General features: G+C 68.3%; 57 protein-coding genes (1 of these 57 cut by a window edge). 30 read left to right on the forward strand and 27 right to left on the reverse strand.

What is annotated here, in order from left to right; translation table 11 throughout:
* Positions 1-84: 84 nt before the first annotated feature.
* The 3 genes from AB0M48_RS12800 to AB0M48_RS12810 are packed head-to-tail and all read right to left on the reverse strand — an operon-like array spanning position 85 to position 3341.
* Positions 85-1383: an MFS transporter gene (locus AB0M48_RS12800; RefSeq protein ID WP_363839989.1), complete on the reverse strand. Its 1299-nt coding sequence runs from the start codon at positions 1381-1383 to the stop codon at positions 85-87.
* A gap of 58 nt (positions 1384-1441) precedes the next feature.
* Positions 1442-1861, reverse strand: coding sequence for a MarR family transcriptional regulator (locus AB0M48_RS12805; protein ID WP_363841285.1), 420 nt, complete (start codon positions 1859-1861; stop codon positions 1442-1444).
* Between the two features lie 46 nt (positions 1862-1907).
* Positions 1908-3341 (reverse strand): NCS2 family permease, encoded by a 1434-nt coding sequence (locus tag AB0M48_RS12810; protein ID WP_363839992.1) that lies wholly within the window; start codon positions 3339-3341, stop codon positions 1908-1910.
* A 16-nt stretch (positions 3342-3357) separates the two neighbouring features.
* Here AB0M48_RS12810 and AB0M48_RS12815 point away from each other — a divergent pair, with 16 nt between their 5' ends.
* Together AB0M48_RS12815 and AB0M48_RS12820 are read left to right on the forward strand one after the other, a co-directional pair.
* Positions 3358-3621 carry a DUF2530 domain-containing protein gene (locus tag AB0M48_RS12815; RefSeq protein WP_319985137.1) on the forward strand — a complete coding sequence of 88 codons (264 nt, stop codon included), beginning with the start codon at positions 3358-3360 and terminating at the stop codon, positions 3619-3621.
* 6 nt (positions 3622-3627) lie between these two features.
* Positions 3628-4392 (forward strand): ABC transporter permease, encoded by a 765-nt coding sequence (locus tag AB0M48_RS12820; protein ID WP_363839996.1) that lies wholly within the window; start codon positions 3628-3630, stop codon positions 4390-4392.
* A gap of 131 nt (positions 4393-4523) precedes the next feature.
* Here the strand turns inward: AB0M48_RS12820 and AB0M48_RS12825 are convergent, their stop codons facing one another.
* Complete coding sequence (locus AB0M48_RS12825; protein WP_363839999.1) at positions 4524-5144, reverse strand: superoxide dismutase; 621 nt, start codon at positions 5142-5144, stop codon at positions 4524-4526.
* Positions 5145-5229: 85 nt separating this feature from the next.
* Between AB0M48_RS12825 and AB0M48_RS12830 the strand changes: the two genes are divergently transcribed.
* The 4 genes from AB0M48_RS12830 (at position 5230) to AB0M48_RS12845 (ending at position 9763) form a co-directional block, all read left to right on the forward strand.
* The gene (locus AB0M48_RS12830; protein ID WP_363840002.1) at positions 5230-6873 is read left to right on the forward strand and encodes an ABC-F family ATP-binding cassette domain-containing protein; all 1644 of its coding nucleotides are present in this window, start codon (positions 5230-5232) and stop codon (positions 6871-6873) included.
* Positions 6874-6878: 5 nt separating this feature from the next.
* Positions 6879-7289: a hypothetical protein gene (locus AB0M48_RS12835; RefSeq protein WP_030480709.1), complete on the forward strand. Its 411-nt coding sequence runs from the start codon at positions 6879-6881 to the stop codon at positions 7287-7289.
* Between the two features lie 197 nt (positions 7290-7486).
* A complete protein-coding gene (locus AB0M48_RS12840; protein WP_363840007.1) occupies positions 7487-8740 on the forward strand; it encodes a penicillin-binding transpeptidase domain-containing protein in 1254 nt (417 codons plus the stop codon).
* Positions 8741-8797: 57 nt separating this feature from the next.
* Positions 8798-9763, forward strand: a complete 966-nt coding sequence (locus tag AB0M48_RS12845; RefSeq protein WP_363840010.1) for a hypothetical protein — start codon at positions 8798-8800, stop codon at positions 9761-9763.
* Positions 9764-9769: 6 nt separating this feature from the next.
* Here AB0M48_RS12845 and AB0M48_RS12850 read toward each other — a convergent pair whose 3' ends face one another.
* Positions 9770-11266: a glutamate--cysteine ligase gene (locus AB0M48_RS12850; RefSeq protein ID WP_363840013.1), complete on the reverse strand. Its 1497-nt coding sequence runs from the start codon at positions 11264-11266 to the stop codon at positions 9770-9772.
* A gap of 209 nt (positions 11267-11475) precedes the next feature.
* Here AB0M48_RS12850 and AB0M48_RS12855 point away from each other — a divergent pair, with 209 nt between their 5' ends.
* On the forward strand, positions 11476-12267 hold the full coding sequence (locus AB0M48_RS12855) for an RNA methyltransferase (RefSeq protein ID WP_363840016.1): 792 nt from the start codon (positions 11476-11478) through the stop codon (positions 12265-12267).
* Between the two features lie 8 nt (positions 12268-12275).
* Here the strand turns inward: AB0M48_RS12855 and AB0M48_RS12860 are convergent, their stop codons facing one another.
* From AB0M48_RS12860 to AB0M48_RS12870, 3 genes are all read right to left on the reverse strand, one after another.
* Positions 12276-12875, reverse strand: coding sequence for a DUF2537 domain-containing protein (locus AB0M48_RS12860; protein ID WP_363840019.1), 600 nt, complete (start codon positions 12873-12875; stop codon positions 12276-12278).
* Positions 12876-13583: 708 nt separating this feature from the next.
* On the reverse strand, positions 13584-15425 hold the full coding sequence (locus AB0M48_RS12865; protein WP_363840022.1) for an ABC transporter ATP-binding protein: 1842 nt from the start codon (positions 15423-15425) through the stop codon (positions 13584-13586).
* Complete coding sequence (locus tag AB0M48_RS12870) at positions 15422-17119, reverse strand: ABC transporter ATP-binding protein (RefSeq protein ID WP_363840025.1); 1698 nt, start codon at positions 17117-17119, stop codon at positions 15422-15424. The genes AB0M48_RS12865 and AB0M48_RS12870 overlap by 4 nt, the downstream gene beginning before the upstream one ends.
* Before the next feature lie 199 nt (positions 17120-17318).
* Between AB0M48_RS12870 and AB0M48_RS12875 the strand changes: the two genes are divergently transcribed.
* Positions 17319-17543, forward strand: a complete 225-nt coding sequence (locus tag AB0M48_RS12875; protein ID WP_363840028.1) for a hypothetical protein — start codon at positions 17319-17321, stop codon at positions 17541-17543.
* Here the strand turns inward: AB0M48_RS12875 and AB0M48_RS12880 are convergent.
* From AB0M48_RS12880 to AB0M48_RS12910, 7 genes are all read right to left on the reverse strand, one after another.
* The gene (locus AB0M48_RS12880; protein ID WP_363840031.1) at positions 17533-17952 is read right to left on the reverse strand and encodes a hypothetical protein; all 420 of its coding nucleotides are present in this window, start codon (positions 17950-17952) and stop codon (positions 17533-17535) included. The genes AB0M48_RS12875 and AB0M48_RS12880 overlap by 11 nt on opposite strands.
* Positions 17918-18322 (reverse strand): hypothetical protein, encoded by a 405-nt coding sequence (locus AB0M48_RS12885; protein ID WP_363840034.1) that lies wholly within the window; start codon positions 18320-18322, stop codon positions 17918-17920. Before AB0M48_RS12885 ends, AB0M48_RS12880 begins: the two co-directional genes overlap by 35 nt.
* An 11-nt stretch (positions 18323-18333) precedes the next feature.
* Entirely contained in the window at positions 18334-18822 is a 489-nt protein-coding gene (locus tag AB0M48_RS12890; RefSeq protein WP_363840037.1) for a hypothetical protein, read from the reverse strand.
* Positions 18823-18864: 42 nt separating this feature from the next.
* Positions 18865-19230, reverse strand: a complete 366-nt coding sequence (locus AB0M48_RS12895; RefSeq protein ID WP_143086697.1) for a hypothetical protein — start codon at positions 19228-19230, stop codon at positions 18865-18867.
* 16 nt (positions 19231-19246) lie between these two features.
* Positions 19247-20188 carry a septation protein SepH gene (sepH, locus tag AB0M48_RS12900; protein ID WP_363840041.1) on the reverse strand — a complete coding sequence of 314 codons (942 nt, stop codon included), beginning with the start codon at positions 20186-20188 and terminating at the stop codon, positions 19247-19249.
* Positions 20189-20289: 101 nt separating this feature from the next.
* Positions 20290-21429 carry an ATP-binding protein gene (locus tag AB0M48_RS12905; RefSeq protein WP_363840044.1) on the reverse strand — a complete coding sequence of 380 codons (1140 nt, stop codon included), beginning with the start codon at positions 21427-21429 and terminating at the stop codon, positions 20290-20292.
* Entirely contained in the window at positions 21426-22085 is a 660-nt protein-coding gene (locus AB0M48_RS12910) for a response regulator transcription factor (protein ID WP_363840047.1), read from the reverse strand. Before AB0M48_RS12910 ends, AB0M48_RS12905 begins: the two co-directional genes overlap by 4 nt.
* A gap of 89 nt (positions 22086-22174) precedes the next feature.
* On the opposite strand from AB0M48_RS12910, the gene AB0M48_RS12915 reads away from it, so the two are divergent.
* The 4 genes from AB0M48_RS12915 to AB0M48_RS12930 are packed head-to-tail and all read left to right on the forward strand — an operon-like array spanning position 22175 to position 25513.
* A complete protein-coding gene (locus tag AB0M48_RS12915; protein WP_363840050.1) occupies positions 22175-22675 on the forward strand; it encodes a hypothetical protein in 501 nt (166 codons plus the stop codon).
* Between the two features lie 8 nt (positions 22676-22683).
* Positions 22684-23724: a peptidoglycan-binding domain-containing protein gene (locus AB0M48_RS12920; protein ID WP_363840053.1), complete on the forward strand. Its 1041-nt coding sequence runs from the start codon at positions 22684-22686 to the stop codon at positions 23722-23724.
* Positions 23721-24371 carry an ABC transporter ATP-binding protein gene (locus AB0M48_RS12925; RefSeq protein WP_363840056.1) on the forward strand — a complete coding sequence of 217 codons (651 nt, stop codon included), beginning with the start codon at positions 23721-23723 and terminating at the stop codon, positions 24369-24371. Before AB0M48_RS12920 ends, AB0M48_RS12925 begins: the two co-directional genes overlap by 4 nt.
* 29 nt (positions 24372-24400) lie before the next feature.
* Positions 24401-25513 (forward strand): ABC transporter permease, encoded by a 1113-nt coding sequence (locus tag AB0M48_RS12930; protein WP_363841288.1) that lies wholly within the window; start codon positions 24401-24403, stop codon positions 25511-25513.
* A gap of 60 nt (positions 25514-25573) precedes the next feature.
* On the opposite strand, the gene serC is transcribed toward AB0M48_RS12930, so the two are convergent.
* From serC to AB0M48_RS12955, 5 genes are all read right to left on the reverse strand, one after another.
* Positions 25574-26701, reverse strand: coding sequence for a phosphoserine transaminase (serC, locus tag AB0M48_RS12935; protein WP_363840059.1), 1128 nt, complete (start codon positions 26699-26701; stop codon positions 25574-25576).
* 112 nt (positions 26702-26813) lie between these two features.
* The gene (locus tag AB0M48_RS12940) at positions 26814-27416 is read right to left on the reverse strand and encodes a response regulator transcription factor (RefSeq protein WP_363840062.1); all 603 of its coding nucleotides are present in this window, start codon (positions 27414-27416) and stop codon (positions 26814-26816) included.
* Positions 27413-28468: a sensor histidine kinase gene (locus tag AB0M48_RS12945; RefSeq protein ID WP_363840065.1), complete on the reverse strand. Its 1056-nt coding sequence runs from the start codon at positions 28466-28468 to the stop codon at positions 27413-27415. Before AB0M48_RS12945 ends, AB0M48_RS12940 begins: the two co-directional genes overlap by 4 nt.
* Positions 28447-29244, reverse strand: a complete 798-nt coding sequence (locus AB0M48_RS12950; RefSeq protein ID WP_363840068.1) for an ABC transporter permease — start codon at positions 29242-29244, stop codon at positions 28447-28449. Before AB0M48_RS12950 ends, AB0M48_RS12945 begins: the two co-directional genes overlap by 22 nt.
* Complete coding sequence (locus tag AB0M48_RS12955; protein WP_363840071.1) at positions 29241-30065, reverse strand: ABC transporter ATP-binding protein; 825 nt, start codon at positions 30063-30065, stop codon at positions 29241-29243. The genes AB0M48_RS12950 and AB0M48_RS12955 overlap by 4 nt, the downstream gene beginning before the upstream one ends.
* 144 nt (positions 30066-30209) lie before the next feature.
* On the opposite strand from AB0M48_RS12955, the gene AB0M48_RS12960 reads away from it, so the two are divergent.
* The 8 genes from AB0M48_RS12960 to AB0M48_RS12995 all read left to right on the forward strand — a co-directional run bounded on the left by AB0M48_RS12960 (position 30210) and on the right by AB0M48_RS12995 (position 38751).
* Complete coding sequence (locus tag AB0M48_RS12960) at positions 30210-30809, forward strand: urease subunit gamma (protein WP_363840074.1); 600 nt, start codon at positions 30210-30212, stop codon at positions 30807-30809.
* Positions 30806-32488, forward strand: a complete 1683-nt coding sequence (locus AB0M48_RS12965; RefSeq protein ID WP_363840077.1) for an urease subunit alpha — start codon at positions 30806-30808, stop codon at positions 32486-32488. Before AB0M48_RS12960 ends, AB0M48_RS12965 begins: the two co-directional genes overlap by 4 nt.
* Positions 32485-33096 carry an urease accessory UreF family protein gene (locus AB0M48_RS12970; protein WP_363841291.1) on the forward strand — a complete coding sequence of 204 codons (612 nt, stop codon included), beginning with the start codon at positions 32485-32487 and terminating at the stop codon, positions 33094-33096. Before AB0M48_RS12965 ends, AB0M48_RS12970 begins: the two co-directional genes overlap by 4 nt.
* Positions 33086-33721 (forward strand): urease accessory protein UreG, encoded by a 636-nt coding sequence (ureG, locus tag AB0M48_RS12975; RefSeq protein ID WP_363840080.1) that lies wholly within the window; start codon positions 33086-33088, stop codon positions 33719-33721. Before AB0M48_RS12970 ends, ureG begins: the two co-directional genes overlap by 11 nt.
* Positions 33722-33731: 10 nt before the next feature.
* Positions 33732-34433: an urease accessory protein UreD gene (locus AB0M48_RS12980; RefSeq protein ID WP_363840083.1), complete on the forward strand. Its 702-nt coding sequence runs from the start codon at positions 33732-33734 to the stop codon at positions 34431-34433.
* Positions 34434-34588: 155 nt separating this feature from the next.
* Positions 34589-35245, forward strand: coding sequence for a pyridoxamine 5'-phosphate oxidase (pdxH, locus tag AB0M48_RS12985; RefSeq protein WP_090065406.1), 657 nt, complete (start codon positions 34589-34591; stop codon positions 35243-35245).
* A 249-nt stretch (positions 35246-35494) separates the two neighbouring features.
* Positions 35495-37429 carry an asparagine synthase (glutamine-hydrolyzing) gene (gene asnB / locus AB0M48_RS12990; protein WP_363840087.1) on the forward strand — a complete coding sequence of 645 codons (1935 nt, stop codon included), beginning with the start codon at positions 35495-35497 and terminating at the stop codon, positions 37427-37429.
* Positions 37430-37488: 59 nt separating this feature from the next.
* Positions 37489-38751 (forward strand): MFS transporter, encoded by a 1263-nt coding sequence (locus AB0M48_RS12995; protein WP_363840090.1) that lies wholly within the window; start codon positions 37489-37491, stop codon positions 38749-38751.
* Here the strand turns inward: AB0M48_RS12995 and AB0M48_RS13000 are convergent.
* Positions 38735-39529, reverse strand: coding sequence for a hypothetical protein (locus AB0M48_RS13000; protein WP_363840093.1), 795 nt, complete (start codon positions 39527-39529; stop codon positions 38735-38737). The two genes, AB0M48_RS12995 and AB0M48_RS13000, sit on opposite strands and share 17 nt — an antisense overlap.
* Before the next feature lie 80 nt (positions 39530-39609).
* On the opposite strand from AB0M48_RS13000, the gene AB0M48_RS13005 reads away from it, so the two are divergent.
* Complete coding sequence (locus AB0M48_RS13005; RefSeq protein WP_363840096.1) at positions 39610-41004, forward strand: APC family permease; 1395 nt, start codon at positions 39610-39612, stop codon at positions 41002-41004.
* Here AB0M48_RS13005 and AB0M48_RS13010 read toward each other — a convergent pair whose 3' ends face one another.
* Together AB0M48_RS13010 and AB0M48_RS13015 are read right to left on the reverse strand one after the other, a co-directional pair.
* Complete coding sequence (locus AB0M48_RS13010) at positions 41005-41721, reverse strand: AAA family ATPase (RefSeq protein ID WP_363840099.1); 717 nt, start codon at positions 41719-41721, stop codon at positions 41005-41007. It abuts the gene before it with no gap.
* On the reverse strand, positions 41718-42494 hold the full coding sequence (locus AB0M48_RS13015; RefSeq protein ID WP_363840102.1) for an MBL fold metallo-hydrolase: 777 nt from the start codon (positions 42492-42494) through the stop codon (positions 41718-41720). The genes AB0M48_RS13010 and AB0M48_RS13015 overlap by 4 nt, the downstream gene beginning before the upstream one ends.
* Positions 42495-42532: 38 nt before the next feature.
* Between AB0M48_RS13015 and AB0M48_RS13020 the strand changes: the two genes are divergently transcribed.
* Both AB0M48_RS13020 and AB0M48_RS13025 read left to right on the forward strand, forming a co-directional pair.
* Positions 42533-43420, forward strand: coding sequence for an aldose 1-epimerase family protein (locus tag AB0M48_RS13020; RefSeq protein WP_363840105.1), 888 nt, complete (start codon positions 42533-42535; stop codon positions 43418-43420).
* Between the two features lie 113 nt (positions 43421-43533).
* Positions 43534-44745, forward strand: a complete 1212-nt coding sequence (locus tag AB0M48_RS13025) for an amidohydrolase (RefSeq protein WP_363840108.1) — start codon at positions 43534-43536, stop codon at positions 44743-44745.
* Here the strand turns inward: AB0M48_RS13025 and AB0M48_RS13030 are convergent.
* Together AB0M48_RS13030 and AB0M48_RS13035 are read right to left on the reverse strand one after the other, a co-directional pair.
* Entirely contained in the window at positions 44742-45881 is a 1140-nt protein-coding gene (locus tag AB0M48_RS13030) for an acyl-CoA dehydrogenase family protein (protein ID WP_363840111.1), read from the reverse strand. The genes AB0M48_RS13025 and AB0M48_RS13030 overlap by 4 nt on opposite strands.
* Positions 45882-45995: 114 nt before the next feature.
* Entirely contained in the window at positions 45996-47192 is a 1197-nt protein-coding gene (locus tag AB0M48_RS13035) for an RNA-guided endonuclease TnpB family protein (protein WP_363840114.1), read from the reverse strand.
* A 155-nt stretch (positions 47193-47347) separates the two neighbouring features.
* Between AB0M48_RS13035 and AB0M48_RS13040 the strand changes: the two genes are divergently transcribed.
* From AB0M48_RS13040 to AB0M48_RS13055, 4 genes are all read left to right on the forward strand, one after another.
* Positions 47348-47938: a TetR/AcrR family transcriptional regulator gene (locus AB0M48_RS13040; protein ID WP_030481420.1), complete on the forward strand. Its 591-nt coding sequence runs from the start codon at positions 47348-47350 to the stop codon at positions 47936-47938.
* A gap of 5 nt (positions 47939-47943) precedes the next feature.
* Positions 47944-48876 carry a carbohydrate kinase gene (locus tag AB0M48_RS13045; protein ID WP_363840118.1) on the forward strand — a complete coding sequence of 311 codons (933 nt, stop codon included), beginning with the start codon at positions 47944-47946 and terminating at the stop codon, positions 48874-48876.
* Positions 48877-49102: 226 nt separating this feature from the next.
* Positions 49103-50416 carry a citrate synthase gene (locus AB0M48_RS13050; RefSeq protein WP_363840121.1) on the forward strand — a complete coding sequence of 438 codons (1314 nt, stop codon included), beginning with the start codon at positions 49103-49105 and terminating at the stop codon, positions 50414-50416.
* A gap of 196 nt (positions 50417-50612) precedes the next feature.
* Complete coding sequence (locus AB0M48_RS13055; protein ID WP_363840125.1) at positions 50613-51857, forward strand: deoxyribodipyrimidine photo-lyase; 1245 nt, start codon at positions 50613-50615, stop codon at positions 51855-51857.
* On the opposite strand, the gene AB0M48_RS13060 is transcribed toward AB0M48_RS13055, so the two are convergent.
* Both AB0M48_RS13060 and AB0M48_RS13065 read right to left on the reverse strand, forming a co-directional pair.
* Positions 51847-53028: an ABC transporter permease gene (locus AB0M48_RS13060; protein ID WP_363840128.1), complete on the reverse strand. Its 1182-nt coding sequence runs from the start codon at positions 53026-53028 to the stop codon at positions 51847-51849. The two genes, AB0M48_RS13055 and AB0M48_RS13060, sit on opposite strands and share 11 nt — an antisense overlap.
* Positions 53025-53933, reverse strand: a complete 909-nt coding sequence (locus AB0M48_RS13065) for an ATP-binding cassette domain-containing protein (RefSeq protein ID WP_363840131.1) — start codon at positions 53931-53933, stop codon at positions 53025-53027. The genes AB0M48_RS13060 and AB0M48_RS13065 overlap by 4 nt, the downstream gene beginning before the upstream one ends.
* Positions 53934-54062: 129 nt before the next feature.
* On the opposite strand from AB0M48_RS13065, the gene AB0M48_RS13070 reads away from it, so the two are divergent.
* The 3 genes in view from AB0M48_RS13070 to AB0M48_RS13080 are tightly spaced (at most 19 nt apart) and all read left to right on the forward strand, a layout consistent with a single transcriptional unit that may run on beyond the window.
* Entirely contained in the window at positions 54063-54515 is a 453-nt protein-coding gene (locus AB0M48_RS13070; RefSeq protein WP_363840134.1) for a YbaB/EbfC family nucleoid-associated protein, read from the forward strand.
* A gap of 19 nt (positions 54516-54534) precedes the next feature.
* The gene (locus AB0M48_RS13075; protein ID WP_363840136.1) at positions 54535-54843 is read left to right on the forward strand and encodes a hypothetical protein; all 309 of its coding nucleotides are present in this window, start codon (positions 54535-54537) and stop codon (positions 54841-54843) included.
* A protein-coding gene (locus tag AB0M48_RS13080; protein WP_363840139.1) for a hypothetical protein crosses the window boundary here: on the forward strand, positions 54840-56131 show its 5' portion. 394 nt of this gene lie beyond the right edge of the window; the window shows 1292 of its 1686 coding nt (coding positions 1-1292); its start codon is at positions 54840-54842; its stop codon lies off the right edge, out of view. The genes AB0M48_RS13075 and AB0M48_RS13080 overlap by 4 nt, the downstream gene beginning before the upstream one ends.

The following is a 56131-nucleotide window of genomic DNA, read 5'->3' on the forward strand; positions in this document are numbered from 1 at the left end:
GTGCCGCACCTGGTCCACATGTCGTCGGATGTCAACTCGACGAAAGCGTGTCGAGTTGACACCCCTACTCACATGCAGCAAGAGCTATGGCGCGACTCGTGATGGGACCCCACCGCTCTTGCCTTCTGGTGAGGACGGCTCGCCTTCGGCATCGCGGTTCGGCGTGTGTTTCCTTCTTTTGAGTCTTGGCTTGGCTATGTCGCCGCGCTTGATCAGGATGATCCATGCGGTGATCGTCACCAGGGTTGAGACTGCTCCGCCGATGATGATCGGGGCTCTGCCGTTGATCTCGCCCAGCCAACCCATCAGTGGGCCGCCCACTGGGTTTCCGCCCAGGAAGACCAGCATGTAGATGCCCATCACGCGGCCGCGCATCTCTGGTTCCACCGCTAGCTGGATGGTGGCGTTGGCTGTGGTGTTGAAGGTCATCATCGCTACGCCCACCGGGATCATCATCAAGCCCGTCAGGAGCATTGTGGGCATCATGCCCGAGATGATTTCCAGGATGCCGAAGATGACGCCTGAGCCGATGAAGACGGTCATCTTCGGGGTTTTTCGTTTGGCTGCCAGGGTTGCGCCCGCGAGGGTGCCTACGGCTATGAGGGTGGAGAGCAGGCCGTAGGCGTCTGCGTCGCCGCCGAAGACGTTGCGGGCCATGATCGCCAGCGTCATGTAGAAGTTCATGCCGAAGGTGGCGATGAAGAAGACGAGGAGCATGACCGTCATGAGGTCTGGGCGGCTCTTCACGTAGCGGAGGCCGGAGAGCAGTTGGCCCTTTTCTCGTGGGAGAGGGTCTGAGCGCTGCAGTTGGGTCGTTCGCATCAGCCAGATGCCGCCCACTACGCCGACGAAGCTGATGGCGTTCGCCAGGAAGACCCAGCCCGTGCCTATCGCCACGATCGTCACGCCTGCGATGGCCGGGCCGATGATGCGGGCCAGGTTGAACATCATCGAGTTGATCGCCACGGCGTTGGTCAGCTGGTCTCGGCCGACCATCTCTACGACGAAAGACTGGCGTACTGGGGTTTCTACTGCTGAGAATGCGCCTAGTAGCAGGCAGAGCAGGTAGACGTGCCAGAGTTCGACCACTCCGGTCACGTCGAGGATGCCCAGGGCCAGGGCGCAGATGCCCAGTGCTGATTCCAGCCAGAGCAGGAGTTTGCGCTTGTCCATGCGGTCGGCCAGGACGCCGCCCCACATGGAGAGCAGCAGGACCGGGAGGAACTGGAGCGAGGCGGCTATGCCGAGGGCCATGGGGGAGCCGTTCGACAGTTCCAGGACCAGCCAGTCCTGGGCTACCCGCTGCATCCAGACGCCGACCAGCGAGATGATCTGGCCGGAGGCGTAGAGGCGATAGTTGTATATGCCTAACGAACCGAACATTCCGGTACGACGAGGTGGCGAACTGTCTGCTCCACCACCCGCGTAACCCGACACGTTCTTACCGACCCGCCATCCTGTCGATGATTTCGGCGGCCTGGGCGAGCAGCTCCCGTTCCTCCGGGTCCAGCTCGGCCAGCCTCTTGTCCAGCCACGCCTCGCGGGCCGTGATCTCGTCCCGCAGGTACGTCAAGCCTTCGCTCGTCAGCTCGACGATGGCTTGACGGCCGTCGGTGGGGTGCGGGCTTCGCGTTGCGAAGCCGAACTCCTCCAGGGCGGCGATCACGCGCGTCATCGACGGCGGCTGCACGCCTTCCTTGGCCGCTAGTTCGCCCGGGGTCAGCGGTCCGCACTTGTGCAGTGTGGAGAGTGCGGACACCTGGGTGAGCGACACCGACGAGTTGGTGCGCTGCGCGCGCAGGCGGCGGTTCAGGCGCACGACGGCAAGCCTCAGCCTGCTCGCCAGTCCGTGCTGATCTATCGCCACGTAGTTAGCATACCTCACGAAATAGTTTCCTGCCGAAAGGTCAGGTCAGCACGGCCTGGATCGGTGCCAACGAGAAGTAGACGACGAAAGCGCCCGCCACGATCCACATCAACGGGTGAATTCCGCGCGCCTTGCCCGTCATGGCCTTGAGCAGGACGTAGCTGACGAAGCCCGCGCCGATGCCGTTCGCGATCGAGTAGGTGAACGGCATGACGACGATCGTGAGGAACGCGGGGAGCGCGATGGTGAAGTCGCTGAAGTCGATTTCGCGGATCTGCATCATCATCAGCGCGCCGACGATCACCAGTGCGGGAGCGGCGGCCTCGATCGGGACGACCTCGTAGAGCGGCGTGAAGAACATCGCCAGGAGGAACAGGACGCCGGTCACGACGTTCGCGAGGCCCGTCCTGGCGCCCTCCGCGATGCCGGACGCCGACTCGATGTAGACGGTGTTCGACGAGCTGGACGCGGCACCGCCGGCCACGGCGCCGAGGCCGTCGACGAACAGGGCCTTGCTGACGTTCGGCAGCTGGCCGTCCTTGTCGATCAGGCCGCCTTCCTTGCCCAGGCCGGTCATCGTGCCGACGGTGTCGAAGAAGTCGGTCAGGACGAGGGTGAAGACGATCAGCGCGGCGGCCAGTGCCGGGATCCTGGTCCAGGCGCCGAACGACACGTCACCGAGCAGGCTGAGGTCCGGAATGCCGAAGACCTGGTCGGGCAGGGCGGGGTAGCCGAGGTTCCAGCCCTTGGCGTTCACGCCGGCGGACGGGCCCGCCTTGACGATCGCCTCCAGGACGATCGCGAAGATCGCCGTGGCGACGATGCCGATGAGGATCGCGCCCTTGATCCTGCGGGCGAACAGCACACCCGTGAGGACCAGGCCCACGACGAAGACGAGGGTCGGCCAGCTCGCGATCGACCCGTTGATGCCGAGGCCGACGGGCACCGTGGTGTTGGCGGCGTCCGGGAGCCGGCGGACGAAGCCTGCGTCGACCAGGCCGATGAAGGTGATGAACAGGCCGATGCCGACCGCGATCGCGGCTTTGAGCTCGTTCGGCACGGCGTTGAACACCGCGGTCCGCACGCCCGTGACGACCAGCAGCAGGACGACGAGGCCGTTGACGAGGATGAGACCCATCGCCTCGGGCCAGGTGACCTTCGCGGCGACGGAGACCGCCACGAAGGAGTTGATGCCCAGACCTGTGGCCAGCGCGAACGGGTAGTTGGCGATGAGTCCGAAGAGGATGGTCATCACGCCGGCGACCAGCGCCGTCACCGCGGCCACCTGACCGACCGGCAGGATGTTGCCGAGCACGTCGGGGTGCGCTCCGGGACCGGTCGGCGCGAAGCTGCCGATGATCAGCGGGTTCAGCACGACGATGTACGCCATCGTGAAGAAGGTCACGACACCGCCGCGCACCTCGCGCGCCACGGTCGACCCGCGCTCGGAAATCTTGAAGAACCCGTCCAGCATCTGCTCTCCTTACGATGTGTCCGAACGCGACTCCGCCCCACACCCGCCTTCGTTGCCGCACAGGCTGGCAGATCCCGTGCCGGTGGTGCTGGGTGGTACCGCGCTGTGGTTCCTCGGTTTTTTCGTCGTCCTGCTCGTCGATCGATCGAACAGCACTCTCATCTGGACGACCCTGTCCGGAAGCTTGCTCGGGATCATCGGGTACGGAGTGTTCTACTGGCAACGCCGGGCCGCGAGGCGAGGGTCACGCGGGGCCCAGCAGGGCCTGGACGACGTGTAGCCGCGCGTGGTCCTGGTCGCCGACTGGGTTCGGCTGCTGATCGTCTGCGTCCTCTTCGCAGCCGCCGCCGGTGCCGTCGTGCGCCTCACCGGTCTCACCGCCGTGCGCCCGTTCTTCACGGCGTCCGCCCGTGCGGTGCTCCAGCTCGCGGCCGTGTCGGCCGTGATCACGTTCGTCCTGACCCACCTCGGGCTCACGTGGGCGTTCCTCGTCGTGATGGCCACCGTGGCCACCGCCACCTCGGCGCGCCGCACCGAGACCGGGCGCAAGGGCGTCTGGGTGGCGCTCGCGATCCTCGTGGGCACCGTTCCGGCGCTCGGTCTGCTGCTCGCCATCGGCCTGCTCCCGGTCAGGGGCATCGCGCTGATCCCGGTGGGCGGCATCCTGATCGGCGGTGCGATGACCGCCACCACGCTGTCGGCGCGCAGGGCCCTCGACACCTTCAGGGACCGCCACGGCGAGTACGAGGCGGCCCGCGCACTGGGTTTCGGCGAGCGCGTCGCGGTCCGCCTCATCGTCCGGCAGCCGGCCGCGGAGGCGTTGATCCCGGCTCTCGACCAGACCAGGACGGTCGGCCTCGTCACCCTTCCGGGTGCTTTTGTCGGGATGCTGCTGGGCGGTGCGCCGGTCTGGCAGGCCGGCGCCCTCCAGATCGTGGTGCTCCTGGCCCTGCTGGCGGTCGAGGCCGCCGCCGTGGCGACCGTGGTCGAACTGGTCGCGCGGGGGCTGATCAGGAGGACTTCCCAAGACAGCCAAGTTAGGCTAACCTAAGTCTCGTCGCTTCGTGGTGGGAGCGGCAGTCAGTTCGGGAACGGACGAGGCCCCCCTCTGGGCAGAGGGGGGCCTCGTCGTGTCCGGCAGCAGGGGCTTGTCGGAGCGTCCACTGCCGAAGCTTCAGCGGGTCAGAGCCGCAGGCCGTTCTGGCCGGCACGCGCCGCCTCGAAGCGAGCGCTGACGTCGTCCCAGTTGACGACGTTCCACAGCGCCGAGATGTAGTCGGCCTTCAGGTTGCGGTACTGCAGGTAGTACGCGTGCTCCCAGATGTCGAACGCGAGCAGCGGCGTGGTCGCGATCGACAGGTTCGAGTGGTGGTCCTTGAGCTGCAGCGTGACCAGCTTCTGGCCGATCGGCTCCCACGCGAGGATGCCCCAGCCGGAGCCCTGGATCGACGACGCGGCGGCGTTGAGCTGGCCGCGGAACTTGTCGAACGAGCCGAAGTGCTCGTCGATCGCGGCCGCGAGCTCGCCGACCGGCTTGTCGCCGCCGTGAGGTGAGAGGTTCTTCCACCACACCTGGTGCAGCGCGTGGCCCGCCAGGTGGAACGCCAGCGTGGTCTCGAGGCCGACGATGGAGCCGAAGGACTCCTTGTCGCGGGCTTCCTCGATCTGCTCCAGCGTGTCGTTCGCGCCCTTCACGTAGGCCGCGTGGTGCTTGCCGTGGTGCAGCTCGTTGATCTCGCCGATGATCGCCGGCTCGAGGTCGCCGTAGTCGTAGTCGAGATCCGGCAGCACGTACTGGCCCATGACGTCTCCTGCACTCTGTTGGTACTTGCAACTTACTGGCAACAAGGTCGAGTAAACCAGTTGCGGGAGCCCGTACCGTCGAAGCGTGTCCGTGCTGACAGCCAGGAACATTTCGCTGTCGTTCGGTCCGAGGACCGTGATCTCGGAGGTTGATTTCGATGTTTCGCCTGGTGACCGCGTCGGCCTGATCGCGCCCAACGGCGTCGGCAAGTCCACGTTGCTCCGTCTGCTCTCCGGTGAGCTGGCTCCGGAATCCGGGTCCGTCTCGCGCACCGGGACGGTCGCGCACCTGACGCAGGAGACCCTCCACGTTGCTGGAGAGTCGTTGCGCGACCACCTCGCCCGCCGCACCGGCGTCGCGCAGGCCGAGCAGTGGCTGCAGCGGGAGGCCGAAGCACTCGCGGACGGCGGCGGTGAGCGCTACTCCGACGCGTTCGACCACTGGACCGCCATCGGTGCCGGTGACTTCGGCGAACGCGCTGACGTCGTCTGCGAACGCCTCGGGCTGCGGGCCGACCTGCTCGACGGCCGGGAGCCGGACGAGTTGTCCGGTGGGCAGCAGGCGCGGCTCAGGCTCGCGGCGGTCCTCCTCACGCGCGCCGACGTGCTGCTGCTCGACGAGCCGACGAACGACCTCGACGCCGCCGGGCTCGATCTGCTGGAGTCCCACGTTCGCGGCTACCAGGGCGCGATCGTGCTGGTGAGCCACGACCGGGAGTTCCTCGCGCGCACCACGACCGCGATCGCCGAACTGGACGAGTTCTCGCACGAGCTCACCGTGTTCGGTGGCGGCTGGGACGCCTACGTCGAGGAGAAGGCGAACGCGGAACGCCGGGCGCACGAGGAGTACGAGGCGTACGAGTCCAAGCGCGACTCGCTGACGCAGCGCAGCCGGCAGGTGCGGGAGTGGTCGCGCAAGGGCGTGCGCCGGGCGACGGGTGCCAAGGCGCAGAACGACGAACCGGACCGCAACGTCAGGGCCGCCCGCAAACGCGGCGCGGAGGGCCTGACCGCCAAAGCGTCCGTTGTGGACCGTCAGCTCGCGAGGATGGAGGAGGTCGAGGAACCACGTGAGGCGTGGCAGCTCCGGCTCACCCTGCCGTCGGCGGGACGCGGTAGCTCGGTCGCGTTCACCTTGCGCCAGGCCGTGGTCAGCCGTGGCGACGTGACGCTCGGCCCGATCGACCTCACGATCGGCGCGGGTGAGCGGTGGCGGATCACCGGGCCCAACGGCTCCGGCAAGTCGACGTTGCTCGGCGCGTTGCTCGGCCGCATTCCGCTCACACGGGGAGATCGCTCGATCGGTCCGGGTGTCGTCGTCGGCGAGGTCGACCAGTTGCGGGCCGAGTTCGCGAGCGAGCAGACCGCGTTGCGGATCGTGGCGGACACGACCGGGCTGCCGGACGTCGAGGTGCGCACGCTGCTCGCGAAGTTCCGGCTCGGTGCCGACGCCGTGCTGCGGCCGGCGCGGGAGCTCTCGCCGGGCGAACGCACCCGCGCCGGTCTGGCCCTGCTGCAGGCTCGCGGCACGACCTGTTTGGTCCTGGACGAACCCACGAACCACCTCGACCTGCCGGCCATCGAACAGCTGGAACAGGCGCTCGAAAGCTACGAGGGAACGTTGTTGCTGGTCACGCACGATCGGCGGCTCGCATCGGCCGTGCGGGTGGATCACGAGATCAACGTCCGCGACCTTCTCACGTTTCCTCGTGTGAAGGGTGGAAGATAGGACACATGACCACCGAGGAGGACTGGCCGGTCGAACAGACCTGGTCGATGCGCAACACCCACTGGCACGCCTATGTGGAGCACACTTCGCTCGACCACGCCTCTCCTCGGCAGGTTCGGCTGGAACGCACCCCAGAGGAAGTGCTGACGTCGCCGGCCGAGGTCGCCGCGTGGCTGGAGGTCAACCTCCGCAGCGCAACGAGGCCCGAGGAGACAGGCAAGAAACGGGTGAAGGACGAACGCGACTTCACCGACTCCAACCGCGTGCACGCCTCACTGGCCTCACGTGGCGAATCGATCTACACCGGCGTGAAGGGCGAGCTGACGCTGGCGGTCGAGGCCGTGACGCCCGACGAGTGCCGGACTTCCCATGACGGTGCGGACGTCGCACCGCTGAAGGCGGGCCGCCGCCGCTAGTGGCGTGACACAGAACGTTGGCGGCGTATCCGCGCTCAGCAGGATCCGTCGCGGCACCTCCCCCACGCCCCCGTACAACCAGTACGCGGACGTGGGGGAGGCACCACGTCACACCCGTCTGACCACGAATACACCGGCAACGTTCTGAGCCACGCCACTAGATTGCTCCCCGGAGATCACGCTCTGGGGGGATGTTCGTGAGGGGTTTGTCGCGCGTCTTCGGCGCGCTCGTGCTGGTCGGTGCCGTTGTCGCGGTGGTGGTGTGGCAACGGCCGGAGGTGACACCTCCGGCTTCGGCGGTGCTGAAAGACGTTGTGGTGCAGTACGCGGACGGGTCGCCGCTGTGGAGCAGCGCGGACGGCGGCCCTAAGTCCCCGCTCGTCGCCCAGGTCCTGGACGAGGTGCGCCTTCAAGGGTCTCTCGATCTCGACGGGCTCCGGCGCAGCGGTGCGACCGTGGTGACGACGATCGACCGGAAGGCGCAGGCCGCCGGGACCGCCGCGATCGACGCGGTCGCGCCGGGCCAGCCGCAGTCGCTGCGGTACGCGCTGACGGCCGTCGATCCGGCCACGGGCGGCGTGCTGGCGTACGTGCCGAGCGCGCGGGGTGCACAGAGCTCCCAAGGCCCGGACGCGACCGACTACGCGGGCGGTGTGCTCCGGCAGCCGGGAGCGGCGATCTTCCCGGTCACCGTCGTCGCCGCGCTGCAGCAGGGGCAGTCGCTGGACGGGGTGTTCGACGGCAGGTCGCCGCGCACCCTCGGGGGTGTCCAGGTCAGGGACGAGGTGGCCTGCGGTGAACGTTGCACCCTGCGTGACGCGCTCGCCAAGTCCAGCAACGTCGTCCTGTACGACCTGATCGTCAACCAGATCGGGACGGAGCAGGTGCGCACCGCCGGACTTCAGGCGGGCGTGCCGAAGACCGTCGTCCTCGACGGCGAGGAGCACGAGCTGCTCACCGGTGTGGACGGCGGCGTCCCCAACGCGGGCATCGGCATCGGCGTGGACGACGCGGCGATGCGCCCGCTCGACCTCGCGACGGTGTACGCGACGTTCGCGGCGGGAGGTGTGCGCCACCGGACGCACTTCGTCTCCGAGGTCTCGTCCGAGGACGGCAGCCCGCTGTACCAGGCGGCGCAGAGCCCGGAGGCCGCCTTCGACCAGGACGTGGCGCGGAGCAGGGAGATCGCCTCTCAGGTGACGACCGTGCTCAGGGACAGCACGCGCTGTCCCGGGGCGGTGTGCCGCGACGCGGCGTACGAGTTCCCGGCCGGCGACGTGCGGGGGCTGCACACCCACGCCTGGACGGCCGGGTACACGGACCGGATGGCGATCACCGTGCTGGTCACGGGGGAGGACCCGGCGCAACCGGCGAGTGTCGCGAGCGGCCGGCCCGTCGGGCAGGCCGGTCTGCCCAACGCGATCTGGCAGGAGTTCAGGAAGCAGGCCTGAGGCTGGACGGCACCGCTACATTCGGTTCCCTGGGGGAGTGTCACGCTGGGGGATTCGATGAAGCGGTTCCTGCCCGCTCTGGGCGCGCTGGTCCTGGTCACGGCGGTCATAGGTGCGGTGGTGTGGCAACGGCCTGACGCGTCGCCGGAAGCCATCGCCTCCGGTGACGTCGTGCTGCAACACGCGGACGGTTCGCTGCTCTGGCGTTCCGGTCAGCCGGAAACGCCGCTGGTGGGGCAGGTGCTGCGCGAGCTCGTGGCGATCGGGACACCGCTCGACCGGCTCCGCGACGCGGGCGGTGCGCTGGTGGTCACGACGATCGACTCGAAGGCGCAGACCGGTGCGACGGAGGTGGTCCGTCAGCTGGCGTCCGGGCGCCCGGCGTCGATCACGGCGGTCGACCCGTCGAGCGGCGGCGTGCGGGCGTACGTGCCGGGCACGGACCCCGCCGTGGACTACGCGGGCGGCGTGGTGCGGGAGGCCGGTGGGGCGACGCGGCCGTTCGGGTCGGTGGCACTCATGCGCGCGGCCGGGGTGCCCGAGAGCGCGGAGGTCGGGGGCCGCAGGACGGAGCTGCTCGCCACCGGCGCGGCGCTGCTGAGGCCGCTCGACGTCGCGACCGCCTACGCGACCATCGGAGCCGACGGCGTGCACCACGACACGCACTTCGTCACCCACGTCACCGAGGCCGCCGGCAAGACGCTGTACCGGGCGGCGACCTCGGGCAGGCCCGCACTGGGCCTGGATCCCGGGCGCAGCAAGGAGTTCGCGGCGCGGGTCAACGAGGAGCTGCGGGCGGATCCGCTGTGCGGCACCTTCCCGGAGGCGGCGTGCCTGCCCGTCGAGGTGAAGGACGGGGACGTGGTCCGGCACGCCTGGATGATCGGCTACACCCCGCGGTTGTCGATCGTGGTGTTCGTGGGCGGGGAATCCCGCGTCGAGGTGCAGGGCAGGCCCGTCACGGGGACGGGCCTGCCCAACGACATGTTGCGGTCGTTCCAGGAGAAGCTGACCACGTGGTGACCCCGGCTAACCGACGTGCCACGTGTGCACGGGCTCGCCCGCGTGCATCAGCTCCATGTACCGCTTGAGCATGCCGGACAGCGCCGCGTCCCTCGACATGCCGCGTTCTTCCAGCAGTGCAACGGTTTCCCGCTGCCACGACGAACCCGTGCGCCGCGCGAGGCAGCGCTGCTCGATCACGCCGAGGTAGCGCTCGCGGGCCTCGTCGGAGACACCGCAGTCGCGCAGGCCCTCGTGCGCCATCGGCAGGAGCCGGCGCAGCACGAGCTCGTCCGGCGGGATCCAGCCGATGCCCGGCCAGTACAGCTGGGCGTGCATGCCGTGCCTCGCGCCGGTGTAGAGGTTCTCCTCGGCCGCCTGGAACGACATCTGCGTCCACAGTGGACGTTCCTGCGAGGTGAGCGCGCGCTGGGCGCCGTAGAAGAAGGCGGCGTTGGCCATCGTGTCGAGCACCGTGGGGCCCGCGGGCAGGACCCGGTTCTCGACGCGCAGGTGCGGCACACCGTCGACGACGTCGTAGACCGGGCGGTTCCAGCGCCAGATCGTGCCGTTGTGCAGGCGGAGCTCGGAAAGACGAGGTGCGCCACCGGCTTCCAGGACCTCCAACGGGTCCTCGTCGTCGGTTTCGGGCAGCAGGCTGGGGAAGTAGCGCACGTTCTCCTCGAACAGGTCGAAGATGGACGTGATCCACCGTTCACCGAACCACACGCGCGGACGGACGCCCTGGTTCTTCAGCTCGTCCGGACGGGTGTCGGTGGCCTGCTGGAACAACGGGATCCGCGTCTCGTGCCAGAGCGCCTTGCCCAGCAGGAAGGCCGAGTTCGCGGCGATGGCGACCTGGACCCCGGCCAGGCACTGCGCGGCGTTCCAGTGCGCGGCGAAGTGCGTCGGCTCGACCTGGAGGTGCAGCTGCACCGAGGTGCACGCGGCCTCCGGCAGGATCGAGTCCGCGTAGCTGAGCAGCTTCTCCGGGCCCTTGCCCGGCATCGCCGGGCCCTCCATGTGCAGCACCATCTCCTCGCCGCGGGCCTTGAAGATGGTGTCGTTGAGCAGCGCGTACCGCGGTGCCTCGGAGAGCCACTTGCGGTCGAAGTGCCGCTCCCGCAACGTGGGCAGCAGGCCGATCATGGCGAGGTTGGCGCCCGCGTCGTTGGCCTTGGAGTCCGCGTTGTCGAGCGACTGCCGCAGTTCCTCTTCCAGGCCAAGCATTTCGCCCCCGGCGAGTTCGCGCGGGGGGACGTTGATCTCCAGGTTCTGCTGTCCGAGCTCCAGGGTGTAGGAGGGATCGTCGATCTTCTCGAGGACCTCCGAGTTCGCCATCGCCGGCCGCATCGCGTCGTCGACGAGGTTCAGCTCGATCTCGAGCCCCATCTGGCGACGGGGAAAGGAGAACGTGTCTTCGGCCAGCATCGTGGCCAGTGCGTCGAGACTCCGCTGCATCTTCTCCCGATAACGCTGGCGGTCGTCTCTGGTGAAAGTGCGGCTGGACACTTCACTTCCCATGCCGCTACCCCTTCGCTCGGCGCCGGTGGGCGCGGGCCAGGCGGAACGCCAAAAGTGACACAGCGCAATCCCCCTTTACATCGCCCAAAACGGTGCTCTCTGTCACGTGGAGGTAACAACCAGCGATCATCCGCTGGTCGGGCGTGTGCGGTTCCGCCCTCCGGACTACCTGGCCTGTTCCACGCGGGACCGGATGCGAAACTTCCGGCGTGGCTGACGTGATCGAGATCTACGACCCGGCTGATGCCCGGCTGGACGACTTCCGCGACCTGTCGACGGCCGATCGCAGGCCAGACCGGCCGGGAGGACGGGGTCTCGTCATCGCCGAAGGCGTCGTGGTCGTGGAACGTCTGCTGGCGTCGCCGTACCCGGTGCGCGGGCTGCTCGGAGTGCGGCGCAGGATCGAGGCGCTCAACCTTTCTGACCTGGACGTTCCCGCTTACGTGACGTCAGCAGAGGTTATGGCGTCGGTCGTCGGTTTCCACTTGAACCGGGGTGTACTGGCGGCGGCCGACCGCGCTCCCGCGGTGTCGTTCGACGAGCTGGTCTCGGGTGCCCAGCGCCTCGCCGTGCTCGAAGGCGTGGGCGACCACGAGAACCTCGGATCGATCTTCCGCAACGCCGCGGCACTGGGCGTGGACGGCGTCGTTCTGGGCCCGGGCTGCAGCGATCCGCTGTACCGGCGCAGCGTGCGGGTCTCGATGGGGCACGTGCTGCGCGTGCCGTTCGCTACCACGGATCAGTGGCCCGCGGCGCTGAACCTGTTGCGGCAAGAGGGTTATACAGTTGCCGCGCTGACGCCCCGCCCGTCCGCCCTGCATCTTGCGGACGCGGGTCTGCGCGGCCGTCGCGTGGCGGTCCTGCTCGGCTCGGAGGGACCGGGCCTCACCGACGAGGCCATCGACGCCGCGGACCTGGCCGTGCGCATCCCGATGTCGTCGGGCGTGGACTCGCTGAACGTGGCCACCGCGGGCGCGGTGGCGTTCTACGCCCTGCTCTAGAACCTTTTTCAGAGCAAGGTCAGGATCAGGGCGAGCCAGGCGACGAGCACCCCGGTGACGACGCCGTACGCGACCCAGCGCCACACCGGCACGCTGCGCCCCAGCCAGACACTGGGTGCCAGACCGCCGACCACCAGCACGTTCGCGACCAGAGCGAGCCACCGGCTGGTCTCACCCAGACCCAGCGACAGCGACACCACGGTCACCGTGACGATCGCGGCCGTGATGACGCTGACCGTGAGCCCGGTGCCCCACGGCGTCGGCTCAGGCTCGGCCTCGGCTTCGGTGACGACCGGGACCTCGACCGGCGCCTCGGGTGCGTCGACGGTGAGCAGGGCGCCGCTGACCGGGTCGGTGTAGCTGACGGGGGAGTTCATGACCGCGGCGAGCCTGCCCGCGAGCTGCTTGCCTCTGCGTGCGACCAGCGCGCTGGCCACGCCGTCGGCCGGCGTCTCGGTGCGCACGACCGCGTCGGCGACCTTGGCCCACTCGTGCAGCGCCTCGGCGAGATCGGCGCCGAGGGGCAGGCTGTGCGGGTCGACCTCGCGCTCACCGGAATCGTCTTCTCCGGCGAGCACGGCACGGCCGTCCCGGACTCGCAACTCCACAGAGCCCTCCTTGGTCTGGCTTTCCGGCAGAACCTATCGGACGGGGAGGGCGGGGAGAACGGATGAGGGCTTTGGCGGTGTGGGTGGTGTGGAGCGGGGGTGGCAGTGGGCGGGTCGGGCTCGCGGGCGTTGGTCGGGTTCCAGCGGGGTGGTCGCCTGCCGTGCGGGCGGTCGCCTTGCGTCGGTGGGTGGGTTGGCACTGCGCGGGTCGGCTTGCGTTGGCCTGTCGCGTTCCAGCGGGGTGGGTCGCCAATGCGCTCGGGTCGCCTTGGGAGGGTGGCTGGGCGGGCAGTACCGGGCCGGTGCCGGTCATCGCCGCTTCGCGACGATAGCGATTGGGGCTTGACCTTGAGCCTCTGGCGGGATGCTTAGACGGCCGGAAAAGGCCGGGCTGAAAAGCGCCCGGCCGTGCCCGTGAGGGGAGCATCCCGCCCCCTCAAGGTCAAGCCCCAACCGCAGTGCGGTGGTCGCTTCATGACCGCTTGACCAGCAGACCAAGGTTCACACGCCTCGGCTTCGCCATTGCTGTGGGCGGGAGGGTGGCTCGGCTCCGCCATTGCCCTGCGCGCTGGGCGGGACGCCTCAGCTCCGCCGTTGCGTTGAGCGGAAGGGTGGTTTGGCTCCGCCGTGCGCCTACCGGCTCACCCAGGCGAGTCGTGAGGTCGCGTTCGCGCCAGATCCCCATTGGCGCGAACGCGACCTTCAGGCCTACGCGAGCGAGTCGCGCCAGGCCGTGTGCAGGGCGGCGAACCGGCCCCGCTCACCGATCAGCTCCTCGGGGGAGCCGTCTTCCACCACAATGCCACCATCGAGCACCAGGACGCGGTCCGCGATCAGGACCGTCGACAGGCGGTGGGCGATGATGAACGCCGTCCGGTCCGCGAGCACTGTTTCCAGGGCGGCCTGCACGGCGCGTTCGGTGGGCACGTCCAAGGACGATGTCGCCTCATCCAGGACCAGCACCGCCGGATCTGCGAGGAACGCGCGGGCGAAGGCCACCATCTGGCGCTGTCCTGCGGACAGGCGGCCGCCTCGTTTGCGGACGTCCGTGTCGTAGCCGTCCGGGAGGGCGGCGATGAACTCGTGCGCGCCCACCTCGGCCGCTGCGGCCTCGATCTCCGCCCGTGATGCTGACGGGCGGCCCAGGGCGATGTTGTCCGCCACCGAGCCGGAGAACAGGAAGTTCTCCTGCGTCACCATCACCACGGCCCGGCGCAGGTCCGTGTCCGTCACCGAGCGCAGGTCCGTGCCGTCGAGCTGCACGGAACCCGCCGACGGGTCGTAGAAGCGGGCGACGAGCTTCGCCACCGTGGTCTTGCCGGCGCCGGTCGCGCCGACCAGGGCCACGGTCTGGCCCGCCGGCACGTCCAGCGAGAAGCGCGGCAGGACCTGCCGGGACGTGCCGGGGTACTGGAACTCCACGTCGGCGAACCGGACGGCGCCCCTGGCGTGGGGCATGGCCACCGGCGAGGACGGTTCCGGCACGGACGGCCGCTCCTCCAGGACGCCCGAGATCTTCTCCAGGGCGGCGGTGGCGGAGGAGTACGAGTTCGCGAACATCGCCAGCTCGTCGAACGGGTCGTAGAAGCGGCGCAGGTACAGCATGAACGCGGCCAGCACGCCCAGTTCGATGGCGCCGTCCGCCACCCGGTAGGCGCCCCAGGCGAGGACGACGGCCAGCGACACGTTGCCGATCGCGCGGATCGTCGAGACGAACGTGGCCATCACGCCCAGCGCGTCGGTGTTCGCGTCGCGGAACTGGCCGTTGAAGCCCGCCATGATCTGCTCGTTGCGGGGCTGGCGCCGGAACGCCTGCACCGCGCGGATGCCGTTCATGGACTCCACGAACTGCACGATGATCTTGGCGATCGCGCCGCGCGTGCCCCGGTACGCCTCCATCGAACGCCGGCGGAACCAGCGCCAGAGGAAGTACAGCGGCACGAAGCCCGCGATCACGACCGACGCCAGCGGGGTGTCGAGCCAGATCAGGATGACCGCGATGCCCACCACCGACAGCGCGGCGTTGAACAGGCTGTCCAGGCCCTCTTCCAGCAGGTCCTGCAACGCGTCGACGTCGCTGGTAAGCCGGGAGATGACCTTGCCGGACGTGTACGACTCGTGGAAGCCGACCGACAGGCCCTGCGAGTGCCGGAAGATCCGGCCGCGCAGGTCCAGCAGCAGGTCCTGGCCCACCCGGCCGGAGATCCGCAGGAACGCCCAGCGCAGGAACGTCATCAGCAGCGCGCAGACCCCGTAGCCCACCACGCACCAGATCAGGATCGCCGCATCGCCGCCCACCGCCGAGGGGATGCCCCGGTCGATGGCGGCGGCGATCAGCAGCGGGCCCGCGAGCGCCGCCAGGTTGCCGCTGACGACCGCGGCGATCGCCAGCGACGTGCGGGCGATGTGCGGGCGCAGCAACGAACCCAGCAGCCTGCGCGAGCGGGCCTGCAGGCGCAGACCCGTCGAGTAGGAGATCTCGTCGATCTCCTCGGCGGCGACGCCGCGCCACTCTTCTTCAGCCGCAACGGGTGCGACGACTTCACTCACGACGCCACCTCCTCTTCGACCAGTTCATCGTCCATGCTGGACAGAAGACGTTTGTATTCGTCGTTGGTGTCCAACAACTCCCGGTGTGAGCCGATCGCCTCGATCTTGCCGTCGACCAGCAACGCGACGCGGTCGGCCAGCTGCACGGTCGACGACCGGTGCGCCACGACCAACGCCGTCGTCTCGCTCAGCACGCGCCGCAGCGCGCCCTCCACCTCGGCCTCGGTGTGCACGTCCAACGCGGACAGCGGGTCGTCCAGCACCAGCACCGCCGGCTTGCCGACGACCGCGCGGGCCAGCGCCAGCCGCTGCCGCTGACCACCGGACAGCGACAGGCCCTGCTCACCGATCCGGGTCGCGAGACCCCACGGCAGGGCGTCCACGAACTCCTCCGCCTTGGCCACCCGCAACGCCTCGCGCACCTGGGCCTCCGTGACGTCCGGCAGGCCCAGGCCGACGTTCTCGGTCACCGACGCGGAGAACAGCACCGGTTCCTCGAACGCCGTGCCGACGACGGTCCGCAGGTCCTCCAGCGAGAGGTCCCGCACGTCGGTGCCGTCGATGGTGATCCGGCCGCCCGTCACGTCCGCGAGCCGCGGCACCAGCGCGGTCAGCGTCGTCTTGCCCGACCCCGTCGCACCGACCAGCGCCACCGTCTCACCGGGACGCAGGTCGAGGTCGACGCCCGACAGCACCTCGCGGCCGTCGTCGAACGCGAACCGCACGCCCTCGAAACGAACGTGCCCGCGCAGCGGCGTGGGCAGCGGCGCGGGCGAGGCGGGGCCGGTGATCGCGACGGGGGAGTCGATGACCTCCCAGTAGCGTTCCAGCGCCGAGGCGGTCTGGTTCGTCTCCGCCAGCAACCAGCCGATGGAGTCGATCGGCCAGCGCAGGTAAGCGCTCACCGCGACCGCCGCGACCAGCGTGCCGACCGTCATCCAGCCCTGCACGATGCCGACCGCGCCGACGGCGAGCATGCCCCCGATCGACAGCTCCGGCAGCACGATCAGCACCGACCACAGCGCGGCCAGGATCGAGATCTTGTTCAGCTCGGTCGTGCGCAGTTCACGGGCCTGCGCCAGGAACCGCTTCGACAGCTCCGGCCCGCGGCCGAACGCCTTGAGCACCCGGATGCCGAGCACCGACTCCTCGACCGTCGTCGTCAGGTCGCCCGACTGGTCCTGCGCCCTGCGCGCCACCACCTTGAACTTCGCCTCGAAGAAGTACGAGATGACGATCAACGGCAGCGCGCCGCACAGCGACACGATCAGCAGCCACGGCGAGAGCGCCGCGATGATGCCCAGCCCGATCAGCACGACCACGCTGTTCACGATCAGGAAGACGATCGCGAACGCCACGAACCGCCGCACGGTCGTGAGGTCGTTCGTCGCACGCGACAGCAACTGGCCCGACTGCCACCGGTCGTGGAACGACACCGGCAGCCGCTGCAGGTGCTGGTACAGGTCGAACCGCATCCGCGCCTCGACCTCGGCCGCCGGCCGGGCGACGATCTTGCGCCGGATGTAGAACAGCGCCGCCTCGCCGATGCCGAGCACCAAGATGCCCAGGATCAGCCACGGCAACGGTCCGGTCTGCTTGTTCTGAATCGGACCGTCGACGATGCGCTGCGTCAGCAGCGGGATGCCCAGACCGCACAGCATCGCGAGCATCGTCGCCGACAGCACGACAGTCATTCGTGCGCGGTGAGGCCGCACGTACGGCCACAACCTCCGCAAGGTCCTGATTGTCGAGTTACGTTGATCGCTCACGCGACGGGCCCCCTCCAGGTCGTCTCCAAAGTACGAAGTCCGACCGACACTCGGCATCCGGTTTTTCGCCCCACCGGAGCCTGCTGGCTCGACTTAGGTCGAGGTCAAGGGCACGATGGCCACCATGACGCGGTTTCTGCGAACCGAGCAGACGATGGCGTTTCCACACGGACGGCTCATCGCCTCACGCGACGGAGTGAACTTCGTCCTGGCTCCGGACGGCTGGGACCGGCTCGCCGGCGCACGCCCCAGACACGCCGTGGTCGTCTCCCGCGAGGACGCGGAGGACTGGTGCGAACGAGAGGGCTGGGACCTGCACCTGCTCGACGAGGTGCCGGCTACCTCTTGAAGGTGAACAGGCCGACCAGCCCGTAGGCGACGGCCGCGAGCAACGCCTCGGCGTGGTGCCTGTTGGTGAACCACCCGAGGACGGGTTCGTGCACCTTGAAGTAGAGCCCGACGCCCAGCACGATCGGCCCGAGCAGGATGATCGGCCACACCGGCCGCACCCCGAAGATCCGCAGGACCGGCCCGGCCAGCACCAGCGACGACACGAGTGCGAGCGGCAGCCCGATCAGCACGAGCAGCAGGAACGTCGACATCGACGTGCTGTCGAGCCACGACTTCAGGAAGCCCGACTCGTACGCCCACGTCCACCCGAGCACCAGCCCGGCCCCGACGACCATCGACAGCACGACCCGGAAGAGGAGCCGGCGTCCAGTCCTACCCGTCTTGCCCGCTGTGCTCTGCTCGGTCACGCCGCCCACGGTAACCAGCGGTCGCCGCCGAGGCCAAGGCGTACCCGATTGCTCCCGAGACCGGGACCACGGCGAGAAAGGCGCGCGACTCGAGGTAGGCCGTCACCAGGGCGAGGACGTACGCCATCACCACCGCGCACATCGTCCCCGCGAACACCGTCGGCCAAGCGGGCCGGAACCGCGCCAGCCGGAGCAGCCCCCACGCCACGACCGCCCAGAAGACCACCAGCGCCGGGACCGCGAGGAGCAGGACGTAGGCGGTGCACGCCATCGGTGCCCCGTCGCACGGCAGGTCGGAGGCCAACGGAAACGAGAAGTTCCACCCGGCCCCGCAGACCGCCCCCACCACTGCCGCTGTGACCGTTCTCATGCCGCCGATCATTACGGTACGCGGTGTGTCCCACCAGGGGCTGAACGGCTCGGCGCGGCGCCTGCCGAGGCGAACGCGATGTCGGCCACCAGGGGCTTGACCGCTCGCCCCACCGCCAACGCGGCCACCGCACAGGCCACACACGGCACGACCACCGCCGCGACCACGAGGAACCGGCGACCGTCCTCCTGGTACATGTCGAGGTAGGTGGCCTTGAACCACACGACCGCCACGATCAGCACGGCCCACAGGACGCTGCCGGTGCTGGTCGCGAGCCACTCGCGTTCCTGCCGGGCCACCCGGAACCCCGCCCAGATCAGGACACCCGCGACGACCATCCAGAGCGCGAAGACCGGCGGGTAGAACACGGGAAGCGGGACGCCGCAGCCGGTGCGGCCTGGCCGGAGGTAGCAGTACCGGTTGAACCCCTCGAGGGTCAGCGCGAATCCGGCCCCGGCCAGGACGCCGGCGCCCGCCCCCACAACAGCCCGCAGCAACATGCGCCAAGAGCTACCGGATCAGAGCCGGCCGAAGGCCGATCTTCACGAACCCTCTACAGCACCTTCACGACGCGCACCCGTGAGCACGGCGATCAACGCGTACAGCGCGGCGAACACCGCGAAGGCCAGGAAAGTCATCCCCAGCAACAACACCATCGCGACCACGGCCATGAGGGTCGCGGGCACGGCGACCAGCCATGCCCGCGACACGCTCAACGCACGCAGTGCGAAACCACCCACGACCGCTCCGAGCACCGCGAACACCGGTGCGGCGATCACGAATGCCTGGAGGCAGCCCCAGTCGTCCTTCGAGCAGACAGCGCCCGAGGCGAGGAGCTCGAACATTCCCCACCAGGCCAGCCCGAGGAGCGCACCCACTCCGGCAGCCAGCGCGACACGACGTCCCATGGCGGCAGCGTCTCACTCAGCGGTTCGACCGCACGCCCAGTAAAACGTCCTCCCACGAAGGAACGATGGGATGGTTCTTCTTCCCTCGCTTCGGGGGAGGGTCCTTGCGGACCGGCTTCTCCGCGGCGGGTTCCTGCTCCTTCTTCACCGGCGGTGCAGGCGGGGCGGGAGCGGGCTCCGGCTCGGGCAGCTTCTCCTGGACCGGCTTCTCGGCCACGGCCGGAGCCGCCACCGGAGCCGCCACGGGGGCGGACGCCTGAGCCGGGACCGGCAGTGGCTCCTCGTCGATGGAGATCGGCGGGAGGACCGGAGTCGCCTCCAGCGCCTGCCGCGCGAGCTGCGTCACCGGACGCACCGTGCGCAGCGTCCGGTTCGGGTTCGGGTCCATCAGGTCGACGGCGGCGTCGTCGAGCGCCGTGACCGTGCCGCCCTGCGCACCGGGGTGGAACGCCCAGTGCGCGCGGTTGTCCGAGCGACCGGTCTTCCAGTGCAGCTGCACGATCCAGCGGCCGTCGTCGCCCTTCCACGAGTCCCAGCTGGTGTCGGACAGGTCGTGTCCGCGCAGGCCGAACGAGTGCGCGACGACCTCGCCGAGCGTCTGCACATCCGGGCCGTCCTCACGGACCGGGTGCGCGCGCTGGGCCATGTCGGCCGTGCGCGAACGCTCCAGCAGAACGGGGTAGGCGAAGCGCTCGATGCGGTGCGCCGGCATCCCGGAGGCGGCCGCGACCTGCTCGATCGACTCGCCGGAACGGATGCGGGCCTGGATCTCCCGGGGCCGCATCTGGGCCTCGCCGGACTCGATCTGCATCTGGCCGAGGCGCGCCAGATCACCGCGCAGGGCCGCCCGAAGGCGCTCGTCCGCGGGGAGCGTGAAGCGCTCGCCGCGGTTTTCGGGGTCCTCGAGGATGACGGACTTGCCGTCCTCGTCGAGCCCGATGACTCGCAGCGCTCGCATCGTGGCCTCCCTGAATTCGCACCTCGCCAGCAGACAACGTTAGGACAACGAGTCGCCGATGAGTGGGAGACTCGCCGATATCTCTACGTGATCTTGCCAGTTCACGAGGGTTGCCGCACTCCCGTTTCCGGAAGGTTCACCTGGACCACGAGGCCTCCTCCTCCGTTCGGACGAGCTTTCGCCGCGCCCTGGTGCGCCCTCGCCACGGACTGCACGATCGACAGTCCGAGGCCCGATCCGGCGGTCCCGGTGCGGTCGCGGAGCCGGCGGAACGGCTCGAACAATCCGGGTACTGCCTGGGCAGGCACGGTGGGACCGGTGTTGGTGACGACCAGTTCCCGATCAAGCTCGACCGAGACCGAACCGCCCGGCTTGTTGTAGAGCACCGCGTTGCGCAACAGGTTGCCGACGAGCTGGGCCAGTAAGACGGGATCGCCGTCGACCAGATACCTGCGAGTCCGAACCGCAAACGTGACTTTTTTCTCCGAAGCCAGAGCCGCGCAGGACTCGATTTCGTCGTCGATCACCTCGTCCAGCCACACCAGCTCACGCGTGGCGAGGCCGCGGTCACTGCGAGCGAGCAGCAACAGCCCGTCGATGAGCTTCTCGCTTCGTTCGTTCGTGTCGAGCAGATGCGCTCCGAGACGGCGCATGTCGTCGTTCGCGTCCGGCGCCGCCAGCGCCACTTCGATCAACGTCCGCTGCACGGCCAGCGGCGTGCGCAGCTCGTGCGAGGCGTTCGCGACGAACCGCTTCTGGCTGTCGAACGACGACGCGAGCCGATCGAGCATCCCGTCGAAGGTGTCCGCGAGCTCCTTCAGCTCGTCCGGCGGCCCGTCCAGCTCGATGCGCTGGTCCAGGCGTTCGGCCTCCAGCCGGTGCGCGGTCGAGGTGATCGAGTGCAACGGCGCCAGCACCCGTCCGGCCACCACCCAGCCGAGCCAGACGGCGAGCACGGCGGCGAACAGCAGAGCGACGATCGACTGCCACAGGACCGTCCTCATCGTGTCCGCCGCGAAGTCGGCGCCGCTGACCACGAGGGTGTCGGCGGGCAGCACCCCGGCCTCGACCGAGGCGACACCGGGGTAGAACTGCGAGTCGGGCGGCAGGGCGCGGGCGACCGCCCTGCCCTCCAGCGGCATCCAGTCGGCGAGCAGCCAGTAGTTGAGCCCGACCAGCGCGATGCCTGCGATCAGGAACACCCCCGCGTACCAGGCCGTCAGCCTGGTCCGCAGCGTCATGAGCCGAACCGGTAGCCGGCGCCAGGCACGGTCTGGATGACCTGCGGCGCGCCCAGCTTGCGGCGCAGCGTCATCACCGCCACCCGCACGGCGTTGGTGAACGGGTCCGCGTGCTCGTCCCAGGCCTTCTCCAGCAGTTCCTCGGGACTCACCACGTTGCCCTCCGCCCGCATCAGCACCTCCAGCACGGCGAACTCCTTCGGCGAGAGCGGCAGGAACTTCCCCTCGCGCATCGCCTGGTGCCGCGGCAGGTCCAGCGTCACCCCCGCCCGCATCAGCACCGGCGGCAAGGCCGGACGAGCCCGCCGGCCCAGCGCCTGCACGCGGGCCACGAGCTCGGCGAACGCGAACGGCTTCGTCAGGTAGTCGTCGGCGCCGAGCCCGAGCCCGGCCACCCGATCGTCCACTTCGGCCGCCGCCGTCAGCATCAGCACCCGTGCCTCACCGCCGGTCGCGTGCACCGCCTTGCACACCTCGTCACCGTGGACGAGGGGAAGATCGCGGTCGAGCACCACGACGTCGTACGCGTGCACCCCCACCCGTTCCAACGCCGCCTCACCGTCGTAACAGACGTCGACCGCCATCGAGAACCTGCGCAACCCCTCGGCGATCGTGTCCGCGAGCAGCTGTTCGTCCTCGACCACCAGCACACGCATGACACCTATTTTCCGCGCAACGGGCATAAGCGCCGGATAAGGCCTTTCGCTTAACGCCGCCGAATGACGTCCTCCGTAGACCTGTTCCCATGAAATCCACCATCGCAGTGTTGCTGGGCCTGCTCCTGGCGCTCACCGCCTGCGGGTCGAAAGAGCAGCCGGACGCGGCGCAGCAGGACAAGAAGGGCGACATGGTCAAGTTCGCCCAGTGCATGCGCCAGAACGGCATCGACATGCCGGACCCGAAGCAGGGCGACAACGGCGGCGTGATGATCGAGGCCATGCCCGGTGACGGCGGCGACGCCGGACCTCCCGACATGGAGAAGATGAACGCCGCCCACGAGGCCTGCAAGGAGCACCTGCCCAACGGAGGCGACTTCAAGCCGCCGTCGCCGGAGGACCAGGACAAGATGCGCCAGCAGGCGAAGTGCATGCGCGACAAGGGACACGACTGGCCAGACCCGAAGTTCGAGGGTGGCGGCACGGCCGAGGTCAGGGAGTTCCCGGACATGGACGACGACAAGGTCAAGCAGGACATGAAGGACTGCGGCCTCGGCGAGGGCATGGTCGCGGCGAGGCCTGTCGGATGAAGCGCCAGGTGAACAGGAAGATCCTCATCGCCGCGCTCGTCGCCGCGGTGGTGCTCGGCACCGGTGGGGTCGTGGTGCTCACGAGAGTCGCGTCCAACCAGGCCAACGCCACGCCGTTGCAGAACGACCCGTCGAAGACCACCGAGGTCAAGACGACGAACCTGGCCGACCAGCAGTCGGTGACCGGCCAGCTCGGCTTCGGCGCGGAACGGGCACTGGCCAGCCGCAAAGGTGGCACCATCACCGGGCTGCCGAAGCAGGGCGATGTCATCGACCAGGGCAAACCGGTGTTCTGGTCGGACGCCAAGCCGGTGCCGCTGTTCTACGGAACGATGCCGCTCTACCGCGATCTCGAAGCGGGCATGTCGAACGGACCCGACGTCAAGGTGGTGGAGGAGAACCTCGCCGCACTCGGGTTCTCCGACTTCGGCGCCCCCGACGAGAAGTTCACCTCGTACACGGCCTCCGCGCTGAAGAAGTGGCAGAAGGCCAACGGCCTGGAGCAGAACGGGAAGCTCGGCGCCGGTGACGTGGTAGTCCAGCCCGGAGCGATCCGCGTCTCGTCCCTGACCGCTCAGCTCGGCGCACCCGCCGGCGGCGACTTCATGAAGGTCACCGGCACCGAACGCGCGGTGACCGTCGAACTCGAGCAGTCCAAGCAACGCCTCGCCAAGCAGGGCGAGAAGGTCGAGCTGTCGATCACCGGCGGCAAGCCCACCACCGGCACGATCACCGGCATCACCCGCACCGCGGGCGACCCGAACCAGGGCCAGAAGTCGAAGATCGTGCTGACGATCTCCGTCGACGACCCCAAAGCGGCCGAAGGCCTCGACACCGCCAACGTCACGGCGCTGTTCACCGTGTCGAAGAAGCAGAACGTGCTCGCGGTCCCGATCGGCGCACTCCTCGCGTTGAACGAGGGCGGCTACGGCGTCGTCACCGACGACGGCAAGACCATCCCGGTCACCGTCGGCATCTTCGCCAAGGGCCAGGTCGAGGTGCAGGGAGAGGGCCTGCGCGAGGGCATGAGGGTGGTGACCACCGAGTGATCACCGTCGACCACGCGAGCCGGACGTATCCCGGTGGTGTGCAGGCGTTGCGCGACGTCTCCCTGACCGTCGGGGGCGGGGAGATGCTCGCGATCGTGGGACCGTCCGGCTCGGGGAAGTCGACGCTGCTGCACCTGATGGGCACGCTCGACAAGCCGACGGCGGGCAAGGTCGAGATCGACGGCAACGACGTCTCCACCTTGTCGGACAACGCCTTGTCAGCGTTGCGGGCGCGCACGATCGGGTTCGTGTTCCAGCAGTTCTTCCTCACCGACGGACTGTCCGCGATCGAGAACGTGGCCTCCGGCCTCGTCTACGCCGGCGTGCCGCGGTCGAAGAGGCGCTCCATGGCGATGTCCGCTTTGGACAGAGTCGGACTGATCCACCGCGCTTTGCACAAGCCGCACGAGCTGTCCGGTGGTGAACGCCAGCGGGTCGCGATCGCGCGGGCCGTGGTGAACACCCCGGGGATCCTGCTGGCCGACGAGCCGACCGGGAACCTGGACACGCAGAACGGTGCCGGGGTGCTGGAGTTGCTGGAGAGCCTCAACTCCGACGGCACGACGATCGTGCTGATCACGCACGACCGGGACATCGCGGCCTGGGCACCGCGCCGCGTCGAGGTCCGCGACGGGGTGATCGTGTGATCGACCTGCTGCGCCTCGGCTTCTTCGGCATGCGGACCCGCCCGATCCGCGCCGTGCTGTCCGCCCTGGGCATCGCGATCGGCATCGCCGCCGTGGTCGCGGTCGTCGGCATCCCGGCCTCCAGCGCGGCGGCACTCCAGGCGAAGATGTCCAAGCTGGGCACCAACCTCCTGACCGCCGCACCCGGCCAGGACTTCTTCGGCCAGGACGCGAAGCTGCCGGAGACGGCGGTGCCGATGGCCAAGCGGATCGGTGCGGTGTCGGCGGCCAGCGCCACCGGCAAGCTCTCCGCGAGCATCCGCAAGAACGACCTCGTGCCCGCGAGCGACACGCTCGGGCTGCAGGTGCAGGCGGCGGAGAAGGACCTGCTGAAGGTGCTGGGCGCCGAGGTCCGCAAGGGCCGGTGGCTGTCGCCGGGCGAGAAGTCGCTGGTGCTCGGGGCCACCGCGGCGTCACGCCTGGGGGTGGACGAGCCCGGCGTGCAGGTGTGGATCGACGGGCAGTGGTTCACCGTCGTCGGCATCCTCGGGCCGTTGCCGCTCTCCCCGGAGATCGACAGGTCCGCGCTGGTCGGCTGGGAGGCGGCGAAGGAGGCGTTCGGGTTCGAGGGCAACGCGAACACGGTCTACGTGCGCACGTCCCCGGACCAGGTCGACAACGTCCGCAACCTGCTCGGGCCGACGCTGAACCCGCAGAAGTCCAACGAGGTCAAGGTGTCGCGGCCGTCTGAGGCGCTGGAAGCGCAGCAGCTGGCCGAAAGTTCCTACAACGCGCTGTTCCTGGGTTTGGGCGGAGTCGCGTTGTTGGTGGGTGGCGTCGGCGTGGCGAACACGATGGTGATCTCGGTGCTGGAACGCCGGAGGGAGATCGGTCTGCGGCGGGCGCTCGGGGCGACCCGGCGGCAGATCCGGTGGCAGTTCCTGACCGAGTCGGTGCTGCTGTCCGGCCTTGGCGGACTGGTCGGCGTGATCGTGGGAATCGCGGTCACGGCCGGATATTCGATCAGTCAGCAATGGCCGGCGGCACTGCCGTGGCCGGCCCTGCTCGGGGGAGTGGGTTCGGCGATCCTCATCGGCGCCATCGCCGGCGTCTATCCCGCGGTGCGGGCGGCCCGTCAGTCGCCCACGGAAGCACTTGCCTGAAAAGCCCTGGGGTGCACCGACAAGCGAGTCGGTGCACCCCAGGCTGTTACGTCAAGAACTTCAGAGCTGGCCGACGACCCAGTCGATCGCCTGCGTCAGGATCGTGACGTCGTTCGGCTCGATGGCCGGGAACATCGCGACGCGCAGCTGGTTCTTGCCGAGCTTGCGGTACGGCTCGACGTCCACGATGCCGTTGGCGCGCAGCACCTTCGCCACGACGGCGGCGTCGACCTCGTCGGAGAAGTTGATCGTGCCGACGACCTGCGAGCGGTCAGCGGCCTTCTCGACGTACGGCGTGGTGTACGCGGTCTTCTCGGCCCACGAGTACAGGCGGTCGCTGCTGTCCTTCGTGCGCGCGACCGACCAGTCGAGGCCACCGTTGCCGTTGATCCAGTCGATCTGGTGCGCCAGCAGGAAGAGCGTGGCGACCGACGGCGTGTTGTACGTCTGGTCCTTGGTCGAGTTGTCGAGCGCGGTCGGCAGCGACAGGAACTCCGGGACCCAGCGGTCCTTGAGCTCCTCGACGCGGGCGAGCGCGGCGGGCGACATCAGCGCGAGCCACAGGCCGCCGTCCGAGGCGAACGACTTCTGCGGTGCGAAGTAGTAGACGTCGAAGTCCTCGGCCTTGACCGGCAGACCGCCGGCACCGGACGTCGCGTCGATCGCGATCAGCGCGTCGCCGGAGCCCTCGATGCGGGTCACGGGCATCGCGACACCGGTCGAGGTCTCGTTCTGCGCCCAGCCGACCAGGTCGGCGCCCTCGGCGTAGAAGAGCTCGGGGGCGGTGCCCGGCTCGGCCTTGGTGACCAGGGAGTCCTTCAGGAACGGCGCGGTCTGCGTGACCTTCGCGAACTTGGAGGAGAACTCACCGTTGGTGAAGTGCTGCGCGGTCTCGCGGACCAGTCCGAACGACGCCGCGTCCCAGAACGCCGTGGTGCCACCGTTGCCGAGCACGACCTCGTAGCCGTCCGGCAGCTGGAACAACTCGCGCAGTCCGGAGCGGACGCGGCCGACGAGGTTCTTGACGGGCTTCTGCCGGTGAGACGTGCCGAGCAGTGCCGCACCCTCGGACGCGAGGGCCGCGACGGCCTCGGGACGCACCTTGGACGGTCCACAGCCGAAGCGGCCGTCAGACGGCTTGAGCTCGGCGGGAAGCACCAACGAGGTCGGATCGGCGGTCTGGGTCATGTGGTCACGCCTCCGGGGCGATTGACGAGCTTCAGGGACCTGACCGGCGCCGTTGCCGGAGTTCACAGTGTTGCAGGAGGGTAGCCGGGAGGTGTCAACCGGGTGTCCTGCGTCACTGCAACATGCCTCGATCCATCGCTGTGGTGACCGCCGCTGTGCGGTCCGAGACGCCCAGCTTGTTGAACACCCGCAGCAGATGCGTCTTCACGGTCGCCTCCGAGATGAACAGCGTCCGGCCGATCTCGACGTTGGACATCCCCTTGGCGACCCACTTCAGCACCTCGGCCTCGCGCGCCGACAGAGGCGGGGTGCGGACCTGCCCGACGACCTTCGCGACCATCGACGGCGCCAGCACGGTCTCACCCCGCGCCGCCGCCCGGATGGCCGCGATGAGGTCTTCAGTCGTCGAGTCCTTCAGCAGGTACCCGGACGCACCGGCCTCAACCGCGCGAAGAATGTCCGAATCCGTTTCGTACGTGGTGAGCACCAGGACACGCGGCCCGGTCCCGGCGATCTTCGCGGTCGCGGCCACACCGTCCATTTCGGGCATCCGCAGGTCCATCAGCACGACGTCCGGCTTCAGCGACGCGGCCTTCTCGATGCCCTCCCGGCCGGAGCCGGCGTCGCCGACGACCTCGAGGTCGTCCGCGACGAGCATGCCCTTCAGGCCCTGACGCACCACGGGGTGGTCGTCCACCAGCAGGATCCTGATCACAGCGGTACCTCCACCAGCACTGACGCTCCCTCGTCCGAGGACAGCGAGAGCGTCCCACCCACCTGTTCGAGCCGTGCGCGCATGCCCCGCAGGCCGAAGCCTTCCGGAGCGTCGCCGAACCCGCGCCCGTCGTCGCGCACCTCCAGCGAGGTGCCGTCCTCGTCGAACCGCATCACCACGTCGACGCGGGACGCGTCCGAGTGGCGTGCCACGTTGGTCAGCGCCTCCTGCGCGGTCCGCAGCAGCACCACCTCGACCGAGGTGGCGAGCGGCACCGGGTCCCCGATCACCCGGAACGTCGACGGCAGCGACACCCCGGACACCAGCCGCCGCACCGCGTCCTCCAGCGAGGAACCGTCCAAAGGCGACGGTGCGTTGGACGCCACCAGCGCCCGTGCCTCGCGCAGGTTCTCCCGCGCCGTCTGCAACGCGAGGTCGACGTTCGGTTGCGCGCCCTGCAGCAGCGTGATGATCGACGTGAAGCCCTGCGCGAGCGTGTCGTGGATCTCGCCGGCCCAGCGGGCCCGTTCGGCCTCGATGGTGAGCGCCTCGATCCGGTCGAGCAGTTCGGCGCGCTGCCTGCTCTGGTCGGACATCCGGCCGATGGCCCAGCCGAACGCCTGGGAGAAGCCGATGATCAGCAGTGCGGCCGGCCACGGCAGTGCCGGGACGGCACCCGCGAGCCAGGTCAGGATCTGCGGCGTGAACACGAACAACACCATCGGGACGAACGCCCGGCCGACGGACAGCACCATGTAGATCTGCGGGACCAGGCCGAACAGGGCGAAGGTCGCGTTGCCGCTGAACCACACCGCCGGGGCGAAGGTGGCGAGCGAGCCGGCCGCGTAGACGAGCCCGCGCCAGTCGTCGACGCCGCGCTTGACCAGCTTCCTGCCGAAGAGCAGGAACCACACGCCGTTCAGGCACAACAACCCCGCCGCCGACAGCCGGTCGGCGAGGGTGTTGTCGTCGATCAGGATCAGCACCAGCGAGGTGGCCTGGGTGATCGCGAAGAGCACGTACCAGGTGATCAGCGACTGGTGTTGCTCCACCTGAAAGTCCTGCTGACGAGAACCAGGCCCACGATCGTCCACGCCCCGAGCACCAGCGCGATCTTGCCGAGCTCCCATGATCCCGCCGCCTCCATGACCGCGTAGTCGTCGTTCAGTGCGAACACCGAGCGGAAACCCTGGCACACCCACTTCAGCGGGAAGAGCGATCCCACCGTGCGCAGCGGCTCGGGCAGCGCCGTCTGCATGATGAACACGCCGCTGAGGAACTGCAGCACGATGTACGGCAGGTTCAGCACGCCCGCGGCGCTGCGGGTGGACTTCGCGATCGAGCTCAGCGCGACCCCGATCAGCGAGCAGGCGATGACGCCGAGGACGAAGACCCAGGCGAACGTGAACCACTTCTCCGCGCTCGACGGCAGTTCGACGTCGAACCGCAGGACGCCCACGGTCACCAGCAGCACGGCCTCGAAGAGGCTGGACACGAAGACCAGGATGATCTTGCCGATGAAGTAGGACGTGAACGGCATCGGCGTGCCGCGCAGGCGCTTGAGGGTGCCGTCCTCGCGGTCCGCCACGACGCTCATGCCGAGCCCGACGAACGACGTCGAGATGATGCCGGCGCCGATCATGCTGGCCGCGAACATCTGCGCGGCGGCGGGCTCCTTCACGTACACGGTGCCCAGCAGCAGCATCAGCAGCGCGGGCAAGGAGATCGTGAAGATCAGGTTTTCCTTCTGCCGGAAGAACTCCCGCAGCTCGGTCGCACCCCTCGCGAGACCGAGCGACAGGGTTCCGGGCAACGTTGCGGTGGTCACGCGATCAGCTCCAGGTAGACGTCTTCCAGCGACGGGCGGGTGACGGTGAGTTCGGCGAGCTCGCCGTGCCCCGACAGCTCGGCGATCGTCTTGGTGGGCTCGGAGGTGCGGATCTCCTGGTGGCCCCGGTCGGACAGCCAGCGCACGGTCGCGTCGGCGTGCGCCCGGCCGCCGAGCGTCTGCGGCGTGCCCTCGGCGACGACCCGGCCGCCCGCGAGCACCGCGACGCGGTCCGCGAGCGCCTCCGCCTCGTCCAGGTAGTGCGTGGTCAGCAGGATCGTGGTGCCCTCGGTGGCCAGCCGCTTGATCAGGCTCCAGAACTGGCGGCGCGCCTCGGGGTCGAAGCCGGTGGTCGGCTCGTCCAGGAACATCAGCTCCGGGCGGCCGATGATGCCGAGCGCCACGTCCAGGCGGCGCCGCTGGCCACCGGAGAGCGTGCCGCCGCGGGCCTTGGCCTTCTCGGTGAGCCCGACGAGGTCGATGACCTCCTCCGGGTCACGCGGGTCCGCGTAGTACCGGGCGTAGTGGTGCACGGCCTCGCGGACCGTGAGGTTCGCGGCGTCGGTCGCGCTCTGCAGGACGATGCCGAGCTTCGCGCGCCACTCCCGACCGGCCTTGGCCGGGTCGGCGCCCAGCACGCTGACCTCGCCGGCGTCCCGGTCGCGGTGCCCCTCCAGGATCTCGACGCTCGTGGTCTTGCCCGCACCGTTCGGGCCGAGGACGGCGAACACCTCGCCGCGGGCGACGTCGAGGTCGACCCCCGCCACCGCCTGGTGGCCCTTGTAGGCCTTCCGAAGGCCCCTCACTCGGATCGCGTTCATGGGACAAATCCTGCGTTTCCGAGGGGCCTGCCAGGGACGACCGCACCGCTGACTCCGGCTGTCAACCGGTCGGTGGACACGCGGTCGTGTTTCGGCCGTGTTTCCACTCCGCGATAGCGCGCTTTCGCGTGTTAGAACGGCGGAGTGCATCTGACGCCGCATGAACGGGACAAGCTCCTCGTGCACGTCGCTGCCGACGTGGCGCGGCGGAGGCTCGAACGCGGAGTGCTGCTCAACTACCCCGAGGCGGTCGCGTTGATCACCGACCACGTGCTGGAGGGTGCGCGGGACGGCCGCGCGGTCAGCGAGCTCATGGAGAGCGGGCGGACCGTGCTCGCGCCGGAACAGGTCATGCGCGGCGTGCCGGAGATGATCGACTCGGTGCAGGCGGAGGCGACGTTCCCGGACGGCACGAAGCTCGTCACCGTGCACCACCCGATCGCGCCCTCGGCCGGTCCGGCGCCGGGTGAGGTCATCGTCGGCTCCGAGCCCGTCGAGCTGAACCCCGGCCGGCCGCGCGTGACGATGGTCGTCGTGAACGTCGCCGACCGGCCCGTCCAGGTCGGGTCGCACTTCCACTTCGCCTCGGTCAACACGGGGCTGTCCTTCGACCGGGAGGCCGCGTTCGGCTACCGGCTCGACATCCCGGCGGGGACGGCCGTGCGGTTCGAGCCCGGTGTCGAACGCGAGGTCACGCTGGTTCCGCTGGCAGGCTTGAGGATCGTCCGGGGGTTGCAGCGATGATCGACCGCGAGCGTTATGCCGAACTGCTCGGGCCGACGGCCGGTGACCGGATCCGGCTCGCCGACACGGACCTGTTCATCGAGGTCACCGAGGACCGTTCCCGCGGTGCTGCCTCCGGCGACGAGGTGATCTTCGGCGGCGGCAAGGTGATCCGCGAGTCGATGGGGCAGGGCGTCGCGACCCGCGCCGAGGGTGCGCCCGACCTGGTCATCACCGGTGCGGTGGTCCTCGACCACTGGGGGGTCGTCAAGGCGGACGTCGGCGTGCGGGACGGGCGGATCGTCGCGATCGGCAAGGCGGGCAACCCGGACACGATGGACGGTGTGCACCCGTCGCTGGTGATCGGCCCGTCCACGGAGATCCTGTCCGGCAACGGGAAGGTCCTCACCGCGGGCGGCATCGACTGCCACGTGCACTTCATCTGCCCGCAGATCGTCGACGAGGCGCTGGCGTCCGGGCTGACGACGCTGATCGGCGGCGGCACCGGTCCGGCGGAGGGCACGAAGGCCACGACCGTCACGCCCGGAGCCTGGTACCTCGACCGCATGCTGACGTCGATGGACCACATGCCGGTCAACGTCCTGTTGCTGGGCAAGGGGAACACGGTCTCCGAGGAGGGACTGCGCGAGCAGCTCGCCGGCGGCGCGGGCGGGTTCAAGCTGCACGAGGACTGGGGCACCACGCCCGCCGCGATCGACGCCTGCCTGCGCATCGCGGACGAGTCCGGTGTCCAGGTCGCGATCCACACGGACACGTTGAACGAGGCCGGCTTCCTGGAGTCCACTGTGGACGCCATCGCCGGCCGGTCGATCAACGCTTACCACTCCGAGGGAGCCGGCGGCGGGCACGCGCCGGACATCATCCGCGTGGTCTCGCTGCCCAACGTGCTGCCGTCGTCGACCAACCCGACGCGCCCGCACACCGTCAACACGCTCGAAGAACACCTAGACATGCTGATGGTGTGCCACCACCTCAACCCGTCCGTGCCGGAGGACCTGGCGTTCGCCGAGTCGCGGATCCGGCCGACCACGATCGCGGCCGAGGACCTGCTGCACGACCTGGGCGCGATCTCGATGATCTCGTCCGACTCGCAGGCGATGGGCCGCGTCGGCGAGGTGATCATCCGGACCTGGCAGACCGCGCACGTGATGTCGTCGCGTCGTTCCATGGACTCGAACCTGCGGGCGCGGCGGTACGTCGCGAAGTACACGATCAACCCCGCTCTCGCGCACGGGATCGCCGACGAGGTCGGGTCGGTCGAGGCCGGCAAGCTGGCCGACCTGGTGCTGTGGGAGCCCAAGTTCTTCGGCGTGCGGCCCTCGGTGGTGCTGAAGGGCGGGTTCATCGCGTGGGGTGCGATGGGGGACGCGAACGCCTCGATCCCGACGCCGCAGCCGGTGTGGGCGCGGCCGATGTTCGGTGCGACGGCCGGTGCGGCCTCGTCGGTGTTCTTCGTCGCGCCGTCGGCGATCGAGGCCGGTGTCGGCGACCGGTACGCGCGGCGGGTGCTGCCGGTGGCCTCGACGCGTGCGGTGACCAAGGCGGACATGGTCCACAACGACGCGATGCCGGACGTCCGGGTCGATCCGGACAGCTTCGCCGTGCACGTCGACGGGGACCTGGTCGTGCCGTCGCCGGTCGCGGAACTGCCGATGGCCCAACGGTACTTCCTGTTCTGATGCTGACCGCGCTGATCCTCGCCGACTCCCGCTTCCCCGGCGGTGGCCACGTGCACTCCGGTGGGCTGGAGGAGGCCGCCTCGCGCGGGCTCGTGCACGACGAGCCGTCGCTGCGCACGTTCCTGCACGGCCGGTTGCTGGGAGCCGGGTTGCTGGCGGCCGGGTTCGCGGCCGCGGCGGCCCGTGGTGAGGACCTGGACGTGCTGGACGCGGAACTGGACGCGCGCACGCCCTCTCCCGCTCAGCGCTCGGCTTCGCGGGCGCAGGGACGGGGGATGCTGCGCGCGGCCCGGCGTGCCTGGCCTTCGGCGCGGCTCGACGCGTTGCCGCGCGACCCGCACCAGCCGCTGGTGATCGGCGTGCTGGTCGACGATGCCTTTGAAGCTGCTCTGACCTGCGCTTATCTGGCCGTGAGCGGACCGGCGTCGGCGGCTGTCCGGTTGCTCGGCCTGGATCCGTTCGGGGTCAACGCGCTCGTGGCGTCGCTTGCTGTGGAAGACGTTGCTTCGCGGGCGTGCAAGGAACTGCCCGCGCTGGGTTCGCCTGCCTTGGATCTCTTGGCCGAGGCACATGTCCGACGTGAAGGGGTGCGTCTCTTTGGGAGCTAACCACGGGCCCGACCCGCATGATCACCACCACGGAGTCGCGCCGCGGATCGGCATCGGCGGCCCGGTCGGCAGCGGCAAGACCGCCCTGACCGCGGCGTTGTGCCGGGCGCTGGGCTCGCAGCTGGAGCTCGCGGTCGTCACCAACGACATCTACACGACCGAGGACGCGGACTTCCTGCGCCGGGCCGGGGTGCTCGACCCGGCGCGGATCGAGGCGGTCCAGACGGGATGCTGCCCGCACACGGCCATCCGCGACGACATCACGGCCAACCTGGACGCGGTCGAGCGGCTCGAACACCGGTTCACCGGGCTGGACCTGGTGATCATCGAGAGCGGCGGGGACAACCTCACGGCGGTGTTCTCGCGCGGGCTCGTCGACCGGCAGATCTTCGTCGTGGACGTCGCCGGCGGGGACAAGGTGCCGCGCAAGGGCGGTCCCGGGGTCACGACCGCGGACCTGCTCGTCATCAACAAGACCGACCTGGCACCGTTCGTCGGCGCGGACATGGACGTGATGCTCTCCGACGCCCACCGGATGCGCGGCGAGCTGCCCGTCATCGCCCAGTCGCTGGTTGAGACGCCCGATGCGCCCGAGGTGGCGAAGTGGGTGCTGGCCCAGCTGTGAAGGGTGTGCGGTGAAGGCGTCGGCTCGGCTGGTCGTGGCCTTGGACTCGCACGGCAACAGCGTCGTGCGGGTCCTGCGGTCGATGACACCGTTGACATTGGTGCCGCATCGGCGCGTGGGCCCGGTTGCGTTGGTGCACCTGGTTTCCTCGGTGACGGCACCCCTGGGCGGCGATTCGTTGTCCTTGACCGTCGAAGTCGGTCCTGGAGCCTCACTTGAGCTTCGAGGTGTTGCGGCGACGCTGTTGTTGCCCGGTGCGTCCGGTGAGGAGTCTTCGTCCTCGGTGCGGTTCCTGGTCGAGGGGACTGTTCGCTACCTGCCAGAACCGACCGTCGTGACGAGCCGCGCGAACCACACTTCCGTGGTGGAGGCCGAATTGGACGGTCACGCTGAGTTGCGAACGCGTGAGGTTCTCGTGCTGGGGCGTGCGGGGGAGAAGCCGGGCACGTTGTCCTCGTTGCTGCGCGCAACCCGTTGCGGCAAGCCGTTGTTGCACCAGCAGCTGGTGGTCGGGGACGAGGCGGTCGACTCGTCGCCGGCGGGGCTGGCGGGCAAGAGGGTCGTCGGTACCGAGGTGGTGCTCGACTCTTCGGCGCGTGCTTCCGACGGTGGTGAGTGGTGGAGCGTCGTTCCGTTGGCAGCAGGCGGAACCCTTGCCACCGCACTGGGTGAAGACGTGGTCACCGTCACACGTGTGCTCGACGCCATCTGACTCGATCACGAATTCGATCCAGAACTGTTCTTTCTACGGACAGTCACCGTTCAGGTGGGGGTCATCACCGCGCAGGCGGTTTCGTGATCGGGCCTGTTTCCGTATGGTCGCGGGTCCAGGGACCACGAGTTCTGCCGCCGCTTGGAGGTTCGCCGATGACGGAGACCACGAACATCGCACTACCGGCGATGCGCGTGTCCTACGAGCAGGGCTCGCTCAGCGAGTCGGAGCTTGCCGCCACCTGGCACGAACAGCTCCAGCTGTGGCTCGACGAAGCGACCAACGCCGGGCTTCCGGAGCCGAACGCGATGGTGCTCGCGACTACCGACGTCAAGGGCCGGCCCTCGTCGCGGACCGTGCTGGCGAAGGGCTTGGACGCTCGCGGGTTGGTGTTCTTCACCAACTACACCTCGAACAAGTCCCACGATCTGATGGCCACCCGGTACGCGTCCGCCACGTTCCCGTGGTTCGCGATGCAGCGGCAGGCTCACGTACGCGGGGTTGTGGAGAAGGTCGGGCCGGTGGAGACCGCCGAGTACTGGAACTCCCGGCCTCGCGGGTCGCAGATCGGGGCTTGGGCCTCGCCTCAGTCGCGGGTTGTCGGCGGGCGGTCTACTTTGGAGTCCGCTCTGCACAAGATCGAGCGGCAGTTCGCTGACACCGAGAAGATTCCTGTGCCGCCGCATTGGGGTGGGTGGCGGATTCGGCCTGAGGAGGTCGAGTTCTGGCAGGGGCGGCGGGATCGGATGCATGATCGGCTTCGGTTCCGGGATGGCCGGGACGGGTGGAGCCTGGAGCGGGTTGCTCCGTAGTTCGGTCTAGGGCTTTTGCGGATGGGGTGTCTCCTGTGGGCGGGAGGCGCCCCTTTTGCTGTTCGGTTGTGTCGAGGGTCGCGGCTGTTGTGGGTGGTCACCTTGCGGGCGGCGAGCTTGGGTTGCGTGCTTTCCCTGAGGGCTGAACCTGACCGGTGACTCAGGCGTCCTTCGGGCGGCGGGGATGCCCGAAGTTCGCTTCGGCATACTGGGATTTCAGCAACAGCGAACTACGAGGTGCGATTTCACGTGTGCGGAGTGCTCGGACTCATCTGTTCCACTGAAGCCACCGCGGTCTCCGCGCGCGCCTCTGTGGCCGCAGCACTGCGCTGCCAGCGGCACCGCGGGCCTGACGAGCAGGACACCTGGGCTGATGCCGAGGTCGTTTACGGGTTCAACCGGCTGAGTTTCATCGACCTGGAGCACTCGCACCAGCCGCTGGTGTGGGGGCCGCCGGAGAACCCGACCCGGTACACGCTGAACTTCAACGGCGAGATCTACAACTACAAGGAGCTCCGGGCGGAGCTCATGCGGAAGTTCGGTGCGAACTTCAAGACGAACGGTGACGGTGAGGCCATCGTCGCTGGTTACCACTACCTCGGTGCCGACTGGGTCAAGATGTTGCGCGGCATGTTCGCGTTCATGATCTGGGATGCCGAGGAGCGGGTCGTCTTCGGCGCCCGGGATCCGTTCGGGATCAAGCCGTTGTACTGGGCCGCTGGGCCCGGTGGGGTTGGGTTCTCGTCAGAGAAGAAGAGCTTGTTGCAGCTCACCGGCGTTCTTGGGATCAGCCAGGAGCTGGATCAGACGGCGTTGCAGCACTACCTGGTGCTTCAGTACGTGCCTGAGCCCGAGTCGCTGCACAAGGCGATTCGGCGGGTCGAGTCCGGGACGTCGTTCAAGGTGTCGCCGGGTGGGCAGGTGCTGTTCAACCGGTACTTCAAGCCCGTGTTCTCGCCGCGGCCCGTGAACGGAGCGCATGAGGCTGAGGCGCTGTACGAGCGCATTGCCGACGTCATGCGTGACTCGGTGGCCAAGCACATGATTTCCGACCCGGACGTCACGGTCGGTGCGTTTCTGTCCGGCGGTATCGACTCCACGGCCACGGCTACGCTCGCCAAGCAGCACAACCCCAATCTCATCGCGTTCACCAGCGGTTTTGATCGCCAGGGGTACTCGGAGGTCGATGTTGCCGCGGAGACCGCGGCGGCCATCGGGGTGCGGCACGTCGTGAGGACCGTGTCTGCCGAAGAGATGATGGAAGAGCTTCCGCTCATCATCTGGTACCTCGACGACCCGGTGGCGGACCCGGCGCTGGTGCCGTTGTACTTCATCGCTAAGGAAGCGCGTAAGTACGTCAAGGCTGTGTTGTCCGGTGAGGGTGCGGACGAGCTGTTCGGCGGGTACGTGATCTACCACGAGCCGTTGTCGTTGTCGCCCTTCGAGAAGGTGCCGGGCGGCGTGCGCAAGCTGATGGGTGCGGTCTCGAAGTCCATTCCGGAGGGTGTGCGCGGGAAGGACCTGCTTCGGCGCGGAGCGCTCAAGCTCGAGGAGCGGTACTACGGGAACGCTCGCAACTTCAGTGACGCGCAGGTGCGTGCTGTGTTCCCGGGTTATGTGGAGGGCGTTGGGTTCCAGGACGTCACGGCGCCCTGGTACCGCGAGTCCGAGGCCTGGGACCCGGTCGCGCGGATGCAGCACATCGACCTCTTCACGTGGTTGCGCGGCGACATCCTCGTCAAGGCCGACAAGGTGACCATGGCGAACTCCATCGAGCTGCGCGTGCCGTTCCTCGACCCCGAGGTGTTCCGGGTCGCGGCCGAGGTGCCGCTCGACCAGAAGCTCACCGAGGGCACGACCAAGTACGCGCTGCGCAAGGCGTTGGCGAAGATCATTCCGGCGCACGTGCTCAACCGGCCCAAGCTCGGGTTCCCGGTGCCGATCCGGCACTGGCTGCGGGCCGAGATGTACGACTGGGCGCGCGGGATCATCAACGACTCGCAGACCGGGCACCTGCTCGACAAGAACGCGGTCATGGACCTGCTCGCCGAGCACAAGTCCGAGCAGTTCGACCGCAGCCGGCAGCTGTGGAGCGTGCTCTGCTTCATGATCTGGCACGGGATCTTCGTCGAGGGCCGGATCAGCCCGAAGGTGCCGGAGCCGGTGTACCCCGTCCGCCTTTGACGAGTGGGGTTGGTGACACCTCCACGTGGAGGGCTTGTTAGTTGTCATAGGCTAACCAAGTGGCCACTGTGGGGAGAAGCGCGCGCTCGACGTTCGTGATCGACACGCGACCGTTGAAGATCGTCGCGTATCGCCGGCTGTGGCTCTCCACGATCGTGACGGCGGTGGGCTCCCAGCTCACCGCCGTTGCCGTGCCCAAGCAGGTCTACGACCTCACCGGCTCGTCCGCGTGGGTCGGCATCGCCGCCGGTGTGGCGCTCGTGCCCTTGCTCGTGTTCGGGCTGTGGGGCGGCGCCGTCGCGGACACGGTCGACCGCCGCAAGCTGCTGCTCGTCACGAACACCGGCATCGCGGTCTCGTCGGTGCTGCTGTGGGCGCAGGCGGCGATGAACGTCGGCTCGGTGTGGCTGGTGATCGCCTTGCTGGGTCTGCAGCAGGTCTTCTTCGCGGCCAACGCTCCGGCGCGGCAGGCTTCCATCGCCAGGCTCGTGCCCGCGGAGCTGCTGCCTTCCGCCGGTGCGCTCGGCTCGACGGTCATGCAGTTCGGCGCGGTGCTCGGGCCGTTGCTCGCGGGTGCGTTCATGCCGGTCGTCGGGCTGTCCACGTTGTACCTGGTGGACGCGATCGCGCTCACCGCCACGGTCTACGCGGTGTGGAAGCTGCCCTCCATGCCCCCGCTCGACGGGGTGATCCGGCGGGCCGGCCTCAAGGACGTGCTGGCCGGGTTCACCTACCTGTGGGCGCAGAAGGTGCTGATGGCGAGCATGGTGCTGGACATCATCGCGATGGTGTTCGGCATGCCGCGGGCGCTGTTCCCGGAGATGGCCCAGCACACGTTCGGCGATCCGCCCGGCGGCGGGTTCGCGCTGGGCGTGCTGTTCGCGGCGATTCCGGTCGGCGCGGTGATCTGCGGTCTCACGTCCGGCTGGATCTCCAACGTCAGCAGGCACGGCGTCGCGCTGACGCTGGCCGTCGTGGGCTGGGGTCTCGCGATCATGGGCTTCGGTCTCGCCGGTTCACTGTGGGTCGCGGCGGCGTTCCTGGCGCTCGCGGGCGCGGCGGACATGGTGTCGATGGCGTTCCGCGGCGCGATCCTGCAGTCCGCCGCGACGGACGAGATGCGCGGACGGATGCAGGGCGTCTTCATCGTCGTCGTGGCGGGCGGGCCGCGCATCGCGGACCTGTTGCACGGCACGGGTGGCGCGGCGTTCGGCACGGCCGCGGCGGTGTCGGTCGGCGGCCTGCTGGTCGTCGTGGCGTCCGTTGCGATGGTGGCGTTGCTGCCGGCGATCTGGCGCTACCGCTTCAGTTCCGCGAGCTGACCTCGGCCGGGTTCGGCTCGGTGATCTTCACATCGGAGCCCCAGTCCGAGAAGCGGGCCTCGTCGACGATCTGCGCGCCCTGGAACTCGGTGTAGAAGGTGATGCGGATCGGCAGGCCGTTGCCGTCCAGCTCGATCTCACCGGTCGAACCGGCGACCTTCTGGTCCAGCGCGAGCTTGACCTCGGCTTTGAGGCCCTCGTCGGTGAGGTTGTCGTACGCCTTCTGGTAGTCGACGGCGATCGAGTACCGGGTGTTGCCGCCGACCTGCGCGGTCAGCCGGAGAGTGCCACCGGCCTGCATCACCGGCAGGTGGTACGTGGTGAAGACGGCCTGCTGGTAGACGACGTCGTGGAAGCCGAGCAGCGTCGTCGTGAAGTCGTCGTCGACCTTGCGGTCCAGCCTCACCCACGGCTTGTCGGCGGGCAGGCCGAAAACGGTGGCGGGCAGCTTCACGAACGCGGCGTCCTTCGTGGTCGAGACGAGCCGGAGTTCGACCGCCTCGCCGCCGGTCTGCACGGGACGCGTGGTGGTCGCGTCCATGCTGGGGACCTCGCCGCCCAGCCGCACGCTGCCGCTCGACGGTGCCCGCACGCCGCCACCGGTGGGTGGTGGCGTGATGGAGAAGCGGTAGGAACCCTTCTCACCGACGGTCTTGGTCACCGCGGTCACGAGGCTCTTCACGTCGCGGTGCTGGGACTGGTCGACGCTCGCGGGTTCGGAGGAGGAGCAGGCGGTCAGCGCCACGACGGCGATGATCGCGGTCGCCGCGAGTCTCATCGGGCAATTGTTACATCAAACGGGTGAGGTAGGCGTCCGTTCGTGCTGGTGGCCAGGCGACACGGGCAGAATCTTCGGGCATGGCTGAAGCGACTCCACAAACGGAGCAACCAGAGCTACATCGGGCAATCGGCCCGAAGCTGCTGCTGTTCTTCGTCGTCGGCGACATCCTCGGTACCGGCATCTACGCTCTCACCGGCAACGTGGCGGGCAAGATCGGCGGTGCGCTCTGGCTGCCCTTCCTGCTCGCGTTCGTGGTGGCGTTCCTGACCGCGTTCAGCTATCTGGAGCTCGTCGGCAAGTTCCCCAAGGCCGCCGGCGCCGCGCTGTACACGAACAGAGCGTTCAAGATCCACTTCCTGACGTTCATGGTCGCGTTCGCGGTCATGTGCTCCGGCATCACGTCGGCCTCGTCGGCCGCGCTCGCCTTCGGCCGCACGTACCTGCGGCAGTTGCTCATCGAGTTCTTCGACGTCGCGCTGAGCCCGGAGTCGCTGGTCATCACCGGTATCGCGATCGTCTTCATCGCCGGCCTCGCTCTGATCAACTTCCGCGGCGTGTCCGAGTCGGTCAAGACCAACGTGGTGCTGACCTGCATCGAGCTGTCCGGCCTGGTGATCATCATCCTCATCGGCGCGTGGGCGGTCGTCAACGGCGACGGTGACCCCGGCAGGCTCACCGAGATCAACGTCCCGTCCGGCAGCAACGTGATGCTCGCGGTCACCTCGGCCACGGCACTCGCGTTCTTCGCGATGGTCGGCTTCGAGGACTCGGTGAACATGGCCGAGGAGTGCCGCAACCCGGTCAAGATCTTCCCCCGCGCGATGCTGTGGGGCATGGGCATCGCGGCCCTGATCTACGTGCTCGTCGCGATCACGTCGTCGCTGCTGATCCCGTCCGACGAGCTCGCGAAGGCGAGCAGCGGCGCGTTGCTGAAGGTCGTCACCGTTGGTGCGCCGGGCTTCCCGCTGTGGATCTTCGCGTTGATCGGTCTGCTCGCCGTCATCAACTCGGCCCTGATCAACATGCTGATGGCGTCGCGGTTGTTGTACGGCATGGCGAACGAGAAGATCATCCCGAAGTTCTTCGGTGTCGTGCACCCGTTCCGCCGCACGCCGTGGATCTCGATCGTCTTCACGACGGGCGTCGCGGTGATCCTGGTGTCCACCGCCGACATCGGCAAGCTCGGCGGCACGACGTCGTTGCTGCTGCTGATCGTCTTCACCATCGTCAACGTCGCGTGCCTCGTGCTGCGCAAGGAACCGTCCGAGCACAAGCACTTCCGTGCGCCCACGTGGGCGCCGGTGCTCGGCGCGATCACGTGCGCGTACCTCGCCATCCCGTGGACGTCCGGTCGTCCGGCGGGCGACTACCTGATCGCGGGCTACCTGCTGCTCGCCGGTCTGGTGCTCTGGGGCATCAACCGCGTGCTGCACGGCAAGGTGGAGATCCACCCGGAGAACCTCAGGAAGTAGCTAGTCGAGCAGGTGCTTCAGGAACCGGTCCGGTTCGCCCAGGAAGTTGCGGGTGAGCCGGACCGGTTCCGCTGCGTCGTAGGAGACTTCGTCGATCGTGTCGGTGATCTCGAGGATCGTGGCGTTCGGTGCCGCGAGCAGGATCGGCGAGTGCGTGGCGATGATGAACTGCGAACCTTCTTCCACGAGTTCGTGCATGCGCCTCAGGACCGTCAGGCAGCCTTTGACCGAGAGCGCGGCCTCTGGTTCGTCGAGGATGTAGAGGCCCCTGCTGCCGAACCTGTGGTTCATCAGGTCGATGAAGCTCTCGCCGTGCGACCGCTCGTGCAACGACTTCCCGCCGTACGACGCGTGGATCCCCCCACCGATCCGGTCGATCTCGGTGGCGACGTTGTAGAACGACTCGGCGCGCAGGAAGAACCCGGTCCTGGGTTTCCTCGTGCCCCTGGTGAGGATCAGGTAGTCGCCGAGTGACGACTCCGTCGCCTTGGTCGCGAAGTTGAACGACTGGGTGCCGCCCTCGGCGTTGAACCCCGCCGCCACCGCGATAGCCTCGACCAGCGTGGACTTGCCCGCGCCGTTGTCGCCCGTCAGGAACGTGATGGGCGCCGTGAGCTCCAGCGGCTGTTTGATCAGGTGCTGGACGACCGGGAGCGTGAACGGGTAGCGGTGCGTGTCGTGCACCTGGTCGAGGCGGATGCGCTGGATGAACGTCATGCCAGCCGTGCCAGCTCGACCGGGTCGTGGGCGCAGAACACCTCGGCCTCGCCGCTCGCCTTGAGCTCCCTGAGGCGTTCCACATTGGACAAACGCTGCTCGCGGATCGTCTCGGTCTGCCTGGCGGTGAGCTTGAGCGCGAAGATGTTGCTGGGCGGCGTCTCGACCTCGCCGCGGTAGAAGTACGCGTCGCCGGCGTGCAGCAGCCAGCCGTCGTCCGACTTCACCGCGATGCCGGTGTGGCCGCGGGTGTGGCCGATCAACGGCACCATCAGCACCTCTTCCGGCAGGCCGGCGATGTTCTGCACGGCCTGGAAGCCGAACCAGTCCCCGCCCTCGGCTTTGTGCGTCTCGAACTTGACGCCGTCCCGCTGCGCCTTCGGGTACCGCGCCCGCTCCTTGGTGCCACGAGCGTTGGTCGCGGCCTCCAGTTCGGTGTCCAGCACGTGCACGGTGGCCTTGGGGAAGTCGCGCAGCCCGCCCGCGTGGTCGAGGTCGAGGTGGGTGAGCAGGATGTGGCGCACGTCGTCCGCCGTGTAACCGCGCTTCTCGACGTGGCTGATCGCCGTCTCGGTGATGTCGAGCGCCGGGTTGAGCAGCTTGCGGCTCAGGGGGTCGATCGTCGCCTTCGGGTTGGTCACCTCGTTGGTGCCGAAGCCGGTGTCGACCAGGACCAGGCCCTGGTCGGTCTCGATCAGCAGGCAGTGGGCCACGAGCCCGCCCGCGACCAGGGGAGGCCGGAACGTGGCGCAGTTGAGGTGATGAACCTTCATGGGCAAATCCTTCCGCTGGCCCCGTAGGCTTCAGCCTCATGTTGGGGATCTCGTACGAGGGTGCCACCGCCGTGATCACGACTGTAGGCGCGGGGCTGCGGTCTTTCGAGGTGGACGGCGTGCCGTACGTGGAGACGTTCGGTGCTGACGAGAAACCGCCGATGAGCGCCGGGGCCGTGCTGGTGCCCTGGCCGAACCGGACCGCCGGTGCCTCCTGGGTGCTGGACGGGGTTCGGCAGCAGCTGGAGGTCACCGAGCCTGCTCGCGGGAACGCGGTTCACGGGCTGCTGCGACGGCGTCCGTGGGCTGTTCTGGAGCACACCGGGTCGTTGGTGTCCTTGCGGGCCGTGATCGAGCCTCAGGCCGGGTGGCCTGCTGCTTTGGACGTCACTGTGTCTTACGCGCTGGATGATCGTGGGCTCACCATCACGCATGGGGTCACCAACGTCGGGGATCTGGCTACGCCGTTCGGTGTCGGCATGCATCCGTATCCGCGGGCTGGGAACGCTTCTACCGATTCGTGCACTTTGACGCTGGCCGCTACGACGGTGCTGCCGTTGGATGCCGAGCGGATGGTGCCCTCTGGGCCGGCTGTGCCGGTGGAGGGGACCGAGTTCGACTTCCGTGGTGGGCGCTCGTTGGAAGGTGTTCGGTTGGACACGCCCTTTGGGGGGTGTGAGCCTGGAGTGGACGGGCTGGTCCACCACACGTTGGTCGCCGAGAGCGGTGGGGTCGAGGTGTGGGCCGATCCTGCGTTTCGGTGGGTTCAGGTTTACACGCCTGATTCTTATCCTGGGCGGGGGCGGGCTGTGGCTGTCGAGCCCATGACCTGTCCGCCGGATGCTTTGAATTCCGGGGTGGATTTGATCTGGGTTTCTCCTGGGGAGTCTTGGGGGGCTCGGTGGGGGATTCGGCCGTTGGGCTGAGTGCGCCGGTTGCTCAGAGGGTTGCGCCTGCCCGCTTGGTGAGGACGGCTCGCCTTCGGCATCGCTTGGCTAGGGGTGGCCGACTGTCCGGCTAACCGTTAGCGTTGCTAACCATGGACATCGCGATCACCGGTGGTTACGTCGTTCCCGTCGACGGCGAGCCCTTTGAAGGCGGCACTGTTCTCATCCAGGGCGGCAAGATCGTTGCTGTGGGTGCTGACGTCGACATCCCTGACGGGGTTCAGGTTGTTGACGCTGACGGGGCCTGGGTTTTGCCCGGGTTCGTCGAGGCTCATGCGCACATCGGTGTCCATGAGGAGGCCGAGGGGTGGGCCGGGCAGGACACCAACGAGATGACCGATCCCGTTGGGGCTCGGATGCGGGCGCTTGACGCGATCAACCCTGCTGACCTCGGGTTTGCCGACGCGCTCAGTGGTGGGGTCACCACTGCGGTGATCAAGCCCGGGTCCGGTAACCCCATCGGTGGGCAGACCGTTGCGGTGAAGTGCTGGGGGCGGACTGTTGACGAGATGCTCGTCAAGGAGCCTGTCAGCGTCAAGAGTGCGCTTGGTGAGAACCCCAAGCGGGTGTACGGCGAGAAGGGGAAGTTGCCGTCTACTCGGCAAGGGGTTGCGGCGGTCATTCGCGATGAGTTGACCAAGGCTCAGGACTACCTCGCCAAGAAGGCCGAGGCCGAGGCCGACGGGAAGCCCTTTGACCGCAACACCACCCTTGAGGTGCTGGGGAAGGTGCTCTCCGGTGAGTTGGGCTGGTGCCAGCACGCTCATCGGGCCGACGACATCGCTACGGCTATTCGGTTGTCGGAGGAGTTCGGGTATCGGCTGATCCTCAACCATGGGACTGAGGGGCATCTGATCGCGGATGTCATTGCTGACAAGGGGATCCCGGTGATCATCGGGCCGTTGTTCACCAGCCGGTCCAAAGTGGAGTTGCGGAATCGTGGGCTGCGCAATCCTGGGATCTTGGCTCGGGCCGGGGTGGAGCTGGCGATCACGACCGACCATCCCGTTGTGCCCATTCACTTCCTGGTGCACCAGGCCACTTTGGCGGTGAAGGAAGGGTTGGACAGTGATGTCGCGCTGCAGTCGATCACTACCAACCCGGCGCGGATCATGGGGCTGGACGACCGGGTCGGTGCGTTGAAGCCCGGGCTTGACGGTGATGTTGTCGTCTGGTCCGGGGATCCGCTTGACGTGATGAGCCGGGCTTTGCACGTGTTCGTGCAGGGGCGTGAGGTCTACACGTGGGACGAGGCCGCTGGTGAAGGGGTCGTGGCCGACCCCTTCTACCGCGAGCGCGTCTAGCGGAGGCCTCGGCCGATCACCAGGCGCTGGATCTGGTTGGTGCCCTCGAAGATCTGCAGGACCTTGGCCTCGCGCATGTAGCGCTCCACCGGGAAGTCGCGGGTGTAGCCGGCGCCGCCCAGCACCTGGACGGCGTCGGTCGTCACCTTCATCGCCGCGTCCGTGGCGATGAGCTTGGCGATCGACGCCTGCTGGCGGAAGGGGAGGCCCTTGTCGCGGCGGCGGGCTGCCGAGATGTAGGTGGCCCGGGCCGATTCGACGGCCGCTGCCATGTCCGCCAGCAGGAATTCGAGGCCCTGGAACTCGATGATCGGGCGGCCGAACTGGGTTCGGGTCTTGGCGTAGGCGACTGCTTCGTCCAGGGCGGCTTGGGCCAAGCCCACTGCGCAGGCGGCGATGCCGAGCCGGCCCGAGTCCAAAGCGGACAGTGCGATCTTGAGGCCGTCGCCCTCTTCGCCGATCAGGCGGTCGGTGCCGAAGCGGACGTCGTCGAACTGCAGTTGCGCGGTGATGGAGCCGGTGAGGCCCATCTTGCGTTCCGGGGTGGCTGCGGTGAGGCCCTGGGTCTCGCCGGGGGCCAGGAAGCAGGAGATGCCTCGGCCCGCGTCGGGGGACGTGCGGGCCATCAGGGTGTAGAAGTCGGCGGCGCCGGCGTGGGTGATCCACGCCTTGGTGCCGTTCACGACGTACTCGGAGCCCTTGCGGACCGCCCTGGTCGACATGGCCGCCGGGTCGGAGCCCGCCTGGACCTCGGACAGGGCGTAGCCGCCGAGCAGTTCACCCTCGAGCATCTCGGGGAGCCAGCGGTCCTGCTGTTCGCGAGTGCCGAAGGTGGCTAGGCCGTAGCACGACATGACGTGCACGGAGAGGCCCACGGCGACCGTCATCCACGCGGAGGCGACCTCTTCGAGGGCCTGCAGGTACACCTCGTAGGGCTGCTCGCCGCCGCCGAACTCCTCGGGGTACGGCAGGCCCAGGAGGCCTGACCTGCCCAGCAGGCGGAACGCGTCGCGGGGGAACTTCTCGTTCTCCTCGGCGTCCGCGGCGTGGGGCTTCAGTTCGTCCCGCGCGATCTCCTTGACCAGCGCGATCAGGTCCTCGGCCTCTTGCGTGGGGAGCAACCGCTCGGCGGGCATCGTCGACCTCCGGTGTGTACTGGTAGCTGTACTCTAGTGCGTTGTGCAGTACAGCTGCCAGTGAATGTGGCAGGGTCGTCACTTGGCTTCCTCTTCCTCGTGAACGAGGAGGTCCTACGGCTCGCGCCGCAGGGTTTTCTGCTTCGTCACCGACTGCCCGCCCGGAGTATTCCGTTGAGGTCTTACGTCGGCTCCACAGACCGACTCCGCCAGCCCGGCGGTCAGAATGTTGCGTGCCGCGTTCACGTCCCGATCATGGGCTGCACCGCAGACGCAGGTCCACGTGCGCACCGACAGCGGCATCGCCGCCGCGAGTTCGCCGCAGGCCGAGCGCAGCCTGGACGACGGGAACCAGCGATCAACAATGATCACTTCCCGTCCGTACCAGGCTGTTTTGTATTCGAGCATGGTCCGGAACTGCCGCCAGCCCGCGTCGCTGATGGCGCGGGCGAGCCTCCGGTTTCTGACCATGTTGGACACGGTCAGGTCCTCGATCACGAGCGTTTGGTTTTCGCGCACGAGCCGAGTGGTGATCTTGTGCAGGTAGTCCTGCCGCCGGTCGGAGATCCTGGCATGGATGCGGGCGACCTCGACGCGGGCCTTGTCCCGGTTTCTGCTGCCCTTCTGCTTGCGGCACAGGGCTCGCTGGGCCTTGGCCAGACGTTTTCGTTCGCAGCGTTCGTGTCGCGGATTGGAGATCTTCTCCCCGGTCGACAGGGTCAGCAGGTCGTCGAGACCAGCGTCGATGCCCACCGCCGAGCCAACGGTGGGAAGCGCCGTCACCCCGGGGTCCTCGCACAGCAAAGACACGAACCATCGCCCGGCCGCGTCCCGCGACACGGTCACCCTGGAAGGCGCCGCTCCCTCGGGCAGCGGCCGAGACCACACGATGTCGAGCGGCTCGGTCATCTTCGCCAGCGTCACCACGCCGTCACGGAACCGGAACGCCGAGCAGGTGTACTCCGCCGACGCGCGGGACTTCTTGCGCGACTTGAACCTGGGATAACGGGTGCGTCCGCCCCAGAAGCTGGTGAACGCGGTCTGGAGGTGTCGCAGCGTCTGCTGCAGTGGCACGCAGGACACCTCGGCCAGGAACGCCAGATCCCTGGTCTTCTTCCACTCGGTCAGCATGGCCGATGTGGCGTTGTAGCTGACCCGCTGCCGACGCAGCGTCCACGCTTCCGTACGCGCCTGCAACGCCAAGTTGTACACCTTGCGGACACACCCGAACGTGCGCGACAGCTCCGCAGCCTGCGATGCTGTTGGGTAGAAGCGGTATTTGAACGCCCGCTTGACGGGGCCAAACGACATGGTTCGCACGGTACCGGTGGTGAACGTGCGGCAAAGGTGTCACACGAGCGCAGCGAGTCAGCCTTGGCTGCTGATCGCCGCACCTCGCCCTGCTCCGCAGGGCATTCGTCTCCTCGCCGGCCTGAAGGCCCAGGTATCCACGAAAGAAGTCCAGAATGACGCGGGCGCTCACGCAGCGGCAGGCCGAGTTGCTCACCCGGTTGGAGGCGTTGTTCCTCACCGAGGGCTTCGGGCATCTCACCCTGGATGACATCGCGGGCAGGCTGCACTGCTCGAAATCGACGCTGTACGCGCTCGCCGGCAGCAAGGAACAGCTGGCCGTCAGGGTCGTCGGCCGGTACTTCAAGGGGGCCGCCGAGCGCATCGAGAAGCGCATCGCGGGCCTGGACGACGTGCGCAAACGCATCGGCAGCTATCTCGCCGGGGCCGCCGAGGAGCTGAACAAGGCGTCCGCGGCGTTCATCGCGGACGTGTCGGACTTCCCGCCCACGCGCGCCACGTACGAACGCAACGCTCGCGCTGCGGCCGAGCGCATCAAGGCGTTCATCCAGGACGGTGTCGAGCGGCACGTGTTCCGCGAGGTGCACGCGACGTTGTTCGCCGAGATGGCCGGGCTGCTCATCGAAAGCATCCAGACGGGCGTCCTCACGAAACGGGCAGGTGTTTCGGACGCCGAGGCGTTCACCGCGCTGGGCGAACTGTTGTTGGATGGGCTCCAGAGGAACGGGGTCTCCCAGAAGGAGTAGAGCGCGTGATCGTGGTTGCTGGTGAGGCGCTGGTCGACATGGTGCCGGTGGGGGACGACGAGCTCACGCCGCTCGCGCCGAAGCTCGGTGGCGGGCCGTACAACGTGGCCGTCGCGCTCGGGCGGCTGGACGTGCCGACGGGCTTCCTGTCGCGGGTGTCGACCGACCACTTCGGGGAGCAGCTGATCAAGCGGCTGCACGCGTCGGAGGTGGCGACGGACCTGGTCCAACGTGGACCGGAGAACACCACGCTCGCCGTCGTCGGGCTGGCTGACGACGGGTCGGCGCGCTACTCGTTCTACGTCGACGGCACCGCCGATCGCCTTGTCGAGGACCCCGGTCCGCTGCCGGCGGAAGCGAAGGCCGTGTCGTTCGGCACGCTCTCGCTGGTGCTGGAGCCCGGTGCCTCGGTCTACGAGACGGTGCTGCGGCGGGAGAGCAAGCGCTTGCTGACGGCGCTCGACCCCAACATCCGGGCAGGCCTGATCCACGATCCGGGCGCCTACCGGGCGCGGTTCCGGTCGTGGCTGCCGGACGTCGGGCTGCTGAAGCTCTCGGTCGAGGACGCGCGGTGGCTCGCCGAGCAGGACGACGTGATCGAGATCGCAAGGACGTGGATTTCACAGGGACCGGCCGCCGTCGTGCTGACGAAAGGCGGGGACGGCCTGTCCGTGATCACCGCCACCGGACAGGTCGACGTGCCGCCCGTGAAGGTGGACGTGGTCGACACGATCGGTGCGGGCGACACGGTGCAAGGCGCCCTGCTCGCGTGGCTGCACGACCACGACGCGTTGAGTGCGGAGAAGATCCGCGGCCTCTCCGCGGATGAATGGACCGCCGCATTGACGTACGCCGGTGCGGCCGCCGCGATCACATGTTCCCGCGCGGGTGCCGAGCCGCCCTTTGCGAGCGAACTCACCGCCGCGTTGGGTGGATAAAACGGAGGATCGGACTACCGTGGGGTAGCCGCGCTAGAAACTGGCATTACGGATGTGATGCCGGTCCCATCTCTCAGAATCGGTTCACACCGCTGCTGCGAGGCGGGCCTTCCGCCGACTAGCGTGAGTGAACTTAGAAGACTCAGATCCCAACGGGGTGGTCCGAGACGACGGCAGGCCCAGCGTGGACTGCCGCCACCCCGTCCGAGCGTTGAGAGGGACTTGAATGCCCGACGCGACGACTGCGCCGACCGACCCACAGACCGTCGCGCTGCGCCACGGGGATGCAGAGCTCGAGATGAAGGTGGTGCGGGCGTCCGAAGGCGCGTCCGGCATCGATCTCGGCAAGCTGCTGTCGACCACCGGTCTGGTAACCCTGGACACCGGTTTCGTCAACACGGCCTCCTGCACCTCAGAGATCACCTACATCGACGGTGACGCCGGAATTCTGCGTTACCGCGGGTACCCGATCGAGCAGTTGGCGGCGCGTTCGAACTTCATCGAGGTCAGCTACCTCCTGATCTACGGCGAGCTGCCGACCGCCGCTCAGCTCGAGGACTTCTCGCAGAAGATCAGCAGGCACACGCTGCTGCACGAGGACCTCAAGCGCTTCTTCGACGGCTTCCCGCGCGACGCGCACCCGATGCCGGTGCTGTCGTCCGCGGTCTCCGCGCTGTCGACCTTCTACCAGGACTCGCTGTCGCCGTTCGACGCGAACCAGGTGGAGATCTCCACGATCCGCCTCCTCGCCAAGCTGCCGACCATCGCGGCCTACGCGTACAAGAAGTCGGTCGGCCAGCCGTTCCTCTACCCGGACAACTCCCTTGGCCTGGTGGAGAACTTCCTGCGGATGACCTTCGGGTTCCCGGCCGAGGCCTACGACCTCGACCCGGACCTGGTCCGCGCGCTCGACCTGCTCTTCATCCTGCACGCCGACCACGAGCAGAACTGCTCCACGTCGACCGTGCGCCTGGTCGGCTCCTCCGAGGCGAACCTGTTCGCCTCCATCTCCGCGGGCATCAACGCCCTGTTCGGCCCGCTGCACGGCGGCGCGAACAGCGCGGTGCTGGAGATGCTGGAGAAGATCAAGAACGACGGCGGCGACGTGAAGGCGTTCGTCAACAAGGTGAAGAACAAGGAGGACGGCGTCCGCCTGATGGGCTTCGGCCACCGGGTCTACAAGAACTACGACCCGCGCGCCGCGATCATCAAGAAGACCGCCGACGAGATCCTCGGCAAGCTCGGCGCCGACGACCAGCTGCTCGACATCGCGAAGCAGTTGGAAGAAGCCGCCCTGAGCGACGACTACTTCATCTCCCGCAAGCTCTACCCGAACGTGGACTTCTACACGGGTCTGATCTACCGGGCGATGGGCTTCCCGACGAAGTTCTTCACCGTGCTGTTCGCGCTCGGCCGGCTCCCCGGCTGGATCGCGCACTGGCGCGAGATGATCAACGACCCGGCCACCAAGATCGGCCGCCCGCGGCAGATCTACACCGGCCCGACGGAGCGCGACTTCATCGCGATGGAAAACCGCTGATCACACGCTAGATCTTCGGGCAAGCTGAAGGCGCGTCGCCACTGGCGGCGCGCCTTTCGCGTTGTCCTGGGGTGGGGCCTGACGGAGGTGAGCGCGGTGCCTCCGTGATGTGGCTGGTCATCTTTGAAGCCATCGCTTCACCCCTGTGGGCGCTGCCTGTCATGCAGGCGGCCCTTAGGCGCCTTAGCGTCGAGCGGTGAGTTCTTTCCCGTCGCTCGTCTGGTTCCGCCGCGATTTGCGGACATCCGATCATCCCGCCATTCTCGCGGCGGCGGAAAGGTCGCCTCGCGCACTCGCGTTGTTCGTTCTCGACGACAGGTTGCTGAAACCGTCCGGACAGCCGCGAATCGATTTCATGCACCGCTGTTTGCACGCCCTGAACGACGAACTGGGCGGCCGTCTGATGGTCGTGCACGGCGATCCGGTGGACGTGGTTCCGCGCATCGCGGAGGAAATCGGTGCGGAGAGCGTCCACATCTCCGCGGACTACGCGCCGTACGGGCGCCGCCGGGACGAGGCCGTCGAGGAAGCGTTGGGGGACATCGAACTCGTCCGCTCAGGCTCGCCCTACGCGGTCGCGCCCGGCAGGGTGCGCAAGCAGGACGGCACGCCGTTCAAGGTCTTCACGCCGTTCCGCGGCGCCTGGCTGGAGCACGGCTGGCGCAAGCCTGCGGACAGCGCCGCGTCCACTCTGGACTGGATCGAGCCAGCGCACAGCGAGGAACTTCCCAGCGTCAAGGAGAAACTTCCGGACGCGCTCGCGCTCTGGGAGAAGTTCCGCGACGAGCGGCTGGCCGACTACGACGAGACCCGAAACCGGCCCGACCTGGACGCGACCAGCAGGATGTCGGCGTTCCTGCGGTGGGGTGTGCTGCACCCCCGGACGCTGCTGCAGGACTGTGACGGAACGTTCCGCAGCGAGCTCGCGTGGCGCGAGTTCTACGCCGACGTGTTGTGGCACAGGCCGGAGACCGCGCGGCAGAACTACGACCGCAAGTTCGACCGCATGGAGCTGGACGCGGACAAGGAGCTCTTCGAGGCGTGGTGCCAGGGGCGCACCGGGTTCCCGATCGTCGACGCCGGCATGCGGCAGCTGCTGCGGGAAGGGTTCATGCACAACCGGGTGCGCATGATCGTCGCGAGCTTCCTGGTCAAGGACCTGCACCTGCCGTGGTGGTGGGGTGCGCGGCACTTCATGAAGCACCTGATCGACGGCGACATCGCCTCGAACCAGCACAACTGGCAGTGGGTCGCGGGCAGCGGCACGGACGCCTCGCCGTTCTTCCGCGTCTTCAACCCGACGACGCAGGCCAAGAAGTTCGATCCGGACGGCGCCTACGTCAGGAAGTACGCGCCGGACTCGCCCGGCATCGAACCGATCGTGAACCACGCGGTCGAACGCCAGGTGGCGCTCGACCGCTACCAGGCGATCAAAGCCTGAGCGCCTCGCGGAGCTTGACGCGAGCGCCGGTCCGCAGCACGGCGTTCGCGTAGACCTTGCCGCCCAGCCACGTGATCGCCGCGATGGCCAGCAGCGCCAGCACGACCGCGAGCAGCACCTGCCAGGCCGGGGCGACGCCCAGCGCCATCCGGCCCGGCATCAGGATCGGGGCGAACGGCGGCAGCATCGACAGCACCGTGACCGTCGGGCCGGAAGGGCTGCCGATCATCAGGTTGATGCCGGCCACGAACGCCACGATGATCGTCATGCTGATCGGCGTCAGCACCGACTGCAGTTCCTCCTGGCGCGACACCAGCGACGCGGCGGCCGCGAACACGGTGGCGTACAGGAAGAACCCGAGCAGGTACCAGAGCACGCCGGTCAGCAGGGCGGCACCGCCCAGCGCGCCGACGTCGATCACGTCGAAGGCGGAGGAGAGTCCCAGGCCGACCGTGGAGATCACCAGCAGCTGCAGCAGGCCGACCGCGCCGAGCCCGATCACCTTGCCCAGCAACAACTGCCACGGCCGCACGGTCGCGAGCAGGATCTCCACGACCCGGCTGGACTTCTCCTCGACCACGCCCTGCGCGACCATCGTGCCGTAGACGAGCAGCGAGTAGTACAGCAGCGCGGCCACGATCAGCCCGATCGCGAGGCGCTGACCTCGTTGCGGGTCAACGGGTTCCAGCGCGGTGACGGCCACGCGGGCGTTCGCGAGGCTCTGCGCGACCTCCTGCGGGTTGATGCCCGCCTCGGCGAGCTGCGCGGTCAGCACCTGCTGGCGCAGCACGTCGTTCAGCGCCGTCGCCAGCACCTCGTCGCCGGAACCCTTGACGATCATCTTCAGCTCCGGCGGCGCGCCGGTCACCAGCGCGTCCAGGGAGCCGTCGCGCACCTGCTGCTCGGCGTCGCCCTCGGTCGTGACGTCCCGCGTCTCGACCTCGATGCCGAACGCCTTCGCCTTGTCCCGCAACGGGTCCGCGAGCTGCGTGGCCTGCCCGGACAGCCCCACGACGCTGTGCTGCTGGTCGTCGAACAGGACCGACTGCAGCACCACGTAACCGGCGAGCACGGCGATGATCACCGCCGTGCCGATCAGGAACGACCTGGTGCGCACCTTCGTGACGAACTCGCGCTTCGCCACCAGCGAGACAGCTCGGGCCGACGTCATGCGCTCCTGCCCTCGATGGTCACCACGTTGCGGAACAGCTCGGTCAGCGACGGGCGCTGCCGGGAGAACTCGTGCACGGGACCGGCCGCGAGCGCCGCGTGCAGGACCGCCTGGTCGTCCACGCCGCCGGCGAGTTCGAGGACGCACCGCGTCCCGTTCCTCTCGATCACCCGCACGCCACTCAGCGTGGCAGCCCACTCGGTCGTTGGCGACTCCACCACGAGGCGAGCTTCGCCACTCGACCGGAGTTCGTCCACGGTTCCGCTCGCGACCATCGAACCGGCGCTGACGATGCCGACCCGGTCGCACAGCCGTTCCACCAGGTCGAGCTGGTGGCTGGAGAACACCACCGGCACCCCGGCGGACGCCTTCTCGCGCAGCACCTGGCTCATCACGTCCACGGCGACCGGGTCGAGGCCGGAGAACGGCTCGTCGAGCACCAGCACGTCCGGCTCGTGCACCAGCGCGGCGGCCAGCTGGACGCGTTGCTGGTTGCCGAGGCTCAGGCGCTGCACCTCGTCCGTGCGGCGGTCGCGCAGCCCGAGGCGCGCGATCCAGTTCTCCGCGCTCTTGTGGGCCTCGTTGGTGCCCATGCCGTGCAGCTCGGCCAGGTAGACCAGCTGGTCGAGCACCTTCATCCGCGGGTAGAGCCCGCGCTCCTCCGGCATGTAACCGATCCGGCGCCGGGTGTCGAGGTCGACGGTTCTCCCGTTCCACCGCACCTCGCCGGAGTCGGCGACGAGCACGCCCAGCGCGATGCGCATGGCCGTGGTCTTCCCGGCGCCGTTGCTTCCGACGAATCCGAAGAGCTCGCCTGCGCGCACGTCGAAGGACATGTCCCGCAGGGCGACGACCTCCCCGTAGCGCTTGGAGATCCTGTCGATCTCCAGCACTCCCTCAGGCACGGTGAACCCCTTCGTTAGCCCGGATGGCGGTAATCGGACTGAAAGTATCGGTGAGCAGGGAACGGGTGAAACGATACGGGCGTCTACGGCGAATCGAATGAACGACCAATTCACTCAACGGGGGTGACCATGGAGCCCATTGACCCGGATCAGTGGCTCAAGCAGTACGGGGCCAAGATCGAGCAGGCCAAGCAGCACGCTGAGCAGGCACGCGACCAGCTCGGTGGTGTCGGTGGCAGCGCCAGCTCGCCGGACGGCCTGATCACGGTGACCGTCAACGCCACAGGCGTTTTGACAGACCTCCAGATCAAGCCCGAGGCCCGTGGCATGGACCCCAGTGAGATCGCCTCCGCCGTGCTCGCCGCTTCCACCAAGGCCCAGCGTGACGCCTCCGGGCGGGTCGTGCAGATCATGACGGACTTCGTCGGCGACAGCCCCGCGCTCGAGTTCGTGAAGGCGCAGATGCCGAACGGATACGCGGGCGACGGAACCGACGAGGAAGAACCGAAGTCGGAGTTGGAGCGCAAGGACCTTCGGCCCGACGACGAGTACTTCACCAACCCGCCCGACGTCATGGCCTGAGTGCAGGAGGGGGTTAGGCATGCAGCAGCACTTCAACATCGACCTGGACGAGCTGAGAACCCACGCCGCGAACGTGGACCGGCTCATGGAACGGATGCGCAAGGCCACCGAGACGTGTGATCCGGGTGCCCTCACCACTGAGGCGTTCGGCGTCTTCCTCGGCTTCCTCGCCCAGAACGTCCTCCAGCAGGCAGGCCTGTCGCAGGACGGCCTCGGCAAGGCCGCGAACTCGCTGATGGACATGGCCGGCGGTCTCAAGCAGACCGTCGAGCAGTACGAGCAGGTCGACCTCGACAACATGTTCGGCTTCAAGGGAGGCCGGGGATGAACGCCCCAGCGACGCAGTCCAACGGTGCCGACACCCAGCAGCTGATCAGCAACATCTCCAACACGTACTCCGCCATCGAGCGCGGCGACTGGGTCAACGCGGGCCTCGGCATCGCGAACTCGGCCATGGGCATCGTCGGCATGGCGTCGAACCCGCTGAGCGGCTTCCTCTCCGCGGGTTTCAGCTGGGCCATCCAGCACGTCGACTTCCTGCGCGAGCCGTTCGACGTCCTGCTCGGCAGCCCCGAGTCGATCGCCAAGATGTCCGAGTCCTTCCGCAACGCGGGCAAGCAGGTCCACGGCATCGCGACCGAGTACGAGCGGATCTGCGTCTCGCAGACCCGTGAGTGGGAGGGCAAGGCGGCCGACGGCTACCGCGCCGCGGCCAAGAGGCACGCGGGTGGCCTGGAGACCCTCGCCAAGTCGGTCGAGGGCATCGCCGGCGCGGTCAAGGGCGCGGGCGAGCTCGTCGGCACGGTCCGCAAGATGATCATGGACCTGATCAGCCAGGCCGTGTCCGACATGGTCATGAAGATCATCCAGTGGCTGGCGGCGTCGTTCCTGACGTTCGGCGCGGCCATCGCGGGCGCGATCTCGGACATCGTCACGACCGCGGTCAACTACGCGAAGAAGCTGGCCGACTTCCTGCAGAAGCTCGTCGGCTCCGTGCAGAAGCTGATGAACCTGATCAAGTCCGTCTCGCAGATCGCCAAGGTCGCCGAGCAGGTCATCGACGCGATCTCCTCGATGGCGAACGGCGGCAAGGGCGGTGGCGGCGGCGGTCCCGTCCGGCAGACGTCCGGCGGCTTCGACGGCATCCGTGCCGACGACCAGTCCCGCGCGTCCGCGGGTGCGGGCGGCACGTTCACGAGCGGCGCCAACGGCGGTTACGCCGGTGGCCGGCCGACCGGTGGCGACGGCCTGACCAACGTCCGGCCCGGCTACCAGGGCGGCAACACCGACGGCTACCAGGGCCCGTACGGGCAGGGACCGGGCGTCGGCGCCGGTCCGCCCGTGCGTCCCATCTACACGCCTCCCGGCGGCACCCGCGGTCCCGTCTACACGTCTCCCGGCAACACCGGAGGCGGCGCCGGTGGCGGCGGGGGTTACGTTCCGCCCGGCTCCGGCTCCGGCGGCGGCACGGGCGCCGGTCCGGGTCGCTGGGTTCCCGGTCACTGGGAGTCCGGCACGACCACGACGGCCGGTGGCGAGACCGGGACCAAGCCTCCGTCGATCGGCACCACGCCGACGACGAACGACTGGTACCGCCCGCCGGCCACCGACCACGC

The sequence above is a fragment of the Lentzea sp. NPDC051208 genome (assembly GCF_040682435.1).
GTDB lineage: Bacteria > Actinomycetota > Actinomycetes > Mycobacteriales > Pseudonocardiaceae > Lentzea > Lentzea kristufekii.

Excerpts from the sequence above, each read along its gene's own strand:
- AB0M48_RS12835 (WP_030480709.1), top strand. The coding sequence starts at position 6,879 with ATGACCACCGAGGAGGACTGGCCGGTCGAACAGACCTGGTCGATGCGC.
- AB0M48_RS12845 (WP_363840010.1), top strand. The coding sequence starts at position 8,798 with ATGAAGCGGTTCCTGCCCGCTCTGGGCGCGCTGGTCCTGGTCACGGCG.
- AB0M48_RS13005 (WP_363840096.1), top strand. The coding sequence starts at position 39,610 with ATGGCTGAAGCGACTCCACAAACGGAGCAACCAGAGCTACATCGGGCA.
- serC (WP_363840059.1), bottom strand. The coding sequence starts at position 26,701 with ATGACCCAGACCGCCGATCCGACCTCGTTGGTGCTTCCCGCCGAGCTC.
- pdxH (WP_090065406.1), top strand. The coding sequence starts at position 34,589 with ATGACGGAGACCACGAACATCGCACTACCGGCGATGCGCGTGTCCTAC.
- AB0M48_RS12800 (WP_363839989.1), bottom strand. The coding sequence starts at position 1,383 with ATGTTCGGTTCGTTAGGCATATACAACTATCGCCTCTACGCCTCCGGC.
- AB0M48_RS12895 (WP_143086697.1), bottom strand. The coding sequence starts at position 19,230 with ATGGGACGTCGTGTCGCGCTGGCTGCCGGAGTGGGTGCGCTCCTCGGG.
- AB0M48_RS13060 (WP_363840128.1), bottom strand. The coding sequence starts at position 53,028 with ATGACGTCGGCCCGAGCTGTCTCGCTGGTGGCGAAGCGCGAGTTCGTC.
- AB0M48_RS13030 (WP_363840111.1), bottom strand. The coding sequence starts at position 45,881 with ATGCCCGCCGAGCGGTTGCTCCCCACGCAAGAGGCCGAGGACCTGATC.
- AB0M48_RS12870 (WP_363840025.1), bottom strand. The coding sequence starts at position 17,119 with ATGACTGTCGTGCTGTCGGCGACGATGCTCGCGATGCTGTGCGGTCTG.
- AB0M48_RS12825 (WP_363839999.1), bottom strand. The coding sequence starts at position 5,144 with ATGGGCCAGTACGTGCTGCCGGATCTCGACTACGACTACGGCGACCTC.
- AB0M48_RS13000 (WP_363840093.1), bottom strand. The coding sequence starts at position 39,529 with ATGAGACTCGCGGCGACCGCGATCATCGCCGTCGTGGCGCTGACCGCC.
- AB0M48_RS12905 (WP_363840044.1), bottom strand. The coding sequence starts at position 21,429 with ATGACGCTGCGGACCAGGCTGACGGCCTGGTACGCGGGGGTGTTCCTG.
- AB0M48_RS13010 (WP_363840099.1), bottom strand. The coding sequence starts at position 41,721 with ATGACGTTCATCCAGCGCATCCGCCTCGACCAGGTGCACGACACGCAC.
- AB0M48_RS13025 (WP_363840108.1), top strand. The coding sequence starts at position 43,534 with ATGGACATCGCGATCACCGGTGGTTACGTCGTTCCCGTCGACGGCGAG.
- AB0M48_RS12890 (WP_363840037.1), bottom strand. The coding sequence starts at position 18,822 with ATGTTGCTGCGGGCTGTTGTGGGGGCGGGCGCCGGCGTCCTGGCCGGG.
- AB0M48_RS12910 (WP_363840047.1), bottom strand. The coding sequence starts at position 22,085 with ATGCGTGTGCTGGTGGTCGAGGACGAACAGCTGCTCGCGGACACGATC.
- AB0M48_RS12850 (WP_363840013.1), bottom strand. The coding sequence starts at position 11,266 with ATGGGAAGTGAAGTGTCCAGCCGCACTTTCACCAGAGACGACCGCCAG.
- AB0M48_RS13040 (WP_030481420.1), top strand. The coding sequence starts at position 47,348 with ATGACGCGGGCGCTCACGCAGCGGCAGGCCGAGTTGCTCACCCGGTTG.
- AB0M48_RS12885 (WP_363840034.1), bottom strand. The coding sequence starts at position 18,322 with ATGAGAACGGTCACAGCGGCAGTGGTGGGGGCGGTCTGCGGGGCCGGG.
- AB0M48_RS13015 (WP_363840102.1), bottom strand. The coding sequence starts at position 42,494 with ATGAAGGTTCATCACCTCAACTGCGCCACGTTCCGGCCTCCCCTGGTC.
- AB0M48_RS12915 (WP_363840050.1), top strand. The coding sequence starts at position 22,175 with ATGAAATCCACCATCGCAGTGTTGCTGGGCCTGCTCCTGGCGCTCACC.
- AB0M48_RS13035 (WP_363840114.1), bottom strand. The coding sequence starts at position 47,192 with ATGTCGTTTGGCCCCGTCAAGCGGGCGTTCAAATACCGCTTCTACCCA.
- AB0M48_RS13020 (WP_363840105.1), top strand. The coding sequence starts at position 42,533 with ATGTTGGGGATCTCGTACGAGGGTGCCACCGCCGTGATCACGACTGTA.
- AB0M48_RS13070 (WP_363840134.1), top strand. The coding sequence starts at position 54,063 with ATGGAGCCCATTGACCCGGATCAGTGGCTCAAGCAGTACGGGGCCAAG.
- AB0M48_RS13050 (WP_363840121.1), top strand. The coding sequence starts at position 49,103 with ATGCCCGACGCGACGACTGCGCCGACCGACCCACAGACCGTCGCGCTG.
- AB0M48_RS12965 (WP_363840077.1), top strand. The coding sequence starts at position 30,806 with ATGATCGACCGCGAGCGTTATGCCGAACTGCTCGGGCCGACGGCCGGT.
- AB0M48_RS13075 (WP_363840136.1), top strand. The coding sequence starts at position 54,535 with ATGCAGCAGCACTTCAACATCGACCTGGACGAGCTGAGAACCCACGCC.
- AB0M48_RS12875 (WP_363840028.1), top strand. The coding sequence starts at position 17,319 with ATGACGCGGTTTCTGCGAACCGAGCAGACGATGGCGTTTCCACACGGA.
- AB0M48_RS12930 (WP_363841288.1), top strand. The coding sequence starts at position 24,401 with ATGCGGACCCGCCCGATCCGCGCCGTGCTGTCCGCCCTGGGCATCGCG.
- AB0M48_RS12955 (WP_363840071.1), bottom strand. The coding sequence starts at position 30,065 with ATGAACGCGATCCGAGTGAGGGGCCTTCGGAAGGCCTACAAGGGCCAC.
- AB0M48_RS12810 (WP_363839992.1), bottom strand. The coding sequence starts at position 3,341 with ATGCTGGACGGGTTCTTCAAGATTTCCGAGCGCGGGTCGACCGTGGCG.
- sepH (WP_363840041.1), bottom strand. The coding sequence starts at position 20,188 with ATGCGAGCGCTGCGAGTCATCGGGCTCGACGAGGACGGCAAGTCCGTC.